This is a genomic window from Pseudomonas paraeruginosa PA7 (assembly GCF_000017205.1).
In the GTDB taxonomy this organism is placed as follows: domain Bacteria; phylum Pseudomonadota; class Gammaproteobacteria; order Pseudomonadales; family Pseudomonadaceae; genus Pseudomonas; species Pseudomonas paraeruginosa.
Window position 1 is genome coordinate 3,269,217 of sequence record NC_009656.1, and the last position, 54,800, is coordinate 3,324,016.

Consider the following 54,800-nt stretch of genomic DNA (forward strand, 5'->3'; position numbering starts at 1 on the left):
ATCTTGCGCAGCACCTTGAGGACCATGCGCTCGCCGAAGCGGATCGAGCTGTTGGACTGTTCCACCGCGAATGGCAGGACCTCCTCGTCGGCGATGTCGTCCAGCTCCGCCAGGCCCACCGCCGGGACGAACTGGATCTCGCCGTCGCCGTGGGCGATCAGCGCCTCGGCGCGGAGTTGCGCGAGGACCCTGCGGGCGAACAGCGGCAGGCTGGCGGCGTCGGTCAGCAGGCCGACCTTGCGTCCGCGCCGCAGCCGCGCCAGGGCCAGCAGTTGCGGCAGGCTGTCGCCGCGCTGGTCGGCGTCGAGGAAGCCCAGTGGCAACTGGTAGCGCAGCCCGTCGATCTCGAGTTCGCACAGCGCGCAGCGCGGCTCCGCCTCGTCCACCGGAACGATGTAGCAGAGCCGCGGCTGGCCCTTCTCGCCGGCGAACCAGCGGCGCTTCGGCAGGTAGGCCGGCAGCGTCTCGCCTTCCAGGATGTCCCGCGAGGCGCCCTGCAACAGTTCGCCGAGGCGCTGCTTGACCACCAGGGTCGGCAGTTCCGGCAGGCGCTCGTCCGCGGCCACGTGCCAGCTCGGCATCTGCGCCGCGTCGGCCAGGTAGAACCAGTAGAAGCCGTAGGGTGGCAGGGTCAGCAGGTAGGTCAGCTCGCCGATCGGCGGGAACGACATGCCGCCGACCATTTCCACCGGCACCTTGCCGGCGTGCGCCGCCAGGTCCAGTTCCACCGCCTGCGCCGCGCGCGACAGGTTGGCCACGCAGAGGATGCTGTCCCGGCGTTCGCCCTCGGCGTATTCGCGCAGGTAGGCGAGGATCCGCCGGTTGCTCGGCGCGAGCATCTTCAGGCTGCCGCGGCCGAAGGCCCTCTGCTGGCTGCGCACCGCCAGCAGGCGGCGCATCCAGTTGAGCAGCGAATGCGGGTCGCGCGCCTGCGCCTCGACGTTGATCGTCTGGTAGCCGTACAGCGGGTCGAGGATCGGCGGCAGCACCAGCTTCGCCGGGTCGGCGCGGGAAAAGCCACCGTTGCGGTCCACCGACCACTGCATCGGCGTGCGTACGCCATCGCGGTCGCCGAGATAAATGTTGTCGCCCATGCCGATCTCGTCGCCGTAGTACAGGGTCGGCGTGCCCGGCATCGACAGCAGCAGGCTGTGCAGCAGCTCGATGCGCCGCCGGTCGCGCTCCACCAGTGGTGCCAGGCGCCGGCGGATGCCCAGGTTGAGGCGCGCGCGGCGGTCGGCGGCATAGTGGTTCCAGAGATAGTCGCGCTCGTCGTCGGTGACCATCTCCAGGGTCAGCTCGTCGTGGTTGCGCAGGAAGATCGCCCACTGGCAGTTGGCCGGGATGTCCGGGGTCTGGCGCAGGATATCGGTGATCGGATAGCGGTCCTCCTGGGCGATGGCCATGTACATGCGCGGCATCAGCGGGAAATGGAAGGCCATGTGGCATTCGTCGCCCTCGCCGCCATCCTCGCCGCCGAAATACGGCCGGGTGTCCTCCGGCCACTGGTTGGCCTCGGCCAGCAGCATGCGGTCGGGATAATGCGTGTCCAGTTCGGCGCGGATGCGCTTGAGCACCTGGTGGGTTTCCGGCAGGTTCTCGCTGCTGGTGCCGTCGCGTTCGATCAGGTAGGGAATCGCGTCCAGGCGCAGGCCGTCGACGCCCATGTCCAGCCAGTAGCGCATGACCCCGAGCACCTCGCGCAGCACCTGCGGGTTGTCGAAGTTCAGGTCCGGCTGGTGGGAATAGAAGCGGTGCCAGTAATACTGCTGGGCGACCGGGTCCCAGGTCCAGTTGGACTGCTCGGTGTCGATGAAGATGATCCGCGTGCCCTGGTATTTCTCGTCACTGTCCGACCACACGTAGTAATCGCGGGCGCGCGACCCCTTCTTCGCGTGGCGGGCGCGGATGAACCAGGGATGCTGGTCGGAGGTGTGATTGATCACCAGTTCGGTGATCACCCGCAGGCCGCGCCGATGGGCCTCGGCGATGAAGCGGCGAGCGTCGGCGAGGCTGCCGTAGTCGCTGTGCACGCCACGGTACTGGGCGATGTCGTAGCCGTCGTCGCGGCGCGGCGAGGGGTAGAACGGCAGCAGCCAGAGGGTGTTCACGCCGAGGTCGGCGATATAGTCGAGTTTCTCGATCAGCCCGGCGAAGTCGCCGATGCCGTCGTTGTTGGCATCGTAGAAGGACTTCACGTGGACCTGGTAGATCACTGCGTCCTTGTACCATTGCGGGTCGTTGAGGAAGACCGGTTTCTCGCGTCTGGCCATGGGCTTCTCCTTATGCGTCGACGCGTCGCACGCGCCAGATGCCGAACGGCAGGTGCCAGGGTTCGATGCGCATCCACTGGACCTTGCCGTGCCAGACCCAGCGATGCCCGTTCATCAGGTCCTCGCCCTGGAGACTGGCGTCGTCGGGCAGGCCGAATTCCCACAGCGGCAGTTCGAAATGCGCCTCCTGGGCCTCGTGCGGATCCAGGCAGACCGCCACCAGGATGAAGTTGGCGAGATCCTCGGTACGTTTGCCGAAGTACAGGATGCGCTCGTTCCAGGCGTTGTAGGCCTGGAACCCGAGGTGCGTCTGTAGCGCCCGGTTCTCCCGGCGGATGCGGTTGAGCCGGGTGATCTCGGCGACGATGTTGCCCGGCGCCTGGTAGTCGCGCGGGCGCAGCTGGTATTTCTCCGAATCGAGGTACTCCTCCTTGCCCGGCAAGGCCGCCGCCTCGCACAGCTCGAAGCCTGAATACATGCCCCACAGCCCCGAGCCCATGGTCGCCAGGGCGGCGCGGATGAGGAAGCCGGGGCGGCCGGAGCGTTGCAGGAACCAGGGATTGATGTCCGGGGTGTTGACGAAGAAGTTCGGCCGGTAGCAGTCGCGCCAGGGCGGCTGGTTGAGTTCGGCGAAGTACTCCGCCAGTTCCTGCTTGTCGTTGCGCCAGGTGAAGTAGGTGTAGCTCTGGCTGAAGCCGACCTTGCCCAGGCGCGCCATCATCGCCGGGCGGGTGAAGGCTTCGGAGAGGAAGATCACCTCCGGATGGCGGCCGCGCACCTCGGCGATCAGCCACTCCCAGAACGGCAGCGGCTTGGTGTGCGGGTTGTCGACGCGGAACAGCGTCACGCCCTGCTCCACCCAGCCCAGCACCACGTCGCGCAGGGCATCCCAGAGGCCCGGCAGGGCCTGTTCGGCATAGAAGTCGACGTTGACGATGTCCTCGTACTTCTTCGGCGGATTTTCCGCGTAGCGCAGGCTGCCATCCGGCCTCCAGGCGAACCAGCCGGGATGCTCGCGCAGCCAGGGATGGTCGGGGGAACACTGGATGGCGAAGTCCAGCGCCAGCTCCATGCCGTGCTCGCGTACCGCGGCGAGCAGCCGGCGGAAGTCCTCGCGATCGCCCAGTTCGGGATGGATCGCCTCGTGGCCGCCCTCCTCGCTGCCGATCGCATAGGGACTGCCGGGATCGCCGGCCTCGGCGCGCAGGGAGTTGTTGCGGCCCTTGCGATGGGTACGGCCGATGGGATGGATCGGCGGGAAATAGAGAACATCGAAGCCCATCGCGGCGATCTGCGGCAGGCGCCGGATCACATCGTCGAAGGTGCCGTGGCGCGTCGGATCGCCGCTTTCCGAGCGAGGGAACAGCTCGTACCAACTGGCGAAGCGCGCCAGCGGTCGCTCCACCTCCACCGGGTATTCGCGGCTGCGCACCAGGTGCTCGCGCGGGCCAACCAGACGCAACAGTTCGCCGGTCTGCGCCGCCAGCCACAGCGCCACCCGCTCCTCGACGCTCTGGCAGGCCTGCAGGCGTTCGGCCAGCGGCGCACAGGCGGCGGCGATCTCCGGACCGCCGCGCTCGGCGCAGCGCTGCAGCAGTTCGTCGCCCTCGCGCAGCTCTAGGTCCAGCGGCAGGCGTGCGCCATGCTTGGCACGCAATTCGCGGCGGTAGCCGGCGAAACGGTCGATCCAGGCCTCGATACGGAAGTACAGGCGGCCGCAGGGCGGCGTGCGCAACCGTGCGCTCCAGAAATCGTTGCCTTCGGGCAGCAGCGGCAGGCGCCGCTCCGCGGTTTCCCCAACGCGCCGCCAGACCACCTCGGCGCCGAGCACCTCGTGGCCATCGGCGAAGATCCGCGCGCCGAGGCGCAGGTCGCGGTCGCTCTCGGCCTTCGCCGGATAGGCGCCTTCCTCCACCACCGGGTGGACCGATTCGATGGCGATACGCGGCTGCTGGATGGCGATGACGACCGGATCATCGTCGCTGTTGCGGGCAATCGAACTCATCGAGGCGCGCTCCTTATCGGGTCGTGGGTCCAGTGCTGGAGGTGGCCGGCGCCTGGCGCCGGCACCCGCCGTCCGGGTCGCGGACCCGGACGGTCATTGGTTCCGAGCCTGACGGCGGCGGATTGGTTCAGGTTGTTTTCCCGGCGGCGCGCTCAGGCCTTGCGCCGCGACCGCGAGGCAGCGGACCTGGCGCGGCCCTTCGCGGTGGCAGCGGCCTTGCCGCCGTCCTTGGCCTTGGCCTTGCCGCCGCCAGCGCGGGGGCGCAGGCTGCGCTTGAGCAGGTCGGTGAGGTCGATGATGTCGGCGCCCTTGCCGGCCACTTCCTCTTCTTCCTCCACGGCGTGCAGTTGGCCCTTGGCGGCCTTTTCCTCGACCAGCTTCATGATCTTGTCGCTGAAGCTGTCCTTGTATTCGTCAGGCTGCCAATGGGAGGCCATGTCCTCCACCAGGCGCCTGGCCATCTCCAGCTCGCGCCTGTCGAGTTTCGCCGCGGTGACGCTTTCGTCCAGCTCCAGGCCATCCAGGCTGCGCACCTGCGACGGCCAGCGCAGGGTGATCAGCACCAGGGCATCTTCCAGCGGCCGCAGCAGGGCCAGGTGCTGGCGGGTATGCAGGACGACGTTGGCCAGGGCCACCTTGCCGGTGCTTTCCAGGGTTTCCCGCAGCAACGCGTAGACCTTGCCGCCGCGCCGGTCGGGAGACAGGTAGTACGGGGTGTCGAAGTGCTGCAGGGGGATCTCCTGGCTGTCGACGAAGGCGAAGATCTCGATGGTCTGGGTCGACTTGGGATGCGCCGCGCGGATTTCCTCCTCGCTCAGCACCACGTAGCGGCCCTTTTCGTACTCCACGCCCTTGACGATGTGCTCGCGCTCGATCTCCTTGCCGGTGACCTTGTTCACCCGCTTGTAGCCGACCGGGTCCATGCTGCGCTGGTCGAGCCAGTCGAAATCGATGCCCTGCGACGAGGCCGCCGCCGACAGGCTCACCGGGATGTGCACCAGGCCGAAGCTGATCGCGCCTTTCCAGATCGCACGCGCCATGCTGGTTTCCTCCTCGGGTCGTTACAGCGTGCCGCCGTCCGCGTAGTGCACGCGGCCGTCGGCGGCGATGTCGGTGATGCGTTGCAGCAGGTTGTCGGCGGCGGTCTCGGCGTCGCTCAGGCAACTGCAGCCCGGGATCACCACCCACAGCACGCGCACCGGCGCGCCGCGCCGCTTGGGTTGGTAGAGGATCAGGCCGATCGGCTGGCGATGTTCCTGCATCGCGTCGGTCCAGGCGGTACAGGCGGCGAAGTCCTTGAACATGACGGAAATCTCCTCAACGACTATCGGAAGAAGGCGGCGAACGGTTCAGACAGGCCAGCACGTGCAGTACCAGCAGCGCCAGGACCGTGCCGAGCACCGCCGTGCCCTGGTGGCCGAGGCCGACCGCGACGCCTATGGCGGTGCTCGCCCAGAGTCCCGCCGCGGTGGTCAGGCCCCTGACCCGGCTTTCCCGCCCGGCCTTGAGGATGGTGCCGGCGCAGAGGAAGCCGATGCCGGCGACGGTGCCCTGGATCACCCGGCTCAGCGCGTCCGCCCCACCGTCCTGCAATTGCAGCGGCATGACGAACAGCGCCGCGCCAAGAGTCACCAGCATGTGCGTGCGCAGGCCGGCGGCCTTGCCGCTCTGCTCGCGCTCGTAGCCGAGCACCGCGCCAAGCGCCGCCGCCAGCAACAGGCGCAACGCGGCGCGGGCGGTCTGCTCGAAGTCGGCGAGGTCGGCGAACTCCTCGCCGAGAATCTTCCACAGCGTCTCCCAGGCGCTCATCGACGGCGCATCCCGCTGTAGCGCAGGGCGCCGCAACGCTGGCAGCGCTCGCAGTCGAAGGCTTCCTCACCCAGCAGCAACGCCGGTTGCCGGCACCAGTCGCAGCCGACGATCAGGCAACGCAAGGTCATCCGGGTCCTCCCGCCGAATCGCTCGGCCAGTCACCCTTTCCTGCTGTGACCGGCGATACGACGGGAAGGTGCGATCGGATTCACCGACGGTCGCCCTCAGGCCGGGATCGCCCCGGTCACCGCCTCGCGTTGCCAGACCCGGTGCTGCAGCAACACCTGGCGCAGGCCGGGGAACACGTCGGTAGCCGTCGCGCCCAGCACCACGCCGGGATCGCCGGGCAACGAAAGCTGGCTGGCCAGTGCCTGGGCGTCGCCGGCGAAAGCCAGCGGCTTCAGGTGCTTGTAGGCCTCCAGCAGGTAGTGCAGGCCGCGTCCGTCGCTGCCGATGGCCTGGCTGCTGGCCGCGCCAGCGGGGACGAAGACCGCGTCGAAGGCCACCGACGGCAGGCCGTCCCAGGTTCCCTCAGGGACCAGCTCGGCGCCGTTGTCGGCCTGCACCGGCGAGGCGCTGGGAGCGATCAGCTTGGCACTGGCGCCTTCCTTCATCAGCGCGTCGCGCAGGTCGCTGACGTCGCTTTCGGCGACGCCGTTGGCGATCAGGATGGCCACCTTGCGCGAGCGGATGTCGCCGGACAGCAGGTTCATCTGGCTCAGCGCCGGCGACGGGGTCGGCTGCGGCGCCGGGTTGGCCGGCGCCGCCAGCTGCACGCCGAGGTTCGCCGCGACCCTGGCGGCCAGCTGCGGATCGATGTTGAGGAGGATCTGGTTGACCTCGCGCTCGCGGATCGACTGGCGATCGACCTTGGACAGCTCGAAGCTGTAGGCGGCGACGATGTGCGCCTGCTCGGCCTCGCTCATGCTGTGCCAGAACAACGCGGCCTGGCTGAAATGATCGGCGAAGGAATCGGCGCGCTTGCGCAGCTTGGTGCCGGCGACCGGCTCGTGGTAGCTGGAGAAGCCACCGTTGCGCGCCGCCGGAGGGGTTTCCTTCGGCCAGCCGCCGTCGATCGAGTTGGGCTCGTAGGAAGCCCGGCCGCGGTTGATGGTCTGCCGGTGCGGCGCGTCGCGCTGGTTGTTGTGGAACGGACACAGCGGCCGGTTGATCGGGATCTCGTTGAAGTTCGGCCCGCTCAGGCGCAACAGCTGGGTGTCGGTGTAGGAGAACAGCCGTCCCTGCAACAGCGGGTCGTTGGTGAAGTCGATGCCGGGGACCACGTGGCCGACATGGAACGCCACCTGCTCGGTTTCGGCGAAGAAGTTGTCGGGGTTGCGGTTCAGCACCATCCGCCCCACCACCCTTACCGGCACCAACTCCTCGGGCACCAGCTTGGTGGGATCGAGCAGGTCGAAGTCGAAGCGGTCCTGCTGGTTCTCCGGGATCACCTGCAGGCCCAGCTCCCATTCGGGATAGTCGCCCTTCTCGATGTCCTCCCAGAGGGTTCGCCGGTTGAAGTCGGGGTCCTTGCCGGCCAGCTTCTGCGCCTCGTCCCAGACCAGCGAACAGGTCCCGGACTTCGGCCGCCAGTGGAACTTCACCAGCACGCTCTCGCCTGCCGCGTTGACCAGGCGGAAGGTATGCACGCCGAAGCCCTGCATGTTGCGGTAGGCGATCGGGATGGCGCGGTCGGACATCAGCCACATGACCATGTGCGCCGACTCCGGGGTCAGCGAGACGAAGTCCCAGAAGGTGTCATGGGCCGAGGCGCCGGTGGGGATCTCGTTGTGCGGCTCGGGTTTCACCGCGTGGACGAAGTCGGGGAACTTGATCGCGTCCTGGATGAAGAACACCGGCATGTTGTTGCCGACCAGGTCGAAGTTGCCTTCGTCGGTGTAGAACTTCACCGCGAAGCCGCGCACGTCGCGCACCGTATCGGCGGAGCCGCGCGGCCCCTGCACGGTTGAGAAACGCACGAACACCGGGGTGCGCTTGCCGGCCTCGGCGAGGAAGCTCGCCTTGGTCAGGTCGCTGAGGTCATCGTAGGCCTCGAAGTAGCCATGGGCGGCGGAGCCACGGGCGTGGACCACGCGTTCGGGGATGCGCTCGTGGTCGAAGTGGGTGATCTTCTCCCGCATGATGAAGTCTTCGAGCAACGACGGGCCGCGCTCGCCGGCCTTCAGGGTGTTCTGGTTGTCGGCGATGCGGGTGCCGGTGTTGGTGCTCAGCGCCTCGCCGGTGGCGTCCTCGCGATAGGCCTCCAGTTGCTCCAGCTTGGCGTTGCTGTTGCCACGATCGACGGTGTCGGTGCCGGCCGCCTGGCTGCGCTGCGGATCGTTCTGCTCGCTCATCGGTTTCCTCTCCTCATCCTCGGCATGAAAATGGGGCGGACGCTTCCCTGCGCCGCCCCCTTCACTTCACTGCTTGACGATCACTGCCCGCCGTGGCTGCGCTGGCCGCCCTTGCGACCGGCCTCGGAAGCGCGTTGCGGGTCGTTCTTGAAGTTGCCGCCGCTGGCCTGGCCGCCCTTCTTGCCGGCTTCCGATGCGCGTTTCGGATCTTCCGCAAAGTTGCCTTTACCACCTTGATGCTGTGCCATTTCTATTTCCTCCGAATAATCTCTTCAGAACAGATTTCATGGATGCATGCATGGCGCATGCCCTAACTCTGAAAGGACGTTTCGCCAGGGGTTCAGATTATTTTTTCCGAATGAATACGGAGCGCTTTGCCATTACGGTTAGAGGCAGGCCTATATGAGTCTGCGATGTTCTGCCTATTCCATTGCCAGTATTGACAGGACGGCTCGAATTGCTTCAGATGAAAGGCCTTAGAATCTCGGAGGAATGCCATGAAACCCTACGAGCATCCCGTCTACAGAGACCCCGTGGTGAGCAACGAAGAGCCCGGCCGCGATTGCCATGAATGGAATTTCGAGCCGGGCGACAGCGACCAGGAGCCCTATCCCATATATCATGGAAAGGACGCCGAAGAGACGGCGGGAAGAATCCCATAATTATACTTTTCTATTGCATTGCCCGATATTGCAATAGGCTTCTTCAATAATTAAGAATGAACTTGAAAAATAGGTGGAACTCGCCATGGAAAACAGTGACGAAGTGCGTTTCCAGCACTCTTTCATTTCTCTCGTCGAACAGGTGGCGAAACCTCTTTTCGTGGATTCCTGCGAGGAAGCGCGCAGCCACGGCCTCGACTGCAGCGTGGGCCTCGACCTCGACGAGGACGGCCATCCGCGCCTGCGCCTGGAAGTCGGCGAGCCGGGCGCGGAGAAGAGCCACTACAGCCTGCTGGCGATTCCCGGCGAGAGGGTGATCCACCGCCAGTACCTGGCCGGGGCCGGCGAATGGCACAGTCTTCCCGGCGAGCTGGAGTCGATCAACCCGATGGTGCTCGACAGCGAGCTGGCGGTATTCTTCCGCCGCGCCTTCGACCTGCGCCTGGCCGGTCCCGGACGCCGTCATCCGGCCGGCTTCTGGTGATCCGCTTCACAGCTTCCAGATTTCCCGGGCGTATTCGCTGATCGTTCGGTCGGCGCTGAACCAACCGATCCGCGCCACGTTGAGCAGTGCCGAGCGCCACCAGCGGTCGGGCTCGCGCCACACCTCCTCGACCCTGCACTGGGCCTGCCAGTAGTCCTCGAAGTCGGCGCAGAGCATGAAGCGGTCGTCATGCACCAGGCCGTCCACCAGCCCTTCGTAGCGGCTGCGATCGTCGGCCGAAAACAACCCGCTGCGGATCGCTTCCAGGGCCTCCTCCAGGCGCGGCGAAGCCGCGATCACCCCACCCATTCCCAGTTCCCCGGCCTGCCGGCGCTGCTCCACCTGCTGGGCGCTGAGGCCGAAGATGAACATGTGCTCCAGGCCGATCCGCTGGCTCATCTCGACGTTGGCGCCATCCAGGGTGCCGATGGTCAGCGCGCCGTTGAGGGCGAACTTCATGTTGCTGGTGCCGGAGGCTTCCAGCCCGGCGGTGGAAATCTGTTCGGAGAGGTCCGCCGCCGGAATGATCGCCTCGGCCAGGCTGACGTTGTAGTTGGGCAGGAACACCAGCTTGAGCAGGCCGCGCACGGTCGGGTCGTCGTTGATGGTGCGGGCGATGTCGTTGGCCAGCTTGATGATCAGCTTGGCCTGGTGGTAGCTGGCGGCGGCCTTGCCGGCGAAGATCTTCACCCGCGGCACGCGGTCGGCGGTCGGATCGTTGCGGATTTCCTGGTACAGCGCGACGGTGTGCAACAGGTTGAGCAACTGCCGCTTGTACTCGTGGATGCGCTTGATGTGCACGTCGAACAGCGCTTCCGCTTCGATCGCAACGCCAAGGGTATCCAGCACCAGGCGCGCCAGGGCGGTCTTGTTGTGGCGTCGCTGCTCGGCGAAGCGGCTGCGCAGCCTGGCGTCCTCGACATGCGCCTCGAGATCGGGCAGGCGCCGCTCCGGGGTGTCCAGCAGGTCCGCGCCGAGGGTCTCCACCAGCAGCCCGGTCAGTTCCGGATTGGCCTGGAACAGCCAGCGGCGGAACGACACGCCGTTGGTCTTGTTGCTGATGCGCTGCGGGTACAGGTGGTGCAGGTCGCGGAACACGGTTTCGCGCATCAGCTCGGTGTGCAGCGCCGACACCCCGTTGATCTGGTGCGAACCGAGGAACGCCAGGTTGCCCATGCGCACTCGCCGGCCATGACCCTCCTCGATCAGGCTGACCGAGCGCAGCAGGTCGAAGTCGTGGATGTCCTGGGCGCGCAGCGCATCGATATGGAAGGCGTTGATCAGGTAGATGATCTGCATGTGCCGCGGCAGCAGGCGCTCCATCAGCGCCACCGGCCAGGATTCGAGCGCCTCCGGCAGCAGCGTGTGGTTGGTGTAGGACAGGCTCGCCACGCTCAACGCCCAGGCGTCCGGCCAGGCCAGCTGGTGCACGTCCACCAGCAGCCGCATCAGCTCGGCGACGGCGATCGCCGGGTGGGTGTCGTTGAGCTGGATCGCCACCTGTTCCGGCAGGCTGCGCAGGTCTGCGTGGCGGCGCAGGTGGCGATCCAGCAGGTCCTGCAGCGAGGCGGAAACGAAGAAGTACTCCTGGCGCAGGCGCAGTTCCTGGCCGGCCTCGGTGCTGTCGGCCGGATACAGCACCCGCGAGATGCTCTCGGCCTTGACCACGTCGACCACCGCGCCGATATGGTCGCCGGCGTTGAAGCGGTCCAGTTGCAGGTCTTCCTCGGCGCGGGCGCGCCACAGGCGCAGGGTGTTCACGCTGGCGCGCCGCCAGCCGACGATCGGGGTGTCGTAGGCGATCGCCCGGATCCGCTCGTCCGGCCGCCAGATGGCGCGACCGCTGTGCTCGCTGTCGACCTGCACGCTGCCGCCGAAGTCGATGTAGTAGCTGACCTCCGGGCGCTCGAACTCCCAGGGGTTGCCGAAGTCCAGCCAGGTCTCGGTCTGCTCCTGCTGCCAGCCGTCGGTGAGCACCTGGCGGAACAGCCCGTGTTCGTAACGGATACCGTAGCCGTGGGCGGGTATGTCGAGGCTGGCCATGCTTTCCATGAAGCACGCCGCCAGGCGTCCGAGGCCGCCGTTGCCGAGCGCCGCGTCGGGCTCCAGGGTGACGATCCGCTGCAGGTCGACGCCGAGTTCGGCGAGGGCCTGGCGGGTCTCCTCGAGCAGCCCGAGGTTGCCGAGGTTGTCCAGCAGCAGGCGACCGATGAGGAACTCCAGGGACAGGTAGTAGACCCGCTTGCGCGCGGGCGCCTGGCCCTGCGGGGTGGCCTCTTCCCAGTGATCGATGATGTGGTCGCGGACCGCCAGCGCCACCGCTTCGAACCAGTCGTGCGGGCAGGCGGTGGAGGGATCGCGGCCGACGCTGTAGCGCAGCTTGGCGAGGATGCTGGCTTTCAGGGTATGGACCGCGCTCGCGGTCTGCTCTTGGCTGTCGGGCATCGCCGGGTTTCCTTCCGGTCCGCACCCGGACCGGCGCTTGCGAGGGTTTTCAGGCGCGCTTGCGTACCGGGACGGCAGCCGCCACCGGCTCCTGGCGCAGGCGGTCGAGCAGGTCGTGGCCGGCCAGGGTGAGGTGGTGGGCCACCCATTGCTCCTGCCCAGTCCAGGAATGCTGCAGGCTGCCGGCGATCAGCGCCGCCTGGCTGAGCAGCTGGAGATGGTAGGCCACCACCTCGCGGGAATGGCCGGGTAGCTCGCGGGCCTCCCAGTGCTGGCCGAAATCGAGGCTTTCCAGGTGTTCCAGCAGGTCGCGGATCAACCCCCAGTCGCGTTTCATCGCCGTGCTCCTCCGTGTGTCGCGCGGCCGGTCCGTCCGGCCACCTACAAGCGGAGTGGCGAAGCGCGGGATGGTTCATTGTTTTTTCCCGGCGGTAGCCGTCCCGCCCGTCCGTGGAGGGGAACCGATCGCCGCAGCGGGCTTCGTACCCATTACAGAGTCATCGTGAAACCGTCCAATCCGCACGAGCCAGCCGACATGACCATGCTTTCCCTGCGCCAGATCGAACGAATCCTCAATGCCAATGCCTGTTCCTCGCATTTCCACTGCCGCAAGGCCGCCGATGGCGGTCTCACGATTACCGTCGCCCGCGCCGATCGTCCCGGCGAGGCCACCACCGTCGCCGGGGTCAGCCCCGAGGAATGCTGTTGCGAACGTTCGCTGCGCGAACTGGCGCGCGAGCTGGAGCGCAGCTTCACTACTGGCGAATGAAGCTTTCCCTTTCTGCCAGGAGCGCACCGATGCAGGCATTCGTGGTTCATTTCCGTGACGCCGGCCAGCCCGGCCAGACCGTCCTCACCACCTTTGCGTCGACTCTCAGCGCCAGCGAGGCGCATGCCCGCCTGCAGCTGTGCTATCCCCTGCTCTTTCCGCAACACCTGAGCGCGGTGCAGGTCTTTCCCCTGCTGCCGGCCGCCGCGCCCGCCTGAGCCGCGCGGCGGCCGGCGCGGCTCAACCGTTGACCACGGTACCACCATTGACGTGCAGGACCTGTCCGCTGACGTAGGACGAGTCGTTGCAGGCCAGGTACACGTAGCTGGCGGCCAGTTCCTCCGGCTGCCCGGGGCGGCCCATCGGGGTGTCCGCGCCGAACTGCGCGACCTTCTCGGCGCTGAAGGTGGACGGGATCAGCGGCGTCCAGATCGGCCCCGGCGCCACCGCGTTGACGCGGATGCCACGGTTGACCAGGTTCATCGACAGCGAGCGGGTGAACGAGGTGATCGCGCCCTTGGTCGAGGAATAGTCGATCAGTTGCGGGTTGCCCTTGTAGGCGGTGATCGAGGTGGTGTTGATGATCGCCGCGCCCTTGCCCATCAGCGGCAGGGCCGCCTTGGTCAGCTGGAACATGCCGAAGATATTGGTGCGGAAGGTCTTCTCCCACTGGTCCTCGCTGATGTCCTCCAGGCGCGCCTACGGATGCTGCTCGCCGGCATTGTTGACCAGCACGTCGAGGCGCCCCCATTTCTGCCGCACCGTGTCCACCACCTGGCGGCAGAAGCCGGCGTCGGCGACGTCGCCGGCGAACACCAGGCACTGGCGGCCGAGCGATTCGATGATCTCGCGGGTCTTCGCCGCGTCCTCGTTCTCTTCCAGGTAGACCAGCACCACGTCCGCCTTCTCGCGGGCGAAGGTCACCGCCACCGCGCGGCCGATGCCGCTGTCGCCGCCGGTGACCAGGGTCACCTTGCCCTCCAGCTTGGCCGCCGGATGGTAGTCGCCGGAAACGAACTCCGGCTTCGGCCGCATCTCGCTTTCGTGGCCGGGGCGCTGGTCCTGGTGTTGCGCCGGCAAGGTCTGTCGCTGTTCGCTCATGGTGGTTTTCCCCTCTTGTCGGGCGCCTCAGGCGCGTTCGCCGCGCAGGGCGCGTTGATGGAATTCGGGCAGGCGCCGCAGCGCCCAGCGGGTGGCTTCGCGGCGCATCTGCGCGGGATCGCCGTGGAAACGCTCGCGGCGCGAGAACAGCGCGAGGCCGTCGGCCATGCGGAAGCCCAGGGCGAAACACACGGTGCCCGGGGCGATGCCGTCCTTCGCCTCGCTGCCGAGCAGTCCGGTGACCGCCAGGGCGGCGTTCGCCGGACTGCGTTGCAGGGCCGCCCCGGCCATGGCCTCGGCGACCTCGACGCTGGTTAGGTTGAAGCGCTCCAGCCAGCCGGGATCCAGGCCCAGCAGGGCCAGCTTGGCGGCCGGCGAATAGACGACGAAGCCGCCTTCCATCACCTGGCCGCTGTCGGCCACCGCCGAGAGTTCCGCACTGATCTGCCCGGCGGTACAGGACTCGGCGGTGACCAGGCTCAGGCCGGCGTCGCGCAGGTAGGCCACCAGGCGGGCGGCGTCGTCCCCCAGGCGTAGCTCGGGCATGCGGGCCTCCTCAGGGCGAGATCGGGTCGCTGGCGGGAAAGGTTTCCTTCAGCGCGTCGTCCAGCTGGCGGTCCTCCGCCACCTGTGGCCGGGTGGTGCCGCCGCACGGGCAGTCGGCGTCGCGGCAGGGTTCGCCCTGCGGGTGGCCGCTGGCGCAGGCCGCGCAGCAGTATTGCTGGCCGTCGCGCTCGACGGCGTCCTCGCCGGGCCGGCAGGTGCATTTGGGACAGGCACAGGTTTCGCTGTTCATGGGCAGTCTCCAGTCGGGTTCACTTGCTGTGTTCCGGCGAACTCACCGGACGCAGGCCGCGAGGACCGGTCCAGCCCCAGAGGACCAGGCCGAGCAGCGGCAGGAGCAGGATCAGCAACGACCAGCCGAGCTTGCGGCTGGCGGAACTGTCGCTGCGCAGGACGCTGTTGATGGCCCAGGCATCCACCAGGAGCAACAGGACCAGCAGCGCCAGGATCAGGTAGGCGATATCCATCGGGACCTCCACGGCTTCTCGTTGCACGGTGGAGGCCCCGGGCGCCGGGGAGTTCCGCCTTTTTCGCGGACGGTCAGCCGCGGCCGAGCTGGCGGCGCATGGCGGCGCTGAGGCGTTGGCGGGTGCCGGCATAGTCGGCCCAGGGATCGTCGCCGGCGAGTTCATCGAGGCGCTGCGGCAGGCTGCGCAGGTTCCACTGGTTGGCGCCCTGCAGCGAGTCGAGCTCCTCGCGGAACACCGGCACCGACACCGGCAGCCCTTCGCGGGCGCGTACCGAGTAGGCGGCCACGGTGCTGGCGCCGCGGCTGTTGCGCAGGTAGTCGACGAAGATCCTGCCGACCCGGTTGCGCGGCCCGGAAACCGCCGAGAAGCGCTCCGGCATCAGCCGCGCCAGGTGCTGGGAAATGGCCTGCGCGAAAGCCTTCACCTCGTCCCAGCCATGCCGGCGCTCCAGCGGTACCAGCAGGTGCATGCCCTTGCCGCCGCTGGTCTTGAGGAAGGCACGCAGGCCCAGCTCGTCGAGCAGCGTGAGGCTCAGTTGGGTCGCCTCGAGCATGCGTTTCCACGGCAGCGCCGGGTCCGGATCGAGATCGAGGACGAAGCGGTCGGGCCGCTCCAGGTTGGCCAGGCTGGCGTTCCAGGTGTGGAATTCGATGCTGCCCATCTGCACCGCGCCGACCAGCGCCTCGGCGCTGCGGATCTGCAGAAGCGGCGGATGGCCAGGATCGAGCGCCGGGTCGAGCTGGACGATACCGGGGATCTTCAGGCGCGCCGCGTGCTTCTGGAAGAACAGTTCGCCGCCGATGCCATCGGGGCCGCGGACCAGCGACACCGGGCGCTCGCGCAGGTCGCGCAGGAGCAGGTCGGCGTAGCGCGCATGGAACTCGGCGAGTTCCAGCTTGCTGGCCTGGATCGATGGATCGATCAGCCGCCGCGGATGGCTGATGCGTACCCCGGCGGTGGCCGCCCGCGAGGCGCCGCTCGCGCTCCCGGCCTTGCGCGCGCCGCGCGCCGGCGGCGGGCCGGCCGGACGTTCGCCGGTCACCTCGCGCGCCGGTTTGTCTTCGCGCAAACCGTGGAACACCGCCTGGCGGATGATCCCGCCACGGGTCATCTGCGCATAGGAAACCTCGCACAGTCGTTCCGGCCGCACCCACTGCACCACGCCGGTCTCGCGCGCCGGCGGTACCTTCGCCAGCGGGCTGGAATTGATCGCCAGGGGCGCCAGGCGCTCATGGACCTTCTTCAGGCTGGCGGCGGTGAAGCCGGTGCCGACCTTGCCGGCGTAGCGCAGCCGGCGTTCCTCGTCCGGGCTGTAGAGGCCGAGAAGCAAGGCGCCGATGTGCCGGCGAGAGCCCTTCGGCTCGGTGTAGCCGACGATCACGAACTCCTGGCGCAACTGGCACTTGAGCTTGATCCAGTCGTTGCTGCGGCGCGAGCGGTAGACGCTGCCCAGGCGCTTGCCGATCACGCCTTCGAGGCCGAGCCTGCAAGCGCTGGCCAGCAGGTCGCGGGGGTTTTCCGCGAGCGTCGCGGAGAACCGCAGGGGGTCTTCGTCCTGCCCGTCCAGCAGCGCCTCCAGGCGCGCGCGGCGCTCTTCCAGGGCGACATCGCGCAGGTCCTCGCCTTCGTGATACGGCAGGTCGAAAAGGAAATACAGGATGTTTTCGCCGTGGCCCTCCTCGAAGGCGTTCTGCAGGGCCTGGAAGTCCGGCCGGCCCTCCTCGTCGAGGACCACCAGCTCGCCGTCCAGCCAACTGCGCTCAAGGCCGAGCCCGGCCAAGGCCTTCTTCAGGTGCGGCAGGCGTTCGCTCCAGTCGTGGCCGTTGCGGGTCAGCAGGCGCACGTGGCCGTCCTCGATGCGGCTCATCAGCCGGTAGCCGTCCAGCTTGAGCTCGTAGGCCCATTGCCCGTGCGGCGGCTGCTCGACCAGGCTGGCCAGTTCGGGGGCGATCCACTCGGGCATCGGCGTCTTCCCGCCGCCCTTGCCGGCTTTGCCGGCCTTGCCGCGTCGCGCGGGCCTGGCCGCGGGCGTGGCGGCTTCGCCGCGGCGGGGCACCAGCGTGCGCTCGCTGAGCACGCTGTCGGGACGTTCCTTCAGCACATCGAAGCGATCCAGGCTGCGCGCCTCGTCGTCCTTGGACTTGACCAGGAACCACTGGGGCTGCTTGCCGCGCAGGTTGGTGCGGATGAGGTGCCAGCGCCCGGAGAGTTTCTCGCCGTCGAGGAGGAAGCTGAGATGACCTTTCTCCAGCCCTTCGCGCGGGTCGTCTAGAGGCGTCCAGGCGCCACGGTCCCAGACGATCACGTCGCCGGCGCCGTAGTGGCCCTTGGGTATGCTGCCTTCGAAGTCGGCGTAGTCCAGCGGGTGGTCCTCCACCTGCACCGCGAGCCGTTTCACCGCCGGGTCGAGGCATGGTCCCTTGGGCACCGCCCAGCTCTTCAGGGTGCCGTCCAGTTCCAGGCGGAAATCGTAGTGCAGCCGGCTGGCGTCGTGCTTCTGGATGCAATAGCGGAGCAGGCCGTCGCCGTCCTTGCGGCGCTTGCGCCCACTGGGCTCCGGGGTCTGGCGGAAATCGCGCTTGCGCGCGTACTCGGCGAGCGGCTTGCTGGGCATGGCGGGCTCCTCGGTGGTCAGACGCCGGGGCAGACCGGCGCGCTGTGCAGGACCAGGTCGATGGCTTTCCCCAGTTCCTCCAGGGTCACCGGTTTGAGCAGCACCGGATACGGCGCCGCCGGGTCGATGTCGACGCGGGTGCTGTCGCTGAGCAGGATGACCCGCATCCGCGGGCGCACCGGCAGGCTGGTCTCGATCAGCAGACTGCCGCTGAACGGCCCGTCGAGCTGTTCGCTGACCAGGAACAGGTCGATCACCGCGTCCGAGGCCAGGTGGTCGAGGGCCTCGTCGCGATTCGCCGCGCTGAGCACCGCATAGCCTCGGTCGAGGAGGAATTCCTCTATGCGCCAGAGCTGGTCGGCGTGTTCTTCAAGGACCAGGACGATCCTGTTTTCCCTGTTCATCACGATTCTCCCTCCAGGGTTCCAGGCCCGGTCCGCTGCAAGGTTCGCGCCGACCGCCGCGCTGTCGCGCGAGGCCCGCCGCTGCCGGGGGGCGTCGCGCACTGATCGCAAAGTGCGATCAGCAGAGTGCCCGGATCGCCCCACGCCCATCGTGCAGACTGCACGGCCATTTGTCCGCTGGTAAGCCCGCCGGCACCAACCGCCTCGATCGGAGTCCAGCCTGAGAGACCACGAGCGAAGGAGCCAGCCATGAGCCCGCCCGACGACGCCGAAGACGATGCGTTCGACCCGCGCGAGTATCCGATCCCGGAGCGCCTGGAAAGCCAGCGGCGCGCCTGGCATTTCGAACGAGCGGGCCTGTGGGCGCTGCTCGGGTTGATCCTCCTGGCGCTGACCGGGGTGTTCGCCGGCGGGCCTCTGAGTTCGCGGACGCTGGTCAGCGACAGCGGCAGGCTGGCGATCGCCTACGAGCGCTTCGAACGCAGCGGCGCCTCCAGTCGCCTGCGTATCGACCTGCGCGGCGCACCGGGCGCCGAGGTCGGCGTGCGCCTGGGGGGCGGCCTGCTACAGGCGCACAGCATCCAGAGCCTGCAACCGCAACCGCTGCGCAGTCACAGCTGGCGCGGCGGCCTGGAACTGGAGGGGCGGCTCGACGAAGACGGCCGCCTGAGCCTGTTCCTGACACTCTTGCCGAACCAACTCGGCGCAGTCGCCAGCCGGCTGGAGTTCGCCGGCGAAAGCCTCGCCTTCGACCAGTTCGTCTATCCCTGACTCATCCGTCCCGAGGAGGCGCCCGATGGATTCCGTACTGCGAGCCGCCGCGCTCTACCTGGTCCTGCTGATCCTGTTCCGCATCGCCGGGCGGCGTTCCCTGACCGACATCACCACCTTCGACCTGCTCCTGCTGATGATCATCGGCGAAGCCACCCAGCAGGCCCTGCTCGGCGACGACTTCTCGCTGGTCAACGCGGTGCTGGTGATCGTCACCCTGATCGTGATCGATGTCGGCCTGTCGCTGCTCAAGCTGCGCCACCCGAAGATCGACACCCTGATCGAGGGCTCGCCGACGCTGATCGTCGAGCATGGCAGGCCGTTGCGCGCGCGCCTGGTCGAGGCGCGCCTGCGCGAGGAGGACATTCTCCTCGCCGCCCGCGAAACCCAGGGCCTGGAACGCATGGAGCAGATCCGCTTCGCCATCCTCGAGAAGAACGGCAAGATCTCGATCATTCCCGAGCGCGGCGACTGACGTCGCGCGCCTGGCGTGCCAGCAGCGGCTGCACGCTCAGGCCATGCAGGCAGATGCTCAGGGCGACCATGCTCAGCACCAGGTCGCTGGCGATGCCGGCCAGCGACGCCGGCAAGCCCTGGTTCAACGCGTGGCTGAGGTAGTACAGGCTGCCGATGCCGCGGATGCCGAACCAGCCGAGCAGGCGTCGCTGCGCGGGATGCATGAGCCGGCGGCCGACCAGCAGCCAGACCATGGCCGGCCGGCATACGCCGAACAACAGCAGCGCCAGCGGCAGCGCGCGCCAGTCCCAGTGCTGGTAGAGCATGGCGCCGAGCAGGGTCACCAGCAGCACCTCCAGGGCACGCTCGAGCAGGTTGCCGAAGGACAGCACGTCGAGCATCACCGCGCCGGCCGCCACCTTGGGGTGTTCGCTGCGGTCGCTGCCGTATTCGATGGCGGCGCTCACCTGCCCGGCTTCGCGCACGTCGGCGGCGGCCGCCTGCTCCTCGGCCGGCGCCGAGGACCGGCCGAGGGTCGCCACCTCGGCGTGGCGCAGGCCGATCCCGGCGGCGAAGCTGGCGAGGAAGCCCCAGCCGCCCAGCGCATCGGCGCCGACATAGGACAGGGCGATCAGCGCCAGGGCCAGGAAGTCATTGGCCGATACCGAGGTGTCGGTATGCCGGGCACGCAGGTGGATGGCCAGGCGACCAAGGCCGTGGCCCAGGCAATAGCCCACCAGCAGGCCGACGGGGATGGCCCAGAGCACGTCGCGCAGCAGCCACTCCAGGCCGTCGCGGTCGACCCCGCGTGGCAGGTCGCCGCCCTGCCCTATCAGCAGCAGCGCGGCGACGACGAAGGGAAAGGCGATGCCGTCGTTCAACCCCGCCTCGCCCGACACCGCATACCGCAGGCGATCGTCGTCGCCGGCGTGATTGACCTGGATCTCGCTGGCCAGCACCGGATCGGTCGGCGCCAGGATCGCCGCCACCAGCAGCGCCAGGCCCCAGTCAAGGCTGAAGAGGAAGTGCGCACCGAGGGTCAGGCCGAGGATGCAGCCCAGCAGCGCCGGCCCGGCCAGCAGCCAGGCAGCGCTCCAGGCCGGCGAACGCAGCGGCAGGCGCAGCTTGAGGCCGCCGATGAACAGCGAGATCAGCAACGCCACTTCGCTCAGGTGCTCGAGCCAGCCGCTGATCTCCGGCAACTCGCTGCGCCATACCTGTAGCCCGGCCGGGCCGATGGCCAGGCCGAACAGCAGGTAGAGGAACGAAGCGCTGACCGGCAGCAGGCGCAGGTAGGCCGAGGCCAGGCCGAGCGTCAGCAGGATGCAGCCCAGGACCAGCAACCACAGGCTGAAGCTCATGCCTGGCCAGGCTCCGCCGCTACCCGCGGAAGCGCTACTTGGATGGGTGCGCCTTGGCCAGTGCGCGGGCCATCTCCAGGTGATGCTTCAGGGTCGGCAGTTGGGTCCTGGCGAACGCCTGCAGGTCGGGATCGGTCAGGTTGTCCGCGGCCCGGGTGAACAACTCGACGGCCTTCTCATGGGCGGCCACCTGGTTGTTGGCGTAGGCCGGGTCGAAGGAAGCGTCGCGCAGGTCGAGCAGGGTCGCCTTGGCCTTGTCGGTCAGGCTGGCATCGTCCTCGACCTCGAGCTTCTTGCGCTGGGCCAGGCTACGCAGTTCGGCGTTGACCTTGCCGTGGTCATCGATCATCTGCTTGGCGAAGACCTTCACATCGGCAGCGGTGCTTTTTTCCAGCGCCATCTTGCCGGCCTCGATTTCCGCCACGCCGGCCGCCGAGGCCTCGCTGACGAAGGTCTGCGGCGCAGTGGTGTTCATGTCCTGGGCGTTGGCGAAAGGCAGGACCAGCAGTAGCAGGAGCCACGTGGCTCCCTTCAGGGGCAGGCGAATGGGTCTGTTCATGATCGTCTCCGTGGCGTGACAAGGTGGATGCCGACATCGGCACGGCGCGGTTCGACGCCGTTGCTGCTGTGACGACAGGCTGCCCGGGCGGTTCAGATTTTTCGCCGGTCAGCGCTGCGCCTGCCCGCCGCCGCGACTGTGCTAATGTCGACGGCCGGTTGCCCGCCCGCTCGATGGCGCGGCCCGCATATGCCTCCTCCCGCACAGAAGCCACGGCGACCACGAGCGGGCGAAAGCATAAATAGGTTCCTGCGCCTGCAGGCCGGGGTTTTGCGGCATATAGCGCCAATCTGGCGGCAAGAACGGCGCCGCCACGGCGGAACCCATCCATCCTGTGCTTTTCGTCCCTTGCCTGGGCCCCCGCCGCGCTTCCTATAATCGGCTGCGCCGTCCTGCGCCCCGCCAGGGCCGTTCGGCCAGCCCGTTGCGACGAATCAACATGGCGACTCCCCGTTTCGTCCAGACTTCCCCATGGCGCCCGCGCGCCTCCTTCCCGGCGGAAGTCCGCGCGCGGACAGTTGTCGCAACGGTGTTTCTCGACAGCAGAAGGAAGAGATCCGCAGCATGGCTGGAAAGCACTACCAGGAGGCCGACGTTCATAGCGCAGCCCTTTCCCGCATCCGCCTGGTCTTCGAGCATTTCGAGCGCGTCTGCGTCGCGTTCTCCGGCGGCAAGGACAGCTCGGTGACCCTGCAACTGGCCCTCGACGTGGCTCGCGAGATGGGCCGCGGGCCGCTGGACGTGCTGTTCATCGACCTCGAGGGGCAGTACCGGGCGACGATCGAACATGTCAGCGAGATGCTCGGGCATCCCGACGTGCGCCCCTGGTGGGTGTGCCTGCCGCTCAACCTGCGCAACGCCTCCAGCCTGGAGCAGCCCTACTGGTGCTGCTGGGAGCCCGAGGCCGAGGCCGACTGGGTACGGCCGCTGCCGCGCCATCCCGGGGTGATCAGCGATCCGTCGTTCTTTCCCTTCTACCGCTACCGCATGGAGTTCGAGGAATTCGTCGGCGGTTTCAATGCCTGGCTGGCCGGCGAGACGCCCACCGCGTTCCTGGTCGGCATCCGCTCGGACGAATCGCTCAACCGCTACCTGGCGGTCAGGCGACGCAGCCGCGCCAAGCAATGCGCCTGGACGCCCCCCGGTGGCCCTGCGCCACTGGCATGGAGTGCCCGCGACCGGCTGAACCCCCACGCGGTGAGCTTCTTTCCGATCTACGACTGGCGCTTCGAGGACCTCTGGCGCTGCGTCGCCGAGCACGGCTATGCCTACAACCGGCTCTACGACCAGATGTACCGCGCCGGCGTACCCTTCTCGCAGATGCGTATCTGCCAACCCTATGGCGACGACCAGCGCAAGGGGCTCGACCTGTTCCAGCGGATCGAGCCGCGAACCTGGGCCCGGGTGGTCCACCGGGTCGCCGGCGCCAACTATGGCGCGCGCTACTGTCGCCAGCGCTTCCTCGGCTACCGCGGCGGCCTCGGCCTGCCGCCGACCTTCGCCAGCTGGCGCGAGTACAGCCGGTTCCTCCTGCGCAGCATGCCGCCGCCCCTGCGGGGCATCTACCTACGTCGGATCGAACGTTTCATCCTGTGGTGGAAGCAGCACGACTACCCGCTTTCCACCTGGCCCGACGCCGGCGTGCCGGCCCTGGAGAACCGGCGCAAGCAACCGTCCTGGCGGCGCATCGCGCTGTCGCTGCTGAAGCAGGACATGGCCCGCTCGCTGTCCTTCGGCTATGCCCAGGCCGATGTCGAACGCCTGCTCGCCGAGCGGAAGAAGCGCACGTGATCCGCGCACGGGACTGCGAGATCCTCCAGTGGCGGTCGTTCGACGACGAAGCGGCGTTTTTCGCCAGCATGGGCCGTTTCTTCGCCAGCGCCCAGGTGCGGCGCGAATGCGGTGGCTATCCGCTGAGCGACGGCCCCTACCACCGCTGGTTCGTCCTTCGCCGCCTGGGCGACCCGCGAGTCCTCGGCTTCATCAGCCTCGAACAGCGCGCCGACAGCGTGCGCCTGCGCGACGCCTACCTGCGCGCGGAAGCCCGCGGCCTCGGGTTGTTCCGGATCCTGCGCGAGCGGGTGCTGGAGCATGTCGACCAGCTCGGACTGGCTTGTACGGTCCGCGCCCCCCAGGCCAGCGCGCGGTTCCTCGAACCCCACGGGTTCATCCTGCATTCCAGCCGCGGGAGCTGGGTGACCCTGACAAGGAAAGCCAATGCCACAGACAACCACTCTGGCGGAGCGCGCCGAAGCGCTGTTCCGCGAACTGGACGACTTGCCGCTTGCCGAACGGATTGAGACGCTCAACCGGATCCGCGGACTGCTGCACGCCCACAGCCCGTTCGCCGACCAACCGGTGGACTGCGTGCAATGGGTGCGCGCCGAACAGGTCGCGGGGAACGACTACAACCCCAACAGCGTCGCGCCTCCGGAAATGCGCCTGCTGCGCCTGTCCATCGAGGCGGACGGCTTCACCCAGCCGATCGTCGCCTATCCGCAGGCCGATGGCCGCTTCGAGGTGGTCGACGGATTTCACCGCCTGCGCGTGGGCAGCGGCAAGGGTCTGCGCCAACGTCTGCATGGCTACCTGCCGCTCGCCAGCATCCGCCCTTCCCGTACTGGCGGCAGCGAGCGCATCGCCGCCACCATCCGCCACAATCGCGCCCGCGGCGTGCACGGCGTGCTGCCGATGACGGCGATCGTGGTCAGCCTGTTGCGGGCCGGCTGGAGCGAGGCCGACGTGGCCCGCGAACTGGGCATGGACAACGACGAAGTGCTGCGTTTCAAGCAGGTTTCCGGGCTGCCCGAGATGTTCCGCGACCACGAGTATTCGCGCTCCTGGGAATGACGCCGGTCCCGGCTCCGGGACCGGCGCGGCTCAGGCGGCGCCGGTGGACAGGCTGATGTGCTTGTACTCGATGAAGTCGTCGAGGGCGGCGACGCCGTTCAGGCGGCCGAGCCCGGACTGGCGGTAGCCGCCTTCCTCGAACTCGTCGTAGACCCGGGCCCAGTCGTTGATCCACACGGTGCCGGCGCGGATCTTCCGCGCCACCCGGAACGAGCGTGCGACATCGCGCGTCCAGACCCCGGCGGCGAGGCCGTATTCGCTGTCGTTGGCCAGGGCCACGCCCTCCTCCTCGCTGTCGAACACCTGGAGGGTCAGCACCGGGCCGAAGGTCTCCTTCTGCACGATGTCCAGCGCCGGGTCGTCGACTTCGAGCAGGGTCGGCCGATAGAAGGCGCCGGCGGCCAACGGCCCCTCGCGGACCGGGCCGCCGACGATCAGCAGGTCGATGCTGCCACCGTCGAAAGCCTTGCGCGGGCTGGCTCCCGCGGTGGCAGCGGTCGGGCCGGCCGCGCTGCCGAGCAGCGAGCCCATGGCCAGCGCCGCGGAGCCGGCCATGGCCTGCCCCAGCAAAGTGCGGCGGGCCGGGTTTTCAGGTTGATGCATGGAGATTCTCCCGTGACGGGAGCAACGCTATGCGCCGTGCGGACCCGGAACGAGGCCTGCTGGCCGTCCAGCGGCAGGCTGAGCATGCCGCCCGGCTCGCGGTGATAGTAGACCAGGCCGTCGTGACGCTGCCGGTCCTCCGGATGCCGCGGCACGCCGTGGCGCTCCAGGTAGTCGGGACTGACGCAGACCAGGTGGCGGTTGGCCGTGATCGGCCGCGCAGGCCGGCCGTTCCTCGAACCGCTCCAGCTCCCGCAGCAGGCGAAGGGAGTGTTCGTAGTAGGTGCTACCGGCTTCGGTGAGGCTGAGCGGGCGGGTGCGGTTGAGCAGGATGCAGCCCAGGCGCTGCTCCAGCTGGCGGATGCGCTGGCTCACCTGCGACTTGGTGGTGCCCAGGCGGCGCGCCGCCTCGGAGAAGCTGCTGGCCTCCACCACGCTGACATAGGTGGTCATTTCGGCGAACTTGTTCATCGTCGTTCCTGTGAGAGCCGCCCCCGCGGACCGCGATCATACCTGCTCCTCCTCCCGTGGGATCAGCGCTTCGGCGGCCCGTCGCAGGCGCCGCATCGATTCTGCCGACTCGCGCTCGATGCGCCGGCGCAACAGGAACAGGTTGGCCAGGCGCATCGACCAGCCGTCGAAGGTGTATTCCAGGGTGCGCACGAAATGGCTGCCGGCCGCGCTCGGCCGGCATTCGTAGCTCAGGCGCAGGTGCAGGCCGTGGTCGCCGCGGGCGTTGGCGCGCCAGAGGCGGCCCGGCTGGTACTCCACGACCTCCCAGGACAGATGCCCGGCGCGGCCGCCGGCGTGGATGTCCTCCTCGAAGCGCGCACCGGCCGGCAGCGGGCCAGAGGCGCCGTCGACCCGCAACGACGAGGGGTGCCACTGCGGCCAATGGCTCGGGCTGGCGGCGTAGGCCAGGGTCGCCGCGGGCGCGCGGGCGATCTCGATCCGGTGCTGCATGCGCGACATGGCGCGTTCCTCGACGGTTTCCGCTTCCCAGTGAAGGGTGCCGTGCCACCAGTCCATCAGCGGGAAGACCAGGTTGAAGTTGTGTGTCTGCATCAGCTCGCGGCGGTGATGCAGTTCGTGCAGGCGGCGCATGTGGCGGATCCATGGCAGGCGGGCGAGCGGATGCTCCGCTGGCAGGTGTTCGCAGGCGTGGAAGATTTCGTAGCCGAGGTAGCCCAGCAGCAGGGTCGCGGCGAACAGCGCGGCGACGTTGTCGTTCAGCAGGCCGAGCAGGCTCCAGGCGAGCAGCGCACCCACGCTGAAGACCACCACCAGCCAGGCCGGGAACAGGATCACCCGCCAGTCGCGGGGCTGTTCGTAGCGCATCTGGCCGGCGACGAAGAAGCTGTGGTGGTCGCCGGTATGGCGCTTGTAGAACATCCGTCCCAGCGGGTGCTTGTGGTGGCCCAGGGACTTGTGGATGCGGTACTCGCCCCAGTTGAAGAACACCAGCGCGGCCGGCACCGTCAGCCATTCCAGCAGGCTCGGCTGCTCGAGCCGGGAGAGGAAGAAGACGATCCAGGCAACGCCGTAGGCGAGGACGAAGCCGGCGTGCAGCCAGGGGTTGTAGCCGCGACGGATGGCCGCGCGGTACTGCTCGCGGAAGGGTTGGGGATCGAAGGACATGCCCGGCATCTCGCTGTGATTGTTATGGATGTGCCGCGAAGCGAGCCGCTGCCGCCAGGACGGAGGGCTTGCATTGGAGTGTAGCGATGCCAGTCTTATCAGGGTAATGGATATTTGGAATGAGGATCATTCATGAACCTGAATTTGCAGCAGCTCGATCTCAACCTGCTGCTGGTCTTCGATGCCCTGATGCGCGAGCGCAACCTGTCGCGCGCCGCGCTGCGCCTGCATCGCAGCCAGCCCGCGGTGAGCAATGCCCTCGCCCGCCTGCGCGCGCAGCTCGGCCAGCCGCTGTTCCGGCGCACCGCCAAGGGCCTGGAGCCGACCGCCGCGGCGCTCTCCCTGCATGTACCGGTACGCCAGGCTCTGCATCTGCTGCAGGCCGGGCTTGGCTCCCAGGAAGCCTTCGACCCGCACACCGCGCGGACTTTCCGCCTGAGCATGAACGACTACGCCCAGCTGCGCCTGTTGCCGGGCCTGGTGACCCGGTTGAAGACCCTCGCGCCGCGGCTGCTCCTGGAGGTGCGCCCGGACGAAGCCACTTCGATCCCGGCACAGCTGGCCAGCGGCGAGCTGGACCTGGCGATCGACTACCTGTATTTCGACGAGCCGGAGCTACGCTACCAGCCGCTCGGCGAGGAGCGCCTGGCGGTGATCGGCCGCCAGGGCCATCCTGCCTTCCGTCCCGGACTGGACCGGGAGGCCTACCAGGCCGCGCAGCACGTCTCGATCCTGCCGCGGGTGGGCCGCGGCAGTCCACTGGAGATCGTCCTCGGCTCGGCCAGGGTGCAGCGCCAGGTGCAATTGCTGGTGCCGCACTACCTGACCATCCCGGACATCGTCGCCAGCACCGAGCTGCTCGGCACCGTGCCGCGCCGCCTGGCCGAGCGCTTCGCCGGCAGCCATGGTTTGCAACTGGCGGACGTCCCCTTCGAGATGGCGCCGGTGCAGGTCAACCTGGTCTGGCATCGCCAGCAGGAAGCGACCCCCGGCCTGCAATGGCTGCGCGAGCAGATCGTGCAGATCGAACAGGGCTGAGTCGCAGGTTGCGCGCCAGGATCAGTCTTCCGTCACTTTCGATCATTGAGCGCTGCCAACGCGACGACCTAAGGTGATCGCTCGCCCCCCACAAGGGCATATTCCAGCACCCGCCAGAGGAGCCACCGTATGTCCAGCCTGCCGCTCGAAGCCAACGCCGCCGCCACCCTCGCCGAATGGCACGAACTGATCGCCCGTCGCGATCTGGGCGAACTGCCACGGTTGCTGCATCCCGACGCCGTGTTCCGCTCGCCGATGGCGCACAAGCCGTATGCCGGCGCGCCGGTGGTGTCGACGATCCTGAATACCGTGCTCACGGTCTTCGAGGATTTCGCCTATCACCGCCAATTGGCCAGCGCCGACGGCCGCAGCGTGGTGCTGGAGTTCAGCGCGCGGGTCGGCGAACGCGAACTGAAAGGCATCGACATGATCCGCTTCGGCGACGACGGCCGGATCGTCGACTTCGAAGTGATGGTCCGGCCCATGAGCGGCCTCCAGGCTCTCGGCGAGGAAATGGGCCGGCGCCTGGCGCCCTATCTGGCCGCGAGCAAGGCCTGAGGCGCTAGCTTCCGGGCCAGGGCCGGACGCTGCCGTGGCCAGGACCGCAGCGTCGACCCGCTGGGGCGTTGCCGGAAGCGATCTCCCGGCATGGGCGCAACGCCCGCGAGCACCCTGCGTTCAGCCTCGACCCTGGCCAGAGCGGAGGGGCTTGGGTATTCCGCAGCGAACCGGGCGAGGACAGTTTCCAGGAAAAGCGCCAGGCCGGTACTTCGCGAACCCACATCCATCGCGGCGCATGACCCATGTCAAGGACAGGGGACGGCAATTCCGCCACTGTCCTGGCATCCGTCCGTTCTTTCCCCCCGTGCCGCCCCCAGGGCCTCCACCCCGCGAGGATGCTCCATGAGCAAGATGATGAAAGCCGCCGTATTCATCCAGCCCGGCCGTATCGAACTGGTCGACAAGCCGATTCCCGACGTGGGGCCGAACGATGCATTGGTGCGCATCACCACCACCACGCTCTGCGGCACCGACGTGCACATCCTCAAGGGCGAGTATCCGGTCGCGCCCGGCCTGACGGTGGGCCACGAACCGGTCGGGATCATCGAAAAGCTCGGCAGCTCGGTGGTCGGCTACCGCGAAGGCCAACGCGTGATCGCCGGCGCCATCTGCCCCAACTTCAACTCCTATGCCGCCCAGGACGGCGTACCGTCGCAGGACGGCAGCTACCTGGTGGAATCCGGCCGTTGCGCCTGCCATGGCTACAAGGCGACCGCCGGCTGGCGCTTCGGCAACCTGATCGACGGCACCCAGGCCGAGTATGTGCTGGTTCCCGACGCCCAGGCCAACCTGGCCCCCATCCCCGATGGTCTCAGCGACGAACAGGTGCTGATGTGTCCGGACATCATGTCCACGGGCTTCAAGGGCGCGGAGAACGCCAATATCCGCATCGGCGATAGCGTGGCGATCTTCGCCCAGGGCCCCATAGGCCTGTGCGCCACCGCCGGCGCCCGGCTGCTGGGCGCCAGCACGATCATCGCCATCGACGGCAACTCCCATCGCCTCGATATCGCCCGTGGAATGGGCGCCGACGTCACGCTGAACTTCAGGGAGTGCGACGTGATCGAGGAGATTCTCAAACTCACCGGCGGGCGCGGCGTGGATGCTTCGATCGAGGCGCTCGGCACGCAATCGACCTTCGAAACCGCCCTGAGGGTGCTCAAGCCCGGCGGCACCCTCTCCAGCCTCGGGGTCTATTCGCAAGACCTGACGATCCCGCTGTCGGCCTTCGCCGCCGGCCTCGGCGACCACCGGATCAACACCGCGCTGTGTCCCGGCGGCAAGGAACGCATGCGCCGCCTGCTCAATATCGTGGCCTCGGGCCGGGTCGACCTCGGGCCGTTGGTCAGCCACGAGTACCGCCTCGACGACATCGTCGCCGCTTACGACCTGTTCGCCAACCAGCGTGACAACGTACTGAAGGTGGCGATCAAGCCGCACTGAGGCCCGCCGATCTATACTGCTGGACGGAGGTGACGAACTCGCCGCGAACGACGAAGCGGGTTCCACCCATGGCGTCGGCGGTTTCCTTGCACCGTCGCTTCGCGGGGGGCTGGAGACACCGTCCATGCACCGAGCCAAGCTCTACCTCTGCTGCGCCGCGCTGCTGGCGCCGGCCTTCGCCGGCGCGGCGACTGTCGATTACGTCTACGGCATGCCGCTGGATGTGGCCAGGGTGCTGAGCGTCGACGAGGCGCCCAGCGATACCTGCCAGGTGGTCCGCGCCACCCTGGTGTACCTGGATTCCCACGGCGAACGCCGGGTGCTGCACTACCTGAAGCAGGCGCGGGCCTGCAGCCGCGAGTGAGAGGAAAGGACGAACGGTCAGGGTTGTCGTTTCATTTCACAAAATTTTCACTCCTGACATGGATACTGGAACCAGCTGAAGGACCAGCGCCCCATTGCATAGAGCCCACCCCGAGTGGGCTTTTTGCATTGTACGGCGCCTGTTTCCCGGGTACCGCAGCGCCACTCAGGCGCCCTCCTCCCGCCGCAGCAGCTCGCGCTTGCGTTCCACGCCCCAGCGATAGCCGGAGATATCGCCATCGCGGCGCACCACACGGTGGCAGGGAATCGCCACCGCGATGCGGTTGGCCCCGCAAGCCTGGGCCACGGCGCGCACCGCTTTCGGCGCGCCGATCCGTTCGGCGACCTGCGCGTAGCTCACCGTTGTCCCAGGCGGGATCTCCCGCAGCGCCTGCCAGACCCGTTCCTGGAACGCCGTGCCGCGCACGTCCAGCGGCAGGTCGAGGCCCAGCCCGGGCGACTCGACGAAACCCACCACCTGTGCCACCAGGCGTTCGAAACCGGCGTCGCCTCCGCTCAGCTCGGCGCGCGGGAACAGGTCCTGCAATTCGCGCAGCAGTCGATCCGGATCCTCGCCGAGGAGAATCGCGCATATCCCGCGCTGGCTCTGTGCCACCAGGATCGCGCCCAGGGCGCACTGGCCGATGGCGAAACGGATCCGCGCGCCGGCGCCGCCGTCGCGGTAGTCGCGCGGAAGCATGCCGAGCCGTTGCGAGGAGGATTCGTAGAAACGGCTGTTGGAATTGAAACCGGATTCGTAGATCGCCTCGGTCACCGAGGCGGACGCCTGGCCCAGCCGTTCGCGCAGCCGCCGGGCGCGGAAGGCCGAGGCATAGGCCTTGGGCGTCAAGCCGGTCTCGGCTTTGAACAGCCGGTGGAAATGGTAGGGGCTCATCCCCAGCCGGACGGCCAGCGCCTCCAGGCTCGGCGGAGTATCCGCCGTCTCGATCAACCGGCAGGCCTGCGCCACCCGTGCCGCGCGCTGTTCCGCCGCAAGGCTGCGGTCGCCGGCGGCACGCCGGCTGGGACGATAGCCCGCCGCCTCGGCCGCCTCGGCAGTGGCGAAGAACTCGACGTTCTCGCGCCGCGGCCGGCGCGCCGAGGAACTCGGCCGGCAATATACCCCGGTGGTCTTCACGGCATAGACGAAATGCCCGTCCGCCGAAGCGTCGCGGGCCTGCACGGCGGCCCAGCGCTGTGCGTCGGTCAGGTAGGCGCTCGAAGGATCGAGATGCTGGCTCATGGCGGTTCCCCTGTGGCAGCGGATGATGCGCGCAGACTAGTTCGCCCTTCAAGCGCAAGCACTCCGGTTCTTGCGCTTGAATTCCCCACCGCCTCTTTCCTCGGCGGGAGCGGGACGCGACGCCGGACCGCCTGGGAACTCCGCCAGGTAACCAGCGAAACCCGACCCCGTCTCGACACGAACCTTCAAATGATTGATTCCATGGGAAAAACATTTAATTTTCCGAACCAGGAAAGACTATCTACGCTTGCTTCGTGGCAAGGCCGGAAGAAAAGAGCGGAGCGGATCTTCCAGGGCGGAAATGCGCCGGCCCTGGTCATTTCCAGCGGAAAATACCGCTTCGAAGACTGGCGTTTGTCTGCCGGACCCACAGGGAAGGTACAGCCCCGTTCCCAATCGCCCATGGTTGTCAGATGGGCCCGTCAAGGAGAGATGCCATGTCTTCCATCCCCAATCGGAGCAAGCGCTCCCCCCTGCGGTTCGGCAAGGACCTCACCGCGCTGATCCCGGACTTTCCCTTTCACTACCAGCGCTACCTGCGCAACGCCGGCAGCGCTCCGCTCTGCGATGTCCCCGAGGAGGCGCACGGCAAGAAGGTGCTGGTGATCGGCGGCGGCGTCGCCGGGCTGGTGGCGGCCTACGAAGTGATGCGCATGGGCTTGCAGCCGATACTGCTGGAAGCCAGCCAAAGGATTGGCGGCCGTTTCTGCGCGCAGCCGCGTGGCAACGCGAGCGCGCCGGGCGGACAGACGCTCTGCGAACTCGGCGGCATGCGTTTCCCGCTGTCCGGCAAGGCCCTGTTCCACTATTTCGACAAGGTCGGCATGGCCCTGAACTCTGCGCCCTTCCCCAACCCGGGAACCGAGGCGGCGGTCAGCACGCTGGTGGACTACCAGGGGCGCCAGCAGTACTACGAGGTGCGCCCGGCAGGACAACCCAACCCGTTCCCCAAGCCGCCGGAGTACGACCAGCTGGAAGACCAGTTCTTCGACACGTTCCTCGAAGCCTTCCAGTTCACCGAGATGGAGGCGGCCATGACCGAGCCGGTGACCGAGGCCAAGCAGCAGCGGATCAAGGCGCTGTGGAAGGACATCGTCGCCCCGGCGCAGGGCCGCAGCTGGGATGACGTGAGCTTCTACCTGGCCCTGGTGGAGAAGTCCGGGTGGAGTCGGGAGCAGATCGACCTGTTCGGCCAGATCGGCTTCGGCACCGGAGGCTGGAACACCGACTACCCGAACAGCATTCTCGAAGTGCTACGGGTGCTCTATACCGGCCTGGATGTCGACCATCGACTGATGTACGACGGCTCTTCCGCCCTGCCGGAGCGCCTGCTGAACACGCCGCCCGCCGATTTCGGCGACCAGTGCCGGCATTGGGGGCCGCGGGAGTCCGTGCTGTCGCTGACCCGACGCTGTGTCGACTCGCCGCTGGGCAAGGAGGTGTTGCGCATCGCCAGGGGCGCGCACGGCGAGTTCGTCGCCACCCTGCGCGATAGCGCCAGCGGCGCCGAAAGCCAGCTCGAAGCCGACCTGGTCATCCATACCCCGCACGTACGCCTGCTCGACAAGCTGCGCTACAGCGGCACGCCGGCACAGATCGCGGCCGCCGACGCCCTGCTCGGCAGCGAGCTGTGGGAAGCGGTGATGTATACCCACTACATGCAGTCCACCAAGCTGTTCGCCGCCACCCGCTCGGCTTTCTGGACCGAGCGTGGCAGCGACGACAGGCGGATCTTCAGCCTCACCCTTTCCGATCGGCTGACCCGTGGCACCTACCTGGTGGACTACGCCGGCAGCAGCGGATGCTACAAGGGCGCTGGCATCTTCCTGTCCTATACCTGGAACGACGATTCGCTGAAGTTCCTTGGCCGCTGTCCCGATCTGCTGACGGGCGACAGCCCGCCGGCTTCGCCGTTGCCGGAAGACATCGGGTTGTGCACGCACCTGCTGGAAAAGCTCTATCCGAACGCCGAGTTGCGCAGCCACTACACCGACGTGCAGCCCTTCGCCCAGGTCAACTGGGAAAACCAGGGCCACTACCTGGGTGCCTTCAAGATGAATCTGCCAGGCCAGTACGAGCTACAGCGGCGGATCTTCTCGCAGTTCATGCAGGGGGTGGCCGAAGGCGCACCCTACCGTTTCATCCTCGCCGGCGATGACGTGTCCTGGACCGGTGGCTGGGCGGAAGGCGCGGTCGGTACGGCGCTCAACGCGGTGAACAAGGTGGCGGTCTGCCTGGGCGGCGGTAGCCGGCCCGACAACCCGGGGCCGGTGGAGTCCTGGGAAAGCTTGCAGCCGGTGCCCCGCTGAGCCTGCCCGGGGCCTGCCGGACGGCAGGCCCCGGATCGAGCGGGCGCTTCCCTCACTGGCGAGCGATCAGTCCCGCAGGTAACTGGAACTGCGCGTATTCCTCGATGCCCGGCTGCAGGCCGATTTCCACCGGCATCCACTGGCCGATGCGATCCAGTACGTCGTCGATCATCGCTTCCGGCGTGGAGGCACCGGCGCTGAGGCCAACCGTCGAGATTCCGTCGAACCACTCCCGGCGCAACTCGCTGCCGTTGGCCAGCCGGTAGCTGGGAATGCCCTCGCACTCGGCGACCCAGCGGAGGGTTTCCGAATTCGCGCTGTTGTGCCCGCCCACCACCAGCACGAGTTGCACCTGCCGGCTGAGGCTGCGCACCGCCAACTGGCGGTTCTGCACGGCATAGCAGATGTTGCGGGTATCCGGACCGACGATCTGCGGGTAGCGCTGGCGCAGCGCCGCGACAACGGCCCGGGTATCGTCCATGCTCAGGGTGGTCTGGGTGATGTAGGCCAGCGGCGTGTCGGCGGCGAACGGCAGCGCCCCGACCTCTTCGACCTTGCGCAGAACCGTCACTGGCGCGGGGATCTGGCCAACGGTGCCGATCACTTCCTGATGATCAATGTCGCCGATCAGGATGATCCGGTATCCCTTGGCGGCATACTGGCGTCCCTGGCGGTGAACCTTCAGTACCAGCGGGCAGGTCGCATTGAAGGCCCGCAGGCCCGCCTCCGCCGCCTGGTCCTCGACCCTCTGCGCCACGCCATGGGCGCTGAACAGCAGGACCGCACCCGCTGGCACCTCGTCCAACCGTTCGACGAAGCGCGCGCCCTTGCCTTCCAGGCTGCGCACCACATGCCGGTTGTGCACGATTTCATGGAGCACGTACACCGGCGCGCCGAACTGCTCCAGGGCGCTCTCCACACTCTCGATGGCTCTCTCCACGCCTGCGCAGAAGCCGCGCGGTTGGGCAAGTATGATTTTCACGGGTGTGCCTCTCTGGGGGAACGAAGATTTCCGGGTCGAGTCGCCGCCAGTCAATGCCACGAATCCCCGGCCCCGGGGCGACTGGCGGGCGCAGGCCGATCACTGCGAGTGGACCTTGCCCATGTAATCTATAAGGACTTGCGCCGGAGCGGTCCCTGCCCGTTTCCACAGGAAGGCCCGGGCCTGCCCATGCTATCGTGCGCCGGCCGTCGCTGCGGGTCTCCGCCCCTGGCTCGCGCGATGAATTTCACTTGCGGGACGGCTGTTGCGGCCCGCTCCCTTCCCTGGAAGAACGGCAAGCATGGCAAGTAAACGGATCGGACAGGCCTACTGCGTACAACTGGAGCGGGTGATCTCCATCGCCAGCGCGCGCCGCGAATACTTCTCCCAGGCGGAGCCGCGCAAGCGCTTCGATTTCCTCTGTTCCAGCGAGGGCTGCCGGGCGCAGGGGATCAAGGTGTCGGCGAGCAACTACGACAAGCTGCCGCAGGACACCCGCAAGGCCGCGCACTTCAGCAAGTTCCCGCACTCCACCCACCTGCCGGATTGCGAATGGTTCGTCGAGGAGGACGAGGACGCTCTCCGTCCGGGCGAATCCGCCGAGGAAGCCGGCCAGCGGCGCATCCGCGACAAGCTGGACGCCTACGTCGAGGAATTCGATCCGGGCATTGCCGAGGAGGCCGCGCCGCCGCAAGCGGACCCGGACGCCCAGGAACAGCCGCCCGCCTCCGCCGGCCCGCGCGCCGCCGCTCCCGCCGCGCCTCGGCAGAGGACGCAACGACCGCGGCGCACCCGCGATTTCGAACTGCTCGTCGACACCTTCCGCCAGGCCCGCGCCGAGCTGCCGGCGGAAGAATTCAAGCAGTTGGACATCCGCATCAGCGGCCTCGGCCGGATACCGCTGCGCGCCTATTTCCAGCACATCGGCTATGCCACCCCGGGCAGCGCCGGCAAGGTGTTCTACGGCGGTGCCGACCTGGTCCGGCGCTACGGTTCACCGAACCGGCCGCAAGGCTTCCGCTTCAGGTTCCGCGACCGCATCGACGGCAAGCCGGTTTTCCTCTACGTTGCCCCGGAAACCTTGCAGGCCTATCCGTATCGGCGCTACCTCGAAGACATCCTCGGCTGCGCCAAAACGGTGCGCTACTTCACCCTCCATGCCCTCGGCCGGCTCGTCGAAGCGCCGAGCGGCAAGAGCTACAGCCTGGAGCCGGACGCCCTGCGCCACCTGGCGATCATTCCCGGTCCGGCGAAGGACGACGCCCCTCAGAGTTCATCGTAGAGTCGGTCGCTGACCAGCATGTGTCCCGGCGCGTGACTGATGTACAGCTCCGGCTGGGCTTCGGCGAGCACCGCCTGGGGCGTGACCCCGCAGGCCCAGAACAGCGGGATCTCGTCCGCCGCGAGCGGCACCGGGTCGCCGTAGTCGGGTCGTGCCAGGTCGCGGATGCCGATCAGCGTTGGATCGCCCAGGTGCAGCGGTGCGCCATGGGTCAGCGGGAAACGACTGGTGACCTGGATCGCACGGATCGCATCGGCGGCCTTCATCGGGCGCATCGATACCACCGTGGGCCCGGCCAGGCGACCGCTCGGCCGGGTGGCGATGGAGCTGCGATACATCGCCACGTTGCGTCCCAGTTCGAGATGGCGCAGGCCGATGCCGGCGTCGCGCAACGCCTGTTCGAAGGAGAACGAGCAACCAATGGCGAAGGCGACGAAATCCGCCTCCCAGAACGCGCCGATGTCGTTCACCTCGACGGGCTCCTGGCCACGCCGGTGCACGCGGTAGCGTGGCAGGTCGCTGCGCACGTCGATATCCGCGCCGAGCCTGGCGAAATGCGGCGAGCCGGGTTCGCTGACGTCGAGCAGCGGGCAGGCCCGGGGGTTCAGGGCGCAGAAGCGGAGGAACTCGTCGGCCCAGGATTTCTGCAGGATCACCAGGTTGGCCTGGAGGTGGCGCTGGCCGAGGCCGCTGGTATGGCCGGCATAGTCGCCGCGGCGGATCAACTGGCGCAGGGTCGGCGGCGGCAATTGGGCGAGTTCGTCGAAGGTCGGGGCAGGCATGGCGGCTCCGTTCGCTGGCGGATGTTGTTGTTGCGGGGTTTGTAGAGGCGGACGGCGGCCAGCGTCCAACAAGATTTTTCCGCCGGGGGCTATCGGAAAATCCGAATCAGCGCGAACGCAGCCGTCCCACCCCTTTCTTCAACGGCGCCAGGACCAGGCACTCCGGGCCGACATTGACCGCGTAGTCGGCCAGCACCGTCTTGCTCAGTTCCACCACTTCGTCGACCAGCTCCAGGCCGGTGCCTCCGCGCCAGGACACCACCACCGGCAGGTTCGGCGGCGGCGGGCCGAGGCGCAGCAGGGTCAGCTCGCCGCGCTCCAGTTCCTGGCTGACCAGTGCCGGCGGCAAGGCGCCGACGCCGAAGCCATCGCGCAGCAGGCGGGTCATCGCCGCCACCGAGTTCACGCAGTTCAGGCGCGGCGCGGCGACACCGTTGGCGTGCAGCAGGCCGAGCACGTCCTGGTGCGGCCGCGAGTGCTTGGAGAAGGTCACCACCCGTTCCCGCGCCAGGTCCGCCAGCGAGGCGTAGTCGCGGTGATAGATCGAACCGGTGGAGACGATCCAGCGCAGCGGGTAGCTGCCCAGTTCCAGGTTGAGCACCGACTCGTGGCGCAGCGAATCGGTCTGGAAGATCAGGTCCAGGTAACCCTTCTGCAACTGTTCGGAGAGGTTGCGCGCGGTGTCTGCCATCAGCTCGATCTCCACCGCCGGGAAGGCCTCCGTGACCTTCGCCACCAGCGGGCTCAGCCAGGTATGGATGACCGTGTCCATGGCGCCGATGCGGATCCGTCCCTGGGTGCTGGCGCCGGTGTCGAGCGACTGCTTCAGCGCGTGCATGGTGTCCATCATCCGCTCGGCGTAGGCCAGTACCTTGTCGCCCTCCGGGGTCAGGGTCACGCCGCGCGAATCGCGGACGAACAGCTTGACGCCGAGTTCGTCCTCCAGCACGGCGATCCGGCTGGAAATGGAGGCCTGGGTGCTGAACAGCTTCTCCGCGGTGAGGCGGAAGCTCTTCAGGCGCGCGACCCAGACGAAAGTCTCGAGGAATTTCAGGTTCATGTGGCGGGCACCGACGGGCAAGGGGCACAAGGTGGCGGGAGCGAGCAGTTTGCATGCCAGCGCCGCCTTCCAGCGGCACATGATCGACGCATGGCGGCCTGCTCCGCCATCGAAATTTCTTATCCCCGGCGGCCGCATAAATTAGTTGGACGCCCCCTGGCCAGCCTCGAAGAATGCCACCACCCGGGTGCGACGGCGCCCACCGAATCTTCATAACACCAATAACGACGATCGGTGCCCCCATGGAAAAACACATGACCCTCGACGCCGGCCCGGAAACTTCCCGGGACGGTCACTTCGGCTGGTATCGCGCCCTCGACAAGCAGGAACGGCGGGCCTTCTGGAGCTGCAAGATCGGCTACGGCCTGGACGGCATGGACACCCAGATGCTCAGCTTCGTGATTCCCACGCTGATCGCCCTGTGGGGCATCAGCACCGGCGAAGCCGGCTTCATCCACACCATGACCCTGCTCGCCTCCGCCGCCGGCGGCTGGATCGCCGGGATCCTCTCCGATCGCATCGGCCGCGTACTGACCCTGCAACTGACGGTGCTCTGGTTCGCCTTCTTCACCTTCCTCTGCGGCCTCGCGCAGAACTACGAGCAATTGCTGGTGGCTCGGACCCTGATGGGCTTCGGCTTCGGTGGCGAATGGACCGCTGGCGCGGTACTCATCGGCGAAGTGATCAAGGCCCGCGACCGCGGCAAGGCGGTCGGCCTGGTGCAGTCCGGCTGGGCCATCGGCTGGGGTCTCACCGCCATCCTCTACTCGCTGATGTTCAGCCTGCTGCCGCCGGAGGAGGCCTGGCGCGCGCTGTTCATGCTCGGCCTGCTGCCGGCGCTGTTCGTCCTGGTGGTACGCCGGCTGGTCAAGGAACCGGCGATCTACCGCGAAGCCCGGCAGCGCAACCAGGGCGCCGACAAGGTCAGCTTCTACGAGATCTTCGCCCCCGGCATGCTCAGCATCACCCTGCGCGCCTCGCTGCTGACCACCGGCGCCCTCGGCGGCTACTACGCCATCACCGCCTGGCTGCCGACCTTCCTCAAGACCGAGCGCGGGCTGACCGTGCTCGGCACCAGCGGCTACCTGGCGATGGTGATCCTCGGCTCCTACGTCGGCTACGTGGTCAGCGCCTTCCTCACCGACCTGATCGGGCGCAAGAAGAACTTCGTCCTGTTCGCCGTCGGCTCCTTCACCGTGGTGCTGCTCTACACCCAGCTGCCGGTGAGCAACGGCGCCATGCTCTGGCTCGGCTTCCCGCTCGGTTTCTTCGCCTCGGGCATCTTCAGCGGCATGGGTTCGTTCCTCACCGAGCTGTTCCCGACACGCATCCGCGGCTCCGGCCAGGGCTTCTGCTACAACGCCGGGCGCGCCATCGCCGCGCTGTTCCCGATGCTGATCGGCATGATCGGCCAGAAGGTCTCGCTGGGCCTGGGGATCGGCGCCTTCGCCGCGGTCTCCTACGGCGTGGTGATCCTCGCCGCCCTCAGCCTGCCGGAGACCCGCGGCAAGCAACTCGAACTCTGAACCGCCGCCGACCGAGGAACCCGTCATGCATCCCAATCCCCGCCTGGCTGCCGCGCTGCTCGCCGGCAGCGGGCTGGGCTGGCCGCTCTTCGCCCAGGCCGACCTGGTCGAGGACAGCCATGCCAGCCTCGAACTGCGCAATTTCTACTTCAACCGCGACTTCCGCCAGAGCGGCGCGCGCAACAATGCCGACGAGTGGGCGCAGGGCTTCCTCCTGCGCCTGGAATCCGGCTTCAGCGAAGGCCGCGTCGGCTTCGGCGTCGACGCCATCGGCCTGCTCGGCCTCAAGCTCGATTCCGGCGGCGGCAGCGGCGGTACCGGGCTTCTGCCGGCCGACGGCTCGGCTGGCGGCTCCCAGGACGACTACGCCAAGCTCGACCTGACCGCCAAGGCGCGGGTCTCCAACAGCCTGCTCAAGGTCGGCGCGCTGCACTTCAAGAGCCCGCTGGTCTCGGCCAACGACACCCGCCTGCTGCCGGAACTGTTCCGTGGCGCGCTGCTCGACGTGCAGGAGATCGACGGCCTGACCCTGCGCGGCGCGCACCTGGACCGCAACAAGCTGAACAGTTCCAGCGACTACCAGGCCCTCAGCGCCAACCGCATCGGCGGGCGCAGCGATGCCTTCGACTTCGCCGGCGGCGACTATCGCCTGACCCCGGCGCTGACCGCCAGCCTGCACCACGGCCGGCTCAAGGACATCTACCGGCAAACCTTCGCCGGCCTGGTGCATACCCTCGACCTCGGCGGACAACGCTCGCTGAAAAGCGACCTGCGCTTCGCCCGGGCCAGCGAGGACGGCGACTTCCGCGAACTGGACAACCGCGCCTTCGGCGCCCTCTTCAGCCTGCGCCTGGGCGCCCACGTGGTGGCCGCCGGCTACCAGCGGATCAGCGGCGACGACCCCTATCCCTACATCGCCGGCAGCGATCCGTACCTGGTCAACTTCATCCAGATCGGCGACTTCGGCAATGTCGACGAACGCTCCTGGCAACTGCGCTACGACTACGACTTCGGCGCGCTCGGCCTGCCCGGCCTGAGCTTCATGAGCCGCTACGTCTCCGGCGACAACGTCGCCCGTGGCGCGGCCAACGATGGCAAGGAGTGGGAACGCAACACCGACATCGGCTACGTGGTACAGAGCGGGCCGCTGAAGAACCTCGGGGTGAAATGGCGCAACGCCACGGTGCGTTCGAATTTCGCCAATGACCTCGACGAAAACCGCCTGATCCTCAGCTACAGCCTGGCGCTGTGGTGAGGTCCGGCGAGCAATGACCTGAAGGAACCTGCATGAACAGCCTGTTGTTGAACTGCGATATCGGCGAGAGCTTCGGCGCCTGGCGCATGGGCCTGGACGCCGAGGTGATGCCACTGATCGATTGCGCCAACATCGCCTGCGGCTTCCACGCCGGCGATCCCGGCACCATGCGCCGCACCGTGGCCCTGGCGGTGGAGCATGGCGTGCGCATCGGCGCGCACCCCGGCTACCCCGACCTGGTCGGCTTCGGCCGGCGCTCGCTGGCCTGCTCGGCGCAGGAAGTGGAAGACCTGCTGCTCTACCAGATCGGCGCCCTCGACGGACTCTGCCGCGCCCAGGGCGCGCAGGTACGCTACGTCAAGCCGCATGGCGCGCTGTATCAGGACATGATGCGCGACCCGGCGATCCTCGCCGCCGTGCTGCGCGCGCTGGCGGCCTACGACCGTAGCCTGCCGCTGATGCTCATGAGCACCCGCGACAACGCCGCGGTGCGGGCGCTGGGCGCGGCCCACGGCATCGAGCTGTGGTTCGAGGCGTTCGCCGACCGCGCCTACGACGGCGCCGGCTACCTGGTCGCGCGCAGCCAGCCCGGCGCGGTGCACCACGACGCCGAGACGGTGGTCGCCCAGGCCCTGCTGCTGGCCCGCGGCGCGCCGCTGCGCGCCAGCGACGGCAGCGCCCTGGCGCTGGAGGCGCGGACCCTCTGCGTGCACGGCGACAATCCCGCCTCGCTGGCCGCGGTGCGGCGCATCCGCGAAGCCCTGGAGGCGGCATGAGCCAACCGCAACCGCGCATCGAGGTGGCCGCCATCGACAGCTTCGTGCTGCGCCTGTTCGAGCGCATCGACGAAGCCAACATGCCCTGGCTGCTGGCGGCGGAGGAAAACCTGCGGGCGGCGTTCGGCGCCGCCCTGCTCGACCTGGTGCCGTCCTACACCACCCTGCTCCTGCAATACGATCTGCTCCAGCTCGACCCTGGCGAGGCCCGCGCGCGGATCGCCGCGGCGCTGTCCGACTTGCGCCCGAAACGCCAGGACGGCGGCCGTCTGCACATCCTGCCGACCTGGTACGACCCGCGGGTCGGCCCCGACCTGGAACCCCTGGCGCGGCGCAAGCAGCTCGGCGTCGCCGAGCTGATCCGCCGCCACAGCCAGCGCGAGTATCGGGTCTTCGCCCTCGGTTTCAGCCCCGGCTTCGCCTTCATGGGGCTGGTCGAGGAAGCCCTGGCGGCACCCCGCCTGGCGACTCCCCGGCAACGCATCGCCGCCGGCAGCGTCGGCATCGCCGAGCGCCAGACGGCGGTCTATCCGCAGGCCTCGCCAGGCGGTTGGAACCTGCTCGGGCGCTGCCCGGTGCGCCTGTTCGACCTCACCCTGGACGGCTACAGCCTGCTGCGCGCCGGCGACCGGGTGCGTTTCGAACCCATCGGACACGCCGAATTCGTCCGTCTCGGCGGCGACGACACGCCCCTGGAGGTCCAGGCATGAACGACTCCATCCACGGCGGCCTGCGGGTGTGCCAGAGCACCCCGCTGGTCCAGTTGCAGGATCGCGGCCGCTTCGGCTGCCGCCATCTCGGCGTGACCCAGGGCGGCGCCCTCGACTGGCTGTCCATGGGCTGGGCCAACTGGCTGCTGGGCAATCCCCTGGACGCCGCGGTGATCGAGATCGCCCTCGGCGGCTTCGTCGCCGAATGCCGCGCCGATGGCTGGCTGGCCCTGGCCGGCGGCGATCTCGGCGCGACCCTCGATGGCCAGCCGCTGCCGGCCTGGGGCGCGTTCGCCGTGCGCGACGGTCAGCGCCTGGCCTTCGCCCACCCACGCCAGGGCGCCCGCGCCTACCTGGCGGCGCCCGGCGGCTTCGCCGGCGCGCGCCAGCTGGGCAGCCTGTCCACGGTGGTCCGCGAGGGCCTGGGCGGCCCCCGCGCCGACGGCAAGGCCCTGGGCGAAGGCGACAGCCTCGGCTGGCTGGCCGATGGCGCGCGGCCACGCGCGCTGCCGATGCCCAGCGAACGGATCCTGGACTGCGCTGGCGACGCGCGCCTGGAGCTGATCCTCGGCGCGCAGATCGGCGCCTTCCCGGCCATGAGCCTGTTCGATGCGTTCAACGGCGACTGGCAGGTGGACACCCGTGCCGACCGCATGGGCGTGCGCCTGCTCGGCCCGCGCCTGGAATGCCGGCAGCAGTCGATGATCTCCGAAGGCATCGCCCTGGGCGCGGTGCAAGTGCCGCCGGACGGCCAGCCGATCGTCCTGCTCAACGACCGCCAGACCATCGGCGGCTATCCCCGTCTCGGCGCCCTCGCCCCGCTGGCGCTGGCGCGCCTGGCGCAATGCCTGCCGGGCCAGCGGGTGCGGCTGCTGCCGACGGTGCAGGAGGCGGCGCATCGCGAGCATCGGCGCCTGCTGGCGGCCTGGGACGCGTAGGCGGTTTTTTTGAACGGCCCCGCGGGAGCGGCGTCCACCGCACACATCGTCCCGCCCGGAGGTCGCCATGCTTCGCCGCCTGTCCCTGATCGCCGCCCTGCTGCTCCCCCTGGCCGTCCAGGCCGAACCGGAGGATACCCGCACCCTGCTCGCCGCCAGCCTGGCCGACAGCCAGGCCCAGGTGGCGGCCGCCGAGCAGGCCATGCGCCGTTCCGACAACAAGGCCGTGCAGCTCTACGCCAAGCGCGTGCTCACCGAACAGCAGGAGTTCGACCACCAGTTGCGCGCCCTGGCCGGGGAAAAGGCCTTGGCGCTGCCCTCGCCGCGCCAGACCGAACGCCAGGCCGCCGCTCCCGGCGGCTTCGACGAGCGCGGTTTCCTCGACGCGCAGATTCGCCAGCAGGACCGCCTGGTCGGGCGCTTCGAAGGCCTCGCCCGGGATGCCACCGACCCCGAGCTGCGCCGCTTCGCCGATGAATGGCTGGCGCGCTTCTACCACCACCGCGAACTGGCCGACCAGTTGCGCAGCGGCCGCACCGACTGAGCGGCACGACCGCCTTGCTCAGTGCCGGGCGAGAACCTGCCGGGCGCTCTGGCGGATCACGCCCCAGCGCTTGGGATCGTCCTGCAGCATGGCGCCAAGCAGGTGCTTGGCCTGCTCGAAACTGATGTGCGGCGGCAGCGGCGGCACGTTCGGGTCGGTGAGCACCTCCAGCAGCACCGGGCGGTCGGCGGCGAAGGCCTCGGCCCAGGCGGCGTCGATGTCCTCCGGGCGATCCACGCGGATACCCTTGAAGCCGAGCATGTCGGCATAGCGCGCGTAGGGGAAGTCGATCACTTCCTGCGCCGGGCTGAACTCCGGATCGCCGGCCAGCGCGCGCTGTTCCCAGGTCACCTGGTTGAGGTCGCCGTTGTTCAGCACCAGTACGATGAAAGTCGGCGAGGCCCAGCGTTGCCAGTACTGCTGCACGGTGACCAGTTCGGCGTTGCCGTTCATCTGCATCGCCCCGTCGCCGACCATCGCCACCACCGGCCGCTGCGGATAGGCGAGCTTGGCGGCGATGGCGTAGGGCACGCCGCTGCCCATGGTCGCCAGCTTGCCCGACAGCGAGCCGAGCATGCCCGGACGCATGCGCACGTCGCGGGCGTACCAGTTGGTGTGCGAGCCGCTGTCGCCGCAGAGGATCGCATCGTCCGGCAACTGCTCCGACAAGCTACGGAACACCCGTTGCGGGTTGATCGGATCGGCCGGTTCCTCGGCCTGGCGCTGGGCCTCCTCGCGGCTGGCCGCCACCGCTCGCTCGACCCGTCGGCGCCAGGCGCCGTGCTTCTTCTGCTCGAGCAGCGGCAGCAGGCGCTCCAGGGTTTCCCCGGCATCGCCGAGCAAGGCCTGCTCGATCGGATAGCGGATGCCGATGTTGCGCGGATACAGGTCGATCTGCACCGCCCGCGCCTGACCGGCCTTGGGTAGGAACTCGCTGTAGGGGAAGGTGCTGCCGACGATCAGCAGGGTGTCGCAATGCTCCATCAGCATGCTGCTGGCGCGGGTGCCGAGCAGACCGATGGAGCCGGTCACGTAAGGCAGGTCGTCGGAAACCGCCGCCTTGCCCAGGAGCGCCTTGGCCACCCCGGCGGCCAGGCGCTCGGCGACCGCTTCCAGCTGCCGGTGCGCGCCCAGCGCACCGGCGCCGGCGAGGATCGCCACGCGCCGGCCGCGATTGAGGATCGCCGCGGCGGCTTGCAGGTCCGCATCGCGCGCGTAGGGTCGCGGCTGGACGAAACCCACCGCGGACATCACGTGGCCATGCTCGTGGGGCTGGCTTTCCGGGGCCGCCATCTGTTGCACGTCGTTGGGCACGATCACCGTCGCCACCTGCCGCTCGCCGACCGCCACGCGCAGCGCGCGGTCCAGCACATGCAGCAGTTGCGCCGGGCTGACCACGGTCTCGACGTAGGCGGAAACGTCCTTGAACAGGCTCTGCAGGTCGACTTCCTGCTGGTAGTCGCTGCCCAGCGCGGTCGCCGCCTGCTGGCCGACGATGGCCAGTACCGGCTGGTGGTCCATGCGCGCGTCGTAGAGCCCGTTGAGCAGGTGGATGGCGCCCGGCCCCGAGGTGGCCAGGCAGACCCCGACCTCGCCGGTGAACTTGGCGTGGGCACCGGCCATGAAGGCCGCCATCTCCTCGTGCCGCACGCGGATGTAGTCGAACGCTTCGGCGCGCCGGCCCATGGCACCCATGATCCCGTTGATGCCATCGCCGGGGTAGCCGAAGACGCGCTTCACCCCCCACTGGCTCAAGCGTTCGAGCAGTTGATCGGCAACCGTGCTGGACATTCTCGCCTCCTGGTCCTGTCTGGGTCGTACCTGTGAGGACTGGCCAGGCCGGCGAGGGTTCAAGGCAATCGAGCGACGGTGCCGGCGGCGAAATCGACTGAACTGTCGGCATGCCCCGCCGGACCAACGAGCAGGGCCCGCATGGGCGCAACCGGCCAGGAGGTGCCGCCATGAGCCGTGCCATCAACGATCCCGGCAACGAAGACCCTGGTTCGCTGCTGGAAACCGACGCCGACGCCCTGCTCGGCGATGCCGCCGCTCGCGCGCCGCAAGAGCGCTGCCGGCGCGCCGCCCAGTCCTGCATCCACGCCTGCGAGCGCTACCTGGCGCTATGCGCCGAGGCCTCCGCGGAAAAACGCCAGCACGCCGGCGACTGCGCCGACCTCTGCCGTCTCGGTGCCCTGCTGCTGGAACGCCGCAGCCCATGGGCGCCGGCCGCCTGCGAGCTGGCGGCGCGCTATGCCCTGGCATGCGCGGAGCGCTGCGATGGCGGCGAGCCGCTGGAGCGCGAATGCGCCGGCGGCTGCCGACGCTTCGTCGAGGCCTGTCGGCCGTTGTTGCCAACCTGAGCGACCAACCCAAGGCCGCCGCTGCGTTTGCTGCGCGCGCGGCCGCTCCGCATGTCGACGGTTGGCGGCGCGCTCAGCCCTTCAGGTTCACCAGGTCGAGCAGGTCGGCGCCGGCCTTGATCTCCTGGAGAACGATTTCCGAGCGAATGTCGGTGACCCCGGCGGCGCGGTTCAGCTTGTTCACGATGAAGTCCGAATAGTGCTTGAGGTTGCGCGCGCGGACCCGCAGCACGTAGTTGGTGGCGCCGGTCACCACATAGGCGGTGACCACCTCCGGCCAGTCCTGGACGCGCGCGATGAATGCCTCGTGCCAGCCTTCCACGTCCTGCCGCAGCGAGACATGGACGATGGCCTCCAGTTCCACGCCCAGGCGCTCGGCGTCCAGCTCCACCGAGTAGCCGCGGATGATTCCCTCGCTTTCCAGCAGGCGCAGCCGGCGCAGGCAGGCCGAGGGCGAGAGGGAGACTTTCTCGGCCAGGTCCTGGTTGCTCATCCGCCCGTCCTGCTGTAGGTGGCGGAGAATGCGGAGATCGATGGCATCGAGGGGCATGCGTCGCAGTTCCTATCAGAATGAATAGCTATCTTCGAATTTTGTGCGAACAGATTGCCATGCGACCTTGCATTTCGCACGAAAATTCTCCGAAATCTCGTTCATTATCATTCGCTGGATTTCCGGAGAAAAACAATGACTTCGCTCCGCTACTGGGACATCAGTCCCGCCCTGGACCCGAGCACGCCGACCTGGCCCGGCGACACCCCTTTCCAGCAGGAATGGGCGGCGCGGCTGGACGAGCACTGTCCGGTCAACGTCGGCCGGGTCACCCTCTCGCCGCATACCGGCGCCCACGTCGATGCTCCCCTGCACTACCGCGCCGACGGCCTGGCCATCGGCCAGGTGCCGCTGGATGTCTACATGGGGCCGTGCCGGGTGCTCCACTGCATCGGCGCCACTCCCCTGGTGACCCCCGAACACCTCGCCGGCCAGCTCGACGACCTGCCGCCACGGGTGCTGCTGCGGACCTTCGAACGGGTCCCGGCGAACTGGCCGGAAGGCTTCTGCGCAATCGCTCCGACCACCGTCGAATGCCTCGCCGAGCGCGGCGTCAGGCTGATCGGCATCGACACCCCGTCGCTCGATCCGCAGCATTCCAAGACCCTCGATGCCCACCACGCGGTGGGCCGCCACGGCATGGCGATCCTCGAAGGCGTGGTCCTCGACGAAGTACCCGCCGGCGACTACGAACTGCTCGCCCTGCCGCTGAAATTCACCCACCTCGATGCCAGCCCGGTGCGTGCCGTGCTGCGTTCCCTGCCTACCGCGGAGTAACCGATGACCACTCGTGACGACTGCCTGGCGCTCGACGCCCGCGATCCCCTTGCCGAACTGCGCCAGCTCTTCGCCCTGCCCGACGGCGTGATCTACCTCGACGGCAACTCCCTCGGCGCCCGTCCCCGGGCGGCCGTGGAACGCGCCGCCGAAGTGGTCGCCGCGGAATGGGGCGACGGCCTCATCCGCAGCTGGAACAGCGCCGACTGGCGCGGCCTGCCGGAGCGCCTGGGCGACAAGCTGGCGCCGCTGATCGGCGCGCGCGCCGGCGAAGTGGTGATCACCGACACCACTTCGATCAACCTGTTCAAGGTGCTCAGCGCCGCCTTGCGGATCCAGGAGGAAGAGGCGCCGCAGCGCAAGGTGATCGTTTCCGAATCGAGCAACTTCCCTACCGACCTGTACATCGCCGAGGGCCTCACCGACATGCTCCAGCGCGGCTACCGGCTGCGCCTGGTGGACAGCCCGGAACAGTTGCCGGCGGCGATCGACGCGGATACCGCGGTGGTGATGCTCAGCCATGTCAACTACAAGACCGGCTACCTGCACGACATGCGCGAGGTCACCCGCCTGGTCCACGAAAACGGCGCCCTGGCGATCTGGGACCTGGCCCACTCGGCCGGCGCGCTGCCGCTGGACCTGCACGCGGCCGACGCCGACTACGCCATCGGCTGCACTTACAAGTACCTCAACGGCGGCCCCGGCTCGCCGGCCTACGTATGGGTCGCGCCGCGCCTGCGCGAGCGCGTCTGGCAACCGCTGTCCGGCTGGTTCGGCCATTCCCGCCAGTTCGCCATGGAGCCGCGCTACCAGCCCGGCGAAGGCATCACCCGGTTCCTCTGCGGCACCCAGCCGATCACCTCGCTGGCCCTGGTCGAATGCGGCCTGGATATCTTCGCCCGGACCGACATGCAGCGCCTGCGCGACAAGTCGCTGGCCCTCGCCGATCTGTTCATCGAGCTGGTGGAAAGCCGCTGCGCACGCTTCGGCCTGACCCTGGCGACTCCGCGCGAGCACGCCCGGCGCGGCAGCCATGTCAGCTTCGAGCATGCCCAGGGCTACGCCATCGTCCAGGCCCTGATCGACCGCGGGGTGATCGGCGACTACCGCGAGCCGGGCATCCTGCGCTTCGGCTTCACCCCGCTGTACACCCGCTTCGTCGAGGTCTGGGACGCAGTGCAGGCGCTGCTGGAAATCCTCGAGAGCGAAGCCTGGAAAGAGCCGCGCTACCAGGTCCGGCACAAGGTGACCTGAGTCCCCCCGCGCGGGCCGCGCCGGTATTCCCGCGGCGGCCCGCGAGCGCCGTCCGCTCGCGCGCCAGGAGCCCGCGACCGGAGCGCACGCACATCGCCACCGACGTTCCCTCGGCAATTCATAAGAACCCCAATAAGATTCCAGAGGACATCCAGATGAACGACCCCCAGGGCTTCGAGGCCATCTCGCGCCGCGAACAGGGCCTGCAACGGCGGCTCTCGGCCGCGCAGATGAGCATGATCGCCATCGGCGGCGCCATCGGTACCGGCCTGTTCATGGGCAGCGCCTTCGCCATCGGTTTCGCCGGCCCCAGCGTCCTGCTCAGCTACGCCATCGGCGCGCTGATCACCCTGCTGCTGATGGGCTGCCTGGCGGAAATGACCGTGGCCCACGCTACCCCCGGCTCGTTCGGCGCCTTCGCCGAGCACTACGTCGGCCCGCTGGCCGGGTTCCTGGTGCGCTACGCCTACTGGGCGGCCATCGTCCTGGCGGTGGGCACCGAGGTCACGGCGGTGGCCATGTACATGAAGTACTGGTTCGCCGGTGTCCCGGAATGGGTCTGGATCCTCTCCTTCTCGAGCCTGCTGATCGGCCTCAACGCCAGCAGCGTGAAGGCCTTCGGCAACTTCGAATACTGCTTCTCGACACTCAAGATCGCCGCCATCGTCGCCTTCATCCTGCTCGGCGCTTACCTGGTATTCGGCTCCGCCAACCCGGCCTACGGCATGCACAACTACAGCGCCCATGGGGGCTTCTTCCCGCATGGCCTGAAGGGCATGTGGATCGCCGTGGTGGTGTCGATCTTCAGCTACCTCAGCGTGGAGATGATCGCGGTCGCCGCCGCCGAGGCCGAACATCCGGAACAGGCGGTGAAGTCGGCGTTCCGCTCGACCATCGTGCGCCTGGTGGTGTTCTACCTGCTGACCCTGGCACTGATGCTGGCGATAGTCCCGTGGAACCAGGCCGGACAGAGCCAGAGCCCGTTCGTCACGGTGATGCGGGCGATCGGCCTGCCCGGCGCCACCGGGGTGATGAATTTCGTGGTGCTGGTCGCCGCGCTGTCGGCGATGAACAGCCAGCTGTACATCACCACCCGCATGATGTTCAGCCTGTCGCGCGCCGGGCATGCACCGAAGGGCCTCGGCGAACTGAGCCGCAAGGGCGTGCCGCTGAACGCCCTGCTGTTGTCGAGCGTCGGCATCGCCCTGGCGACCCTGCTCAACCTGGTCTACCCGGAGCAGTCGTTCACCCTGATGATGGCGGTGTCGATGTTCGGCGCGCTCTTCACCTGGCTGATGATCTTCTTCACCCACCTCTGCTTCCGTCGCCACCGCGCCCGCCACGGCGGTGCGCCGCTGGCTTTCCGCATGCGCCTGGCGCCCTGGTCGACGCTGCTTGGCCTGCTACTGATGGCGGCGATCCTGGCCACCACCTTCTTCACCGAGGCGTTCCGCATGACCCTGGTCTTCGGCGTGCCGTTCCTCGCGCTGCTCACCGCCTTCTACCTGGCGTTCGTCCGCAGGCCCGGCAGGGATTCCCCGGTAGAGCGGGCAACGCCATAGGCGCTCTCCGCCCTGCGAACCTGGCGCGCACGGCGAAGCCCGACCGACGCGCCCTTTCCGGACCGGGCGGTTCCGTTCCCCATACCTTTTTCGTCGCACAAAAAGCATTACCCGCCCATCGTCGCGACTCCTTAGCGTAATGCCCAACCGGACGTTCCGGCCCATGGCGCACGCCATGGCCGGCGCACTCCCGTCAGGGACGACATGGCGGTACGCCCAGCCATCGAGCGCACTGCATCGCTCAGCCCTGTGGGGACGCAGACGTCGTCAGCCATGAGGGGAACACGATGCATCCGACCTTTTCGCGGGTCCTGCTGGCCGCCGCGCTGGCCACCGCCGGCAGCCCTGCCGTCGCCACCGAAATCCAGCTGGAACAAGGCTGGAACGCCGAACAGAGGGCGTCCTGGTACGACGCCTCGCTCGGTTCGCGGCTGCTGCCGCTGGCCTGGGCCCAGGCGCTGGAGCGTCCGGACAGCGAGGAACGCCTGTTCTCCGAAGACAACGCCCGGCGCCTCGGTTTTCCCCTGCGCAACTGGCAGGGCGGCGAACTGCGCCTGCCGCGCGGCTTCGCCCTCGACCAGCAGGACGACAGCCGGTTCTCCGACACCCGCCTGCGCTGGAAGGCCCGCCAGTCGTCCAGCGAACCCTGGGTCGGGCTGAATTGCGCCGGCTGCCACTCCACCGACATCAGCTACCGCGGCAGCGAACTGACCATCGACGCCGGCGCCACCCTGGCCAACGTCCAGGCGATCTTCGACGAAGTGCTCGCCGCGCTGCGCCGCACCAGCGACGACGGCGACAAGTTCGCGCGCTTCGCCGGCCACGTCCTCGGCAGAGAGGACAGCCCGGGCAACCGCGACCTGCTGAAGGCCGCCCTGGCCAAGCGCGCGGCGCTGATCGACACCCTGCTGAGCATGTCCGCGACCGACCTGCAACCCGGCCCAGGGCGCCTCGACGCCACCGGCCAGTCGCTCAACCGCGCGGCGATCAACTCCGGCGCCCGCCACCTGCAGCCGAATCCGACCGACGCGCCGACCAGCTTCCCGGCGCTGTGGCACACGCTGCAGATGGACAAGCTGCAATCCAGCGGATTCGTGCCCAACGTCAAGGTGCTCGACCTCAACGGCCAGGTCTTCGACCTTGGCTACCTGGCCGGCGACATCGGCGTGGTCCAGGGCGACTACGGCGATGTGGTCAGCCATCCACTGTCCGGCCTGGAGGGCTACATATCGAGCATCCGCGTGGACAACCTGACCCGTGTCGAGGGCCTGATCCACAAGCTCAAGGCGCCGGCCTGGCCAAGCCAGCTGTTCGGCGCCCCGGACAGCGCCCGGCTGGCCCAGGGCAAGCGGCTCTACGCGGAGAACTGCGCGGCCTGCCATGCGAATATCGGTCGCGACGACCTGCAAACCCCGATCAAGGTCCGCCAGGTACGCCTGAAGGCCCATGGCGACGACGCGCCGATCGGCACCGATCCGTGGATGGCCTGCAACACCTTCACCTTCAGCAGCCCCAGCGGCAACTACTTCGGCCTGTTCCGCCCGTCCCTCGGCACCCCCAGCGGCGTCGGCATCGTCGGGCGGACCTCGAAGATCGCCGACATGCAGGTCCCCGAGGTGTTCCAGATCATGCTCGGCAAGAAAGGCCAGCTGGCCGATGGCATCGCCGAGATCATCCACGCCATCGTCACCGGGCAGCAGACCCTGCCCGGCTCCGACAGCCTGCAAGCGGTGCCCGCCGGACAATTGCTGCTGGCCGGCGCCGGCCCTGCCGACAGCCAGGCGCAGAGCCTCGCCGCCGGCGAGGTCCCCACCGACAAGAGTGCGCGCAAGGACTACTGCCTGAACACCGAGCATCCATTCCTCGGCTACATCGCCCGCCCGCTGAACGGCATCTGGGCCACCGCACCCTACCTGCACAACGGTTCGGTGCCGTCGCTGTACGACCTGCTGCTGCCCCAGGAGCAGCGGCCGGCCACCTTCTACAGCGGCAGCCACGAGTTCGATCCGAGCCGGGTCGGCTACGTCACCGCGCCCGGCCCGGACAACGCCTTCCTCTTCGACACCCACCTGGAAGGCAACTCCAACGCCGGCCACGACTTCGCCCGCGAGTACGACGAAAGCCAGCGCCTGGCGCTGCTCGAATACCTCAAGACCCTGTGAGTCGGCCCCGCCCACATGCCCAATAGAGAGAACCGCCCGATGACCCTATCGCGACTCAGCCTTGCCATCCTTTCCGTCCTCGCCGGCGCCCCGGCATTTGCCGACGACGGCGGCGTCGACCTCGACCAGGGTTGGAACCAGACCCAGAAGACCGCCTGGCTGGAAGCCGGCCAGGGTTCGCGGATGCTGCCGCTGGCCTGGCTGGTGGCGCTGGAGCAGCGCGCCAGCGAGGAACCGCTGATGTCCGACGCGCTGATCCGCCAGTACGGCTATGTTCCGCACACCCTCGGCGGCTCCAGCGTGAAGGTGGTGCAGGGTTACGCCGTCGACCGCAGCGACGACAGCGACCTGACCTTCACCAAGCTGCGCTGGAAGGCCCTGCAGGGTTCCAGGGAACCCTGGGTCGGGCCGACCTGCAGCATGTGCCACACCTCGCACATCAGCTACCAGGGTACCCGGCTGACCGTCTACGGCGGGCAGACCATGGGCGACCTCGCCGGCTTCCAGCTGGAGATCCTCGGCGCCCTGCAGAGCACCCGCGCCGACGCCGCCAAGTTCGAGCGCTTCGCCCGCAAGGTGCTCGGCGCCGACGGCCTGGTCAGCGGCTACAACGACGCCAACAAGGCGCGCCTGCAGGCAGCCCTGGACGCCACCATCGTGCGCCTGCGCGATGGCTCGCACTTCAACCTGCCGCACGATCCCGAGTTCGGCCCGGGCCGCCTGGACGCCATCGGTTCGATCTTCAACTCGGTGGGCTACGAACTGCATGCCGACGAGCAGATCTACGGCGCCGAGGACGCCCCCGTGAGCTATCCGTTCCTGTGGAACGTGCCGCAACTGGACCGCGTGCAATGGACCGGATTCAACCCCAACCATATCAACGTCGTCGACATCGACAACCGCAAGTTCGACGTCGGCGCCCTGGCGCGCAACGCCGGCGAGGCGGTCGGGGTATTCGCCGACGTCAAGGTGCTCAGCCCGCTCCAATCGGCGCTGCACATCGGCTACCCGTCGAGCATCAACGTCGACAACCTGATCCGCATCGAAGACCAGCTCGGCCAGTTGAAGCCGCCGGCCTGGCCGAGCCAGCTGTTCGGCGCCCCGGAGCCGACCAGGGTCGCCGAGGGCCGCGAGCTGTACCGGCAACATTGCTCCAGCTGCCACACGCCGCTGGACCGCAACGACCTGCGGACCCCGGTGAAGACCGTGCTCACCCACCTGCAGGCGCGCGGCGACGTCGCGCCGATCGGCACCGACCCGTGGACCGCCTGCAACAGCATCGCCCAACTGAAGACCGGCTACGTGCGCGGCAAACCCTACCTGTCCTTCGTCGGCACTGGCCAGCGTGGTTTCTACGGCAAGCAGGCCTACGCGGTGGATGTACTCCAGGAAGTGGTGGTCCAGGCCCTGGCCGCGCGCGGCCTGAACGTCGCCCTGGGGGCCTTCCAGACCGCCGCGCTGGGCCTCTTCGACGGGCAGTTGCCGCCGCTGATCAGCCCGGTTCCGGACGATCCCGACGCCAGCAGCGCCGAAGCGCCGGCCGCGGACGCGCCAGGCGCCCTGCTCCTGGTCGAAAACGTGGCGGCCGACAGCGACAAGGCCCGACGCCTGGAGCAGTGCCTGGCAATGACCAGCGACCTGATGGCCTACAAGGCGCGCCCGCTGAACGGCATCTGGGCCAGCCCGCCCTACCTGCACAACGGCTCGGTGGCGACCCTCTACGACCTGCTGCTACCGCCGGACCTGCGCCCGCGCACCTTCTATACCGGCAGCGTCGAGTTCGATCCGGTCAACGTCGGCTATGTCACCGATGCCGGCGGCGACAACCGCTTCCTCTTCGATAGCGGCAAGCTCGGTAACGCCAATGGCGGCCACGATTACGGCAACGCGCAGTTCAGCGAACAGCAGCGGCGCGCCCTGGTCGAGTACATGAAGACCCTCTGAGACCATCCCTGCGGCTGGGCCGCCGGCCGCCCGTTTCAACCGGCGGCGACCCGCCGCGCGGTCTCGACGAAGCATTCGAACTGCGCGTCGCTGGCGCGCAGCCGCGAGGTCGGCGATACCGCCAGCCCCACCGGCAGGCGGAAGCGCTCGTTCACCGCCGGCGGCAAGGCGCTGAAGGCCACGCCCGGATAGGCGAACTTGGTCAGCGACAGCGGCAGGAAGGCGAAGCCGTCGCCGCTGGCGACCTGGGCCAGGAGGATGCTCAGGTCGTTCGGCCGCACGCTGCGCCGGGGCGCGAAGGCGGCGGCCTCCATCGCCTCGTTCATGAACTGGCTGTAGGCGGGGAACAGCGAATCCTTGGGCACCAGCAGCGCCTGGCCGGCCAGGTCGTCCAGCGACCAGCCGGGCGCCAGCCGCGCCCGCACCGCCTCGGGCAGGGCGAGCACATGCTCGTAGCTGCCGATCTGCATCAGTTCGTACTCGCGCACCACTTTCGGTGGCGCGCCGATGATCGCGGCGTCCAGCGACGACTCGCGGACCAGGCTGAGCAGGTCCAGCGAGGGCGCCCAGGACGGCGAGACGGCGCTGCACACCTGCGCCTCCTTCAAGCGCCGGGCCAGCTCGCCGGACCAGCCGGGATCGAGATAACGACTGAAACCGATGTGCAACTGGCGCTCGTCGCCGTCGCCGATGTCGCGGGTCAGCGCCTTGGCCTCGGCGATGATCTTCACCGCACGGCAATGCACCACCCTGCCCACCTCGGTCAGGCTCACCCCGGCCGGACCGCGGACGAACAGCGCCTCGCCGATGTGCGCCTCGAGCGCCTGGATCTGCCGCGACAGCGACGGCTGCGAAACGTGCAGCACCTCGGCGGCCTGGCCGATGCTGCCGTACTCGGCGACACAGGCGAAATACATCAGCTGGCGCAACGAAGGCATCGCCTTCGACCAGTTGATGATCGGGAAACTGGCATCGGTCACGGACATCGCGTACATACCCCTCGCTGGCAACACGGGTCGGATCGGCACGGGCACGGCCGGCCTGCGACGACCTGAGCGCCGGCAGCCCGCCTGCCTGGACCGGTTCGCGCCAGGAAGTCGGAAGATAGCTAGCGGAGATGACAGGAAGCGCGAGGTTCGAACCGGGACGCTCTTGAGTGGACGGCATCTTTCCCGTGCCGCCAG

General features: G+C 68.2%; 51 protein-coding genes and 4 pseudogenes (1 of these 55 only partly in view). 27 read left to right on the forward strand and 28 right to left on the reverse strand.

From position 1 onward, the window contains the following. The 8 genes and pseudogenes from treS to PSPA7_RS15050 form a co-directional block, all read right to left on the reverse strand. Positions 1 to 2,273 carry the 5' portion of a maltose alpha-D-glucosyltransferase gene (gene treS, locus PSPA7_RS15015; RefSeq protein WP_012075913.1) on the reverse strand. 1,030 nt of this gene lie to the left of the window's left edge, so 2,273 of the gene's 3,303 nt are visible here — the first part of the coding sequence; it begins with the start codon at positions 2,271 to 2,273; its stop codon lies off the left edge, out of view. 10 nt (positions 2,274 to 2,283) lie between these two features. Continuing rightward, a complete protein-coding gene (locus tag PSPA7_RS15020; protein WP_012075914.1) occupies positions 2,284 to 4,278 on the reverse strand; it encodes an alpha-1,4-glucan--maltose-1-phosphate maltosyltransferase in 1,995 nt (664 codons plus the stop codon). 152 nt (positions 4,279 to 4,430) lie between these two features. Then, a complete protein-coding gene (gene ku, locus PSPA7_RS15025) occupies positions 4,431 to 5,318 on the reverse strand; it encodes a non-homologous end joining protein Ku (RefSeq protein WP_012075915.1) in 888 nt (295 codons plus the stop codon). A gap of 21 nt (positions 5,319 to 5,339) precedes the next feature. Continuing rightward, the gene (locus PSPA7_RS15030) at positions 5,340 to 5,582 is read right to left on the reverse strand and encodes a hypothetical protein (protein WP_012075916.1); all 243 of its coding nucleotides are present in this window, start codon (positions 5,580 to 5,582) and stop codon (positions 5,340 to 5,342) included. A gap of 13 nt (positions 5,583 to 5,595) precedes the next feature. After that, a complete protein-coding gene (locus PSPA7_RS15035; RefSeq protein WP_012075917.1) occupies positions 5,596 to 6,087 on the reverse strand; it encodes an MgtC/SapB family protein in 492 nt (163 codons plus the stop codon). Beyond that, positions 6,084 to 6,218, reverse strand: a complete 135-nt coding sequence (locus PSPA7_RS32830) for a PSPA7_2676 family Cys-rich small protein (RefSeq protein WP_012075918.1) — start codon at positions 6,216 to 6,218, stop codon at positions 6,084 to 6,086. The genes PSPA7_RS15035 and PSPA7_RS32830 overlap by 4 nt, the downstream gene beginning before the upstream one ends. Before the next feature lie 96 nt (positions 6,219 to 6,314). Next, positions 6,315 to 8,456: pseudogene (katE, locus tag PSPA7_RS15045) on the reverse strand (catalase HPII); the annotation flags it as partial. Between the two features lie 68 nt (positions 8,457 to 8,524). Further along, a complete protein-coding gene (locus tag PSPA7_RS15050) occupies positions 8,525 to 8,692 on the reverse strand; it encodes a con-10 family general stress protein (RefSeq protein ID WP_012075920.1) in 168 nt (55 codons plus the stop codon). Positions 8,693 to 8,941: 249 nt separating this feature from the next. Here PSPA7_RS15050 and PSPA7_RS32470 point away from each other — a divergent pair, with 249 nt between their 5' ends. Both PSPA7_RS32470 and PSPA7_RS15055 read left to right on the forward strand, forming a co-directional pair. Continuing rightward, complete coding sequence (locus PSPA7_RS32470) at positions 8,942 to 9,106, forward strand: hypothetical protein (RefSeq protein WP_012075921.1); 165 nt, start codon at positions 8,942 to 8,944, stop codon at positions 9,104 to 9,106. 85 nt (positions 9,107 to 9,191) lie between these two features. Beyond that, the gene (locus PSPA7_RS15055; protein WP_012075922.1) at positions 9,192 to 9,590 is read left to right on the forward strand and encodes a hypothetical protein; all 399 of its coding nucleotides are present in this window, start codon (positions 9,192 to 9,194) and stop codon (positions 9,588 to 9,590) included. Between the two features lie 6 nt (positions 9,591 to 9,596). Here the strand turns inward: PSPA7_RS15055 and PSPA7_RS15060 are convergent, their stop codons facing one another. Continuing rightward, a complete protein-coding gene (locus tag PSPA7_RS15060) occupies positions 9,597 to 12,035 on the reverse strand; it encodes a glycogen/starch/alpha-glucan phosphorylase (RefSeq protein ID WP_012075923.1) in 2,439 nt (812 codons plus the stop codon). Positions 12,036 to 12,084: 49 nt separating this feature from the next. Next, on the reverse strand, positions 12,085 to 12,372 hold the full coding sequence (locus PSPA7_RS15065; protein ID WP_012075924.1) for a DUF2513 domain-containing protein: 288 nt from the start codon (positions 12,370 to 12,372) through the stop codon (positions 12,085 to 12,087). Positions 12,373 to 12,570: 198 nt separating this feature from the next. On the opposite strand from PSPA7_RS15065, the gene PSPA7_RS15070 reads away from it, so the two are divergent. Both PSPA7_RS15070 and PSPA7_RS15075 read left to right on the forward strand, forming a co-directional pair. Then, on the forward strand, positions 12,571 to 12,804 hold the full coding sequence (locus PSPA7_RS15070) for a hypothetical protein (protein WP_012075925.1): 234 nt from the start codon (positions 12,571 to 12,573) through the stop codon (positions 12,802 to 12,804). Positions 12,805 to 12,833: 29 nt separating this feature from the next. After that, positions 12,834 to 13,022 (forward strand): hypothetical protein, encoded by a 189-nt coding sequence (locus PSPA7_RS15075; protein ID WP_012075926.1) that lies wholly within the window; start codon positions 12,834 to 12,836, stop codon positions 13,020 to 13,022. Positions 13,023 to 13,044: 22 nt separating this feature from the next. Here the strand turns inward: PSPA7_RS15075 and PSPA7_RS15080 are convergent. The 6 genes and pseudogenes from PSPA7_RS15080 to PSPA7_RS15105 form a co-directional block, all read right to left on the reverse strand. Then, positions 13,045 to 13,905 (reverse strand): annotated as a pseudogene (locus PSPA7_RS15080) (SDR family oxidoreductase). 27 nt (positions 13,906 to 13,932) lie between these two features. Continuing rightward, positions 13,933 to 14,451: a CinA family protein gene (locus PSPA7_RS15085; RefSeq protein ID WP_012075929.1), complete on the reverse strand. Its 519-nt coding sequence runs from the start codon at positions 14,449 to 14,451 to the stop codon at positions 13,933 to 13,935. Between the two features lie 10 nt (positions 14,452 to 14,461). Further along, complete coding sequence (locus PSPA7_RS15090) at positions 14,462 to 14,701, reverse strand: metallothionein (RefSeq protein ID WP_012075930.1); 240 nt, start codon at positions 14,699 to 14,701, stop codon at positions 14,462 to 14,464. A gap of 19 nt (positions 14,702 to 14,720) precedes the next feature. Beyond that, positions 14,721 to 14,936 (reverse strand): PLDc N-terminal domain-containing protein, encoded by a 216-nt coding sequence (locus tag PSPA7_RS15095; protein WP_012075931.1) that lies wholly within the window; start codon positions 14,934 to 14,936, stop codon positions 14,721 to 14,723. Between the two features lie 73 nt (positions 14,937 to 15,009). Then, positions 15,010 to 17,553: a DNA ligase D gene (ligD, locus tag PSPA7_RS15100; RefSeq protein WP_012075932.1), complete on the reverse strand. Its 2,544-nt coding sequence runs from the start codon at positions 17,551 to 17,553 to the stop codon at positions 15,010 to 15,012. A 17-nt stretch (positions 17,554 to 17,570) separates the two neighbouring features. After that, positions 17,571 to 17,960 (reverse strand): response regulator, encoded by a 390-nt coding sequence (locus tag PSPA7_RS15105; RefSeq protein ID WP_034000198.1) that lies wholly within the window; start codon positions 17,958 to 17,960, stop codon positions 17,571 to 17,573. 246 nt (positions 17,961 to 18,206) lie between these two features. Between PSPA7_RS15105 and PSPA7_RS15110 the strand changes: the two genes are divergently transcribed. Together PSPA7_RS15110 and PSPA7_RS15115 are read left to right on the forward strand one after the other, a co-directional pair. Further along, the gene (locus tag PSPA7_RS15110; RefSeq protein WP_012075934.1) at positions 18,207 to 18,728 is read left to right on the forward strand and encodes a hypothetical protein; all 522 of its coding nucleotides are present in this window, start codon (positions 18,207 to 18,209) and stop codon (positions 18,726 to 18,728) included. 25 nt (positions 18,729 to 18,753) lie between these two features. Beyond that, positions 18,754 to 19,203, forward strand: a complete 450-nt coding sequence (locus PSPA7_RS15115; RefSeq protein WP_012075935.1) for a DUF421 domain-containing protein — start codon at positions 18,754 to 18,756, stop codon at positions 19,201 to 19,203. On the opposite strand, the gene PSPA7_RS15120 is transcribed toward PSPA7_RS15115, so the two are convergent. Further along, positions 19,181 to 20,545: a cation:proton antiporter gene (locus PSPA7_RS15120; RefSeq protein ID WP_012075936.1), complete on the reverse strand. Its 1,365-nt coding sequence runs from the start codon at positions 20,543 to 20,545 to the stop codon at positions 19,181 to 19,183. The genes PSPA7_RS15115 and PSPA7_RS15120 overlap by 23 nt on opposite strands. Positions 20,546 to 20,579: 34 nt before the next feature. Further along, the gene (locus tag PSPA7_RS15125; RefSeq protein ID WP_012075937.1) at positions 20,580 to 21,104 is read right to left on the reverse strand and encodes a DUF4142 domain-containing protein; all 525 of its coding nucleotides are present in this window, start codon (positions 21,102 to 21,104) and stop codon (positions 20,580 to 20,582) included. Positions 21,105 to 21,668: 564 nt separating this feature from the next. On the opposite strand from PSPA7_RS15125, the gene PSPA7_RS15130 reads away from it, so the two are divergent. Genes PSPA7_RS15130 through PSPA7_RS15140 form a run of 3 tightly spaced genes read left to right on the forward strand, consistent with a single transcriptional unit; the run spans position 21,669 to position 23,954 of the window. Further along, on the forward strand, positions 21,669 to 22,895 hold the full coding sequence (locus PSPA7_RS15130; RefSeq protein ID WP_012075938.1) for a phosphoadenosine phosphosulfate reductase: 1,227 nt from the start codon (positions 21,669 to 21,671) through the stop codon (positions 22,893 to 22,895). Further along, positions 22,892 to 23,404: a GNAT family N-acetyltransferase gene (locus tag PSPA7_RS31165; RefSeq protein WP_012075939.1), complete on the forward strand. Its 513-nt coding sequence runs from the start codon at positions 22,892 to 22,894 to the stop codon at positions 23,402 to 23,404. The genes PSPA7_RS15130 and PSPA7_RS31165 overlap by 4 nt, the downstream gene beginning before the upstream one ends. Continuing rightward, positions 23,322 to 23,954, forward strand: a complete 633-nt coding sequence (locus tag PSPA7_RS15140) for an IbrB-like domain-containing protein (protein ID WP_034000190.1) — start codon at positions 23,322 to 23,324, stop codon at positions 23,952 to 23,954. Before PSPA7_RS31165 ends, PSPA7_RS15140 begins: the two co-directional genes overlap by 83 nt. Before the next feature lie 30 nt (positions 23,955 to 23,984). On the opposite strand, the pseudogene PSPA7_RS15145 reads toward PSPA7_RS15140, so the two are convergent. The 3 genes and pseudogenes from PSPA7_RS15145 to PSPA7_RS15150 form a co-directional block, all read right to left on the reverse strand. After that, positions 23,985 to 24,386, reverse strand: a pseudogene (locus PSPA7_RS15145) (aldehyde dehydrogenase family protein); the annotation flags it as partial. 209 nt (positions 24,387 to 24,595) lie between these two features. Continuing rightward, positions 24,596 to 25,028, reverse strand: a pseudogene (locus PSPA7_RS31170) (LysR family transcriptional regulator); the annotation flags it as partial. A 36-nt stretch (positions 25,029 to 25,064) separates the two neighbouring features. Beyond that, complete coding sequence (locus PSPA7_RS15150; RefSeq protein ID WP_034080509.1) at positions 25,065 to 26,204, reverse strand: SRPBCC family protein; 1,140 nt, start codon at positions 26,202 to 26,204, stop codon at positions 25,065 to 25,067. Positions 26,205 to 26,327: 123 nt separating this feature from the next. Here PSPA7_RS15150 and bsrA point away from each other — a divergent pair, with 123 nt between their 5' ends. From bsrA to PSPA7_RS15170, 4 genes are all read left to right on the forward strand, one after another. After that, complete coding sequence (bsrA, locus tag PSPA7_RS15155; protein ID WP_012075944.1) at positions 26,328 to 27,233, forward strand: LysR family transcriptional regulator BsrA; 906 nt, start codon at positions 26,328 to 26,330, stop codon at positions 27,231 to 27,233. A 129-nt stretch (positions 27,234 to 27,362) separates the two neighbouring features. After that, positions 27,363 to 27,791 (forward strand): nuclear transport factor 2 family protein, encoded by a 429-nt coding sequence (locus PSPA7_RS15160; RefSeq protein WP_012075945.1) that lies wholly within the window; start codon positions 27,363 to 27,365, stop codon positions 27,789 to 27,791. 345 nt (positions 27,792 to 28,136) lie between these two features. After that, the gene (locus PSPA7_RS15165) at positions 28,137 to 29,237 is read left to right on the forward strand and encodes an NAD(P)-dependent alcohol dehydrogenase (protein WP_012075947.1); all 1,101 of its coding nucleotides are present in this window, start codon (positions 28,137 to 28,139) and stop codon (positions 29,235 to 29,237) included. A 124-nt stretch (positions 29,238 to 29,361) separates the two neighbouring features. Then, positions 29,362 to 29,601 (forward strand): DUF2790 domain-containing protein, encoded by a 240-nt coding sequence (locus PSPA7_RS15170; RefSeq protein ID WP_012075948.1) that lies wholly within the window; start codon positions 29,362 to 29,364, stop codon positions 29,599 to 29,601. Positions 29,602 to 29,766: 165 nt separating this feature from the next. Here the strand turns inward: PSPA7_RS15170 and ada are convergent, their stop codons facing one another. Then, positions 29,767 to 30,843 carry a bifunctional DNA-binding transcriptional regulator/O6-methylguanine-DNA methyltransferase Ada gene (gene ada / locus PSPA7_RS15175; protein ID WP_012075949.1) on the reverse strand — a complete coding sequence of 359 codons (1,077 nt, stop codon included), beginning with the start codon at positions 30,841 to 30,843 and terminating at the stop codon, positions 29,767 to 29,769. Between the two features lie 437 nt (positions 30,844 to 31,280). On the opposite strand from ada, the gene PSPA7_RS15180 reads away from it, so the two are divergent. Next, on the forward strand, positions 31,281 to 33,152 hold the full coding sequence (locus PSPA7_RS15180; protein WP_012075950.1) for a flavin monoamine oxidase family protein: 1,872 nt from the start codon (positions 31,281 to 31,283) through the stop codon (positions 33,150 to 33,152). 52 nt (positions 33,153 to 33,204) lie between these two features. Here PSPA7_RS15180 and ispH read toward each other — a convergent pair whose 3' ends face one another. Continuing rightward, positions 33,205 to 34,134, reverse strand: coding sequence for a 4-hydroxy-3-methylbut-2-enyl diphosphate reductase (gene ispH / locus PSPA7_RS15185; RefSeq protein ID WP_012075951.1), 930 nt, complete (start codon positions 34,132 to 34,134; stop codon positions 33,205 to 33,207). A 301-nt stretch (positions 34,135 to 34,435) separates the two neighbouring features. On the opposite strand from ispH, the gene PSPA7_RS15190 reads away from it, so the two are divergent. Then, entirely contained in the window at positions 34,436 to 35,416 is a 981-nt protein-coding gene (locus tag PSPA7_RS15190) for a hypothetical protein (protein WP_012075952.1), read from the forward strand. Here the strand turns inward: PSPA7_RS15190 and PSPA7_RS15195 are convergent. Further along, complete coding sequence (locus PSPA7_RS15195) at positions 35,401 to 36,198, reverse strand: putative hydro-lyase (RefSeq protein WP_012075953.1); 798 nt, start codon at positions 36,196 to 36,198, stop codon at positions 35,401 to 35,403. The genes PSPA7_RS15190 and PSPA7_RS15195 overlap by 16 nt on opposite strands. 106 nt (positions 36,199 to 36,304) lie before the next feature. After that, positions 36,305 to 37,258, reverse strand: coding sequence for a LysR family transcriptional regulator (locus PSPA7_RS15200; protein WP_034000173.1), 954 nt, complete (start codon positions 37,256 to 37,258; stop codon positions 36,305 to 36,307). A 254-nt stretch (positions 37,259 to 37,512) separates the two neighbouring features. Here PSPA7_RS15200 and PSPA7_RS15205 point away from each other — a divergent pair, with 254 nt between their 5' ends. The 6 genes from PSPA7_RS15205 (at position 37,513) to PSPA7_RS15230 (ending at position 43,007) form a co-directional block, all read left to right on the forward strand. Beyond that, positions 37,513 to 38,784 (forward strand): MFS transporter, encoded by a 1,272-nt coding sequence (locus PSPA7_RS15205; RefSeq protein ID WP_012075956.1) that lies wholly within the window; start codon positions 37,513 to 37,515, stop codon positions 38,782 to 38,784. Positions 38,785 to 38,809: 25 nt separating this feature from the next. Continuing rightward, positions 38,810 to 40,039 (forward strand): OprD family porin, encoded by a 1,230-nt coding sequence (locus tag PSPA7_RS15210; RefSeq protein WP_012075957.1) that lies wholly within the window; start codon positions 38,810 to 38,812, stop codon positions 40,037 to 40,039. Positions 40,040 to 40,071: 32 nt separating this feature from the next. Next, a complete protein-coding gene (locus tag PSPA7_RS15215; protein ID WP_012075958.1) occupies positions 40,072 to 40,815 on the forward strand; it encodes a 5-oxoprolinase subunit PxpA in 744 nt (247 codons plus the stop codon). Continuing rightward, entirely contained in the window at positions 40,812 to 41,525 is a 714-nt protein-coding gene (locus PSPA7_RS15220; protein ID WP_003102104.1) for a 5-oxoprolinase subunit B family protein, read from the forward strand. Before PSPA7_RS15215 ends, PSPA7_RS15220 begins: the two co-directional genes overlap by 4 nt. Beyond that, positions 41,522 to 42,463, forward strand: coding sequence for a 5-oxoprolinase subunit C family protein (locus tag PSPA7_RS15225; RefSeq protein WP_012075959.1), 942 nt, complete (start codon positions 41,522 to 41,524; stop codon positions 42,461 to 42,463). Before PSPA7_RS15220 ends, PSPA7_RS15225 begins: the two co-directional genes overlap by 4 nt. Before the next feature lie 67 nt (positions 42,464 to 42,530). Continuing rightward, complete coding sequence (locus tag PSPA7_RS15230) at positions 42,531 to 43,007, forward strand: DUF4142 domain-containing protein (RefSeq protein WP_012075960.1); 477 nt, start codon at positions 42,531 to 42,533, stop codon at positions 43,005 to 43,007. Positions 43,008 to 43,025: 18 nt separating this feature from the next. Here the strand turns inward: PSPA7_RS15230 and PSPA7_RS15235 are convergent, their stop codons facing one another. Further along, the gene (locus PSPA7_RS15235) at positions 43,026 to 44,798 is read right to left on the reverse strand and encodes a thiamine pyrophosphate-requiring protein (RefSeq protein ID WP_012075961.1); all 1,773 of its coding nucleotides are present in this window, start codon (positions 44,796 to 44,798) and stop codon (positions 43,026 to 43,028) included. Between the two features lie 170 nt (positions 44,799 to 44,968). On the opposite strand from PSPA7_RS15235, the gene PSPA7_RS15240 reads away from it, so the two are divergent. Beyond that, positions 44,969 to 45,367: a four-helix bundle copper-binding protein gene (locus tag PSPA7_RS15240; RefSeq protein ID WP_012075962.1), complete on the forward strand. Its 399-nt coding sequence runs from the start codon at positions 44,969 to 44,971 to the stop codon at positions 45,365 to 45,367. 73 nt (positions 45,368 to 45,440) lie between these two features. Here the strand turns inward: PSPA7_RS15240 and kynR are convergent, their stop codons facing one another. After that, entirely contained in the window at positions 45,441 to 45,917 is a 477-nt protein-coding gene (kynR, locus tag PSPA7_RS15245) for a kynurenine pathway transcriptional regulator KynR (RefSeq protein WP_012075963.1), read from the reverse strand. A gap of 135 nt (positions 45,918 to 46,052) precedes the next feature. Between kynR and kynB the strand changes: the two genes are divergently transcribed. From kynB to PSPA7_RS15270, 5 genes are all read left to right on the forward strand, one after another. Further along, positions 46,053 to 46,694 carry an arylformamidase gene (gene kynB, locus PSPA7_RS15250; protein ID WP_012075964.1) on the forward strand — a complete coding sequence of 214 codons (642 nt, stop codon included), beginning with the start codon at positions 46,053 to 46,055 and terminating at the stop codon, positions 46,692 to 46,694. 3 nt (positions 46,695 to 46,697) lie between these two features. Beyond that, complete coding sequence (gene kynU / locus PSPA7_RS15255) at positions 46,698 to 47,948, forward strand: kynureninase (protein WP_012075965.1); 1,251 nt, start codon at positions 46,698 to 46,700, stop codon at positions 47,946 to 47,948. A 155-nt stretch (positions 47,949 to 48,103) separates the two neighbouring features. Then, positions 48,104 to 49,510 carry an amino acid permease gene (locus PSPA7_RS15260; protein WP_012075967.1) on the forward strand — a complete coding sequence of 469 codons (1,407 nt, stop codon included), beginning with the start codon at positions 48,104 to 48,106 and terminating at the stop codon, positions 49,508 to 49,510. Between the two features lie 287 nt (positions 49,511 to 49,797). After that, positions 49,798 to 51,672, forward strand: a complete 1,875-nt coding sequence (locus tag PSPA7_RS15265; RefSeq protein ID WP_012075969.1) for a (7S,10S)-hydroperoxide diol synthase — start codon at positions 49,798 to 49,800, stop codon at positions 51,670 to 51,672. 39 nt (positions 51,673 to 51,711) lie between these two features. After that, positions 51,712 to 53,616, forward strand: a complete 1,905-nt coding sequence (locus tag PSPA7_RS15270) for a 10S-dioxygenase (protein ID WP_012075970.1) — start codon at positions 51,712 to 51,714, stop codon at positions 53,614 to 53,616. Between the two features lie 35 nt (positions 53,617 to 53,651). On the opposite strand, the gene PSPA7_RS15275 is transcribed toward PSPA7_RS15270, so the two are convergent. Further along, positions 53,652 to 54,554 (reverse strand): LysR family transcriptional regulator, encoded by a 903-nt coding sequence (locus tag PSPA7_RS15275; RefSeq protein ID WP_079262238.1) that lies wholly within the window; start codon positions 54,552 to 54,554, stop codon positions 53,652 to 53,654. Positions 54,555 to 54,800 lie beyond the last annotated feature (246 nt).

Coding starts and splice junctions, on each gene's coding strand:
- PSPA7_RS15020 (WP_012075914.1), bottom strand. CDS start 4,278: ATGAGTTCGATTGCCCGCAACAGCGACGATGATCCGGTCGTCATCGCC.
- ku (WP_012075915.1), bottom strand. CDS start 5,318: ATGGCGCGTGCGATCTGGAAAGGCGCGATCAGCTTCGGCCTGGTGCAC.
- PSPA7_RS15030 (WP_012075916.1), bottom strand. CDS start 5,582: ATGTTCAAGGACTTCGCCGCCTGTACCGCCTGGACCGACGCGATGCAG.
- PSPA7_RS15035 (WP_012075917.1), bottom strand. CDS start 6,087: ATGAGCGCCTGGGAGACGCTGTGGAAGATTCTCGGCGAGGAGTTCGCC.
- PSPA7_RS32830 (WP_012075918.1), bottom strand. CDS start 6,218: ATGACCTTGCGTTGCCTGATCGTCGGCTGCGACTGGTGCCGGCAACCG.
- PSPA7_RS15050 (WP_012075920.1), bottom strand. CDS start 8,692: ATGGCACAGCATCAAGGTGGTAAAGGCAACTTTGCGGAAGATCCGAAA.
- PSPA7_RS32470 (WP_012075921.1), top strand. CDS start 8,942: ATGAAACCCTACGAGCATCCCGTCTACAGAGACCCCGTGGTGAGCAAC.
- PSPA7_RS15055 (WP_012075922.1), top strand. CDS start 9,192: ATGGAAAACAGTGACGAAGTGCGTTTCCAGCACTCTTTCATTTCTCTC.
- PSPA7_RS15060 (WP_012075923.1), bottom strand. CDS start 12,035: ATGCCCGACAGCCAAGAGCAGACCGCGAGCGCGGTCCATACCCTGAAA.
- PSPA7_RS15065 (WP_012075924.1), bottom strand. CDS start 12,372: ATGAAACGCGACTGGGGGTTGATCCGCGACCTGCTGGAACACCTGGAA.
- PSPA7_RS15070 (WP_012075925.1), top strand. CDS start 12,571: ATGACCATGCTTTCCCTGCGCCAGATCGAACGAATCCTCAATGCCAAT.
- PSPA7_RS15075 (WP_012075926.1), top strand. CDS start 12,834: ATGCAGGCATTCGTGGTTCATTTCCGTGACGCCGGCCAGCCCGGCCAG.
- PSPA7_RS15085 (WP_012075929.1), bottom strand. CDS start 14,451: ATGCCCGAGCTACGCCTGGGGGACGACGCCGCCCGCCTGGTGGCCTAC.
- PSPA7_RS15090 (WP_012075930.1), bottom strand. CDS start 14,701: ATGAACAGCGAAACCTGTGCCTGTCCCAAATGCACCTGCCGGCCCGGC.
- PSPA7_RS15095 (WP_012075931.1), bottom strand. CDS start 14,936: ATGGATATCGCCTACCTGATCCTGGCGCTGCTGGTCCTGTTGCTCCTG.
- ligD (WP_012075932.1), bottom strand. CDS start 17,553: ATGCCCAGCAAGCCGCTCGCCGAGTACGCGCGCAAGCGCGATTTCCGC.
- PSPA7_RS15110 (WP_012075934.1), top strand. CDS start 18,207: ATGAGCCCGCCCGACGACGCCGAAGACGATGCGTTCGACCCGCGCGAG.
- PSPA7_RS15115 (WP_012075935.1), top strand. CDS start 18,754: ATGGATTCCGTACTGCGAGCCGCCGCGCTCTACCTGGTCCTGCTGATC.
- PSPA7_RS15120 (WP_012075936.1), bottom strand. CDS start 20,545: ATGAGCTTCAGCCTGTGGTTGCTGGTCCTGGGCTGCATCCTGCTGACG.
- PSPA7_RS15125 (WP_012075937.1), bottom strand. CDS start 21,104: ATGAACAGACCCATTCGCCTGCCCCTGAAGGGAGCCACGTGGCTCCTG.
- PSPA7_RS15130 (WP_012075938.1), top strand. CDS start 21,669: ATGGCTGGAAAGCACTACCAGGAGGCCGACGTTCATAGCGCAGCCCTT.
- PSPA7_RS15140 (WP_034000190.1), top strand. CDS start 23,322: ATGCCACAGACAACCACTCTGGCGGAGCGCGCCGAAGCGCTGTTCCGC.
- PSPA7_RS15150 (WP_034080509.1), bottom strand. CDS start 26,204: ATGCCGGGCATGTCCTTCGATCCCCAACCCTTCCGCGAGCAGTACCGC.
- bsrA (WP_012075944.1), top strand. CDS start 26,328: ATGAACCTGAATTTGCAGCAGCTCGATCTCAACCTGCTGCTGGTCTTC.
- PSPA7_RS15160 (WP_012075945.1), top strand. CDS start 27,363: ATGTCCAGCCTGCCGCTCGAAGCCAACGCCGCCGCCACCCTCGCCGAA.
- PSPA7_RS15165 (WP_012075947.1), top strand. CDS start 28,137: ATGAGCAAGATGATGAAAGCCGCCGTATTCATCCAGCCCGGCCGTATC.
- PSPA7_RS15170 (WP_012075948.1), top strand. CDS start 29,362: ATGCACCGAGCCAAGCTCTACCTCTGCTGCGCCGCGCTGCTGGCGCCG.
- ada (WP_012075949.1), bottom strand. CDS start 30,843: ATGAGCCAGCATCTCGATCCTTCGAGCGCCTACCTGACCGACGCACAG.
- PSPA7_RS15180 (WP_012075950.1), top strand. CDS start 31,281: ATGTCTTCCATCCCCAATCGGAGCAAGCGCTCCCCCCTGCGGTTCGGC.
- PSPA7_RS15190 (WP_012075952.1), top strand. CDS start 34,436: ATGGCAAGTAAACGGATCGGACAGGCCTACTGCGTACAACTGGAGCGG.
- PSPA7_RS15195 (WP_012075953.1), bottom strand. CDS start 36,198: ATGCCTGCCCCGACCTTCGACGAACTCGCCCAATTGCCGCCGCCGACC.
- PSPA7_RS15200 (WP_034000173.1), bottom strand. CDS start 37,258: ATGAACCTGAAATTCCTCGAGACTTTCGTCTGGGTCGCGCGCCTGAAG.
- PSPA7_RS15205 (WP_012075956.1), top strand. CDS start 37,513: ATGACCCTCGACGCCGGCCCGGAAACTTCCCGGGACGGTCACTTCGGC.
- PSPA7_RS15210 (WP_012075957.1), top strand. CDS start 38,810: ATGCATCCCAATCCCCGCCTGGCTGCCGCGCTGCTCGCCGGCAGCGGG.
- PSPA7_RS15215 (WP_012075958.1), top strand. CDS start 40,072: ATGAACAGCCTGTTGTTGAACTGCGATATCGGCGAGAGCTTCGGCGCC.
- PSPA7_RS15220 (WP_003102104.1), top strand. CDS start 40,812: ATGAGCCAACCGCAACCGCGCATCGAGGTGGCCGCCATCGACAGCTTC.
- PSPA7_RS15225 (WP_012075959.1), top strand. CDS start 41,522: ATGAACGACTCCATCCACGGCGGCCTGCGGGTGTGCCAGAGCACCCCG.
- PSPA7_RS15230 (WP_012075960.1), top strand. CDS start 42,531: ATGCTTCGCCGCCTGTCCCTGATCGCCGCCCTGCTGCTCCCCCTGGCC.
- PSPA7_RS15235 (WP_012075961.1), bottom strand. CDS start 44,798: ATGTCCAGCACGGTTGCCGATCAACTGCTCGAACGCTTGAGCCAGTGG.
- PSPA7_RS15240 (WP_012075962.1), top strand. CDS start 44,969: ATGAGCCGTGCCATCAACGATCCCGGCAACGAAGACCCTGGTTCGCTG.
- kynR (WP_012075963.1), bottom strand. CDS start 45,917: ATGCCCCTCGATGCCATCGATCTCCGCATTCTCCGCCACCTACAGCAG.
- kynB (WP_012075964.1), top strand. CDS start 46,053: ATGACTTCGCTCCGCTACTGGGACATCAGTCCCGCCCTGGACCCGAGC.
- kynU (WP_012075965.1), top strand. CDS start 46,698: ATGACCACTCGTGACGACTGCCTGGCGCTCGACGCCCGCGATCCCCTT.
- PSPA7_RS15260 (WP_012075967.1), top strand. CDS start 48,104: ATGAACGACCCCCAGGGCTTCGAGGCCATCTCGCGCCGCGAACAGGGC.
- PSPA7_RS15265 (WP_012075969.1), top strand. CDS start 49,798: ATGCATCCGACCTTTTCGCGGGTCCTGCTGGCCGCCGCGCTGGCCACC.
- PSPA7_RS15270 (WP_012075970.1), top strand. CDS start 51,712: ATGACCCTATCGCGACTCAGCCTTGCCATCCTTTCCGTCCTCGCCGGC.
- PSPA7_RS15275 (WP_079262238.1), bottom strand. CDS start 54,554: ATGCCTTCGTTGCGCCAGCTGATGTATTTCGCCTGTGTCGCCGAGTAC.